This is a genomic window from Enterobacter cloacae complex sp. CDL013, from assembly GCF_049238805.1.
GTDB classification, from domain to species: domain Bacteria; phylum Pseudomonadota; class Gammaproteobacteria; order Enterobacterales; family Enterobacteriaceae; genus Enterobacter; species Enterobacter hormaechei_C.
The window spans coordinates 56,962-114,632 of sequence record NZ_JBMKGT010000007.1 but is presented as its reverse complement, the minus strand read 5'-3'; the positions used below and the strand labels follow the sequence as shown (position 1 = coordinate 114,632).

The 57,671-nt window shown below is 56.8% G+C and carries 41 protein-coding genes (2 of these 41 only partly in view); 20 read left to right on the top strand and 21 right to left on the bottom strand.

Going from position 1 to position 57,671, the window contains the following annotated elements:
* Positions 1 to 30: the start of a metal/formaldehyde-sensitive transcriptional repressor gene (locus tag ACOTXD_RS15655; RefSeq protein ID WP_003857256.1), read on the bottom strand. 246 nt of this gene lie to the left of the window's left edge; 30 of the gene's 276 nt are visible here — the first part of the coding sequence; the start codon lies at positions 28 to 30; its stop codon lies beyond the left edge, outside the window.
* A 340-nt stretch (positions 31 to 370) separates the two neighbouring features.
* On the opposite strand from ACOTXD_RS15655, the gene ACOTXD_RS15650 reads away from it, so the two are divergent.
* From ACOTXD_RS15650 to ACOTXD_RS15625, 6 genes are all read left to right on the top strand, one after another.
* Positions 371 to 913 (top strand): hypothetical protein, encoded by a 543-nt coding sequence (locus ACOTXD_RS15650; protein WP_023314121.1) that lies wholly within the window; start codon positions 371 to 373, stop codon positions 911 to 913.
* A 487-nt stretch (positions 914 to 1,400) separates the two neighbouring features.
* Complete coding sequence (locus tag ACOTXD_RS15645; RefSeq protein WP_022651169.1) at positions 1,401 to 2,006, top strand: hypothetical protein; 606 nt, start codon at positions 1,401 to 1,403, stop codon at positions 2,004 to 2,006.
* Between the two features lie 184 nt (positions 2,007 to 2,190).
* The gene (locus tag ACOTXD_RS15640) at positions 2,191 to 2,463 is read left to right on the top strand and encodes a DUF883 family protein (RefSeq protein WP_003857263.1); all 273 of its coding nucleotides are present in this window, start codon (positions 2,191 to 2,193) and stop codon (positions 2,461 to 2,463) included.
* Between the two features lie 190 nt (positions 2,464 to 2,653).
* A complete protein-coding gene (gene ycgZ, locus ACOTXD_RS15635; protein ID WP_003857265.1) occupies positions 2,654 to 2,893 on the top strand; it encodes a regulatory protein YcgZ in 240 nt (79 codons plus the stop codon).
* A 118-nt stretch (positions 2,894 to 3,011) separates the two neighbouring features.
* On the top strand, positions 3,012 to 3,311 hold the full coding sequence (locus tag ACOTXD_RS15630; RefSeq protein ID WP_003857266.1) for a hypothetical protein: 300 nt from the start codon (positions 3,012 to 3,014) through the stop codon (positions 3,309 to 3,311).
* Positions 3,312 to 3,334: 23 nt separating this feature from the next.
* Positions 3,335 to 3,613 carry a biofilm development regulator YmgB/AriR family protein gene (locus tag ACOTXD_RS15625; protein WP_044596271.1) on the top strand — a complete coding sequence of 93 codons (279 nt, stop codon included), beginning with the start codon at positions 3,335 to 3,337 and terminating at the stop codon, positions 3,611 to 3,613.
* An 83-nt stretch (positions 3,614 to 3,696) separates the two neighbouring features.
* On the opposite strand, the gene ACOTXD_RS15620 is transcribed toward ACOTXD_RS15625, so the two are convergent.
* Positions 3,697 to 5,154 carry an EAL domain-containing protein gene (locus ACOTXD_RS15620; protein ID WP_050870639.1) on the bottom strand — a complete coding sequence of 486 codons (1,458 nt, stop codon included), beginning with the start codon at positions 5,152 to 5,154 and terminating at the stop codon, positions 3,697 to 3,699.
* A gap of 285 nt (positions 5,155 to 5,439) precedes the next feature.
* Between ACOTXD_RS15620 and ACOTXD_RS15615 the strand changes: the two genes are divergently transcribed.
* A complete protein-coding gene (locus tag ACOTXD_RS15615; protein WP_032610223.1) occupies positions 5,440 to 6,324 on the top strand; it encodes a hypothetical protein in 885 nt (294 codons plus the stop codon).
* 33 nt (positions 6,325 to 6,357) lie between these two features.
* Here ACOTXD_RS15615 and ACOTXD_RS15610 read toward each other — a convergent pair whose 3' ends face one another.
* The 4 genes from ACOTXD_RS15610 to ACOTXD_RS15595 all read right to left on the bottom strand — a co-directional run bounded on the left by ACOTXD_RS15610 (position 6,358) and on the right by ACOTXD_RS15595 (position 29,384).
* The gene (locus tag ACOTXD_RS15610) at positions 6,358 to 7,533 is read right to left on the bottom strand and encodes an HlyD family type I secretion periplasmic adaptor subunit (protein WP_022651165.1); all 1,176 of its coding nucleotides are present in this window, start codon (positions 7,531 to 7,533) and stop codon (positions 6,358 to 6,360) included.
* Complete coding sequence (locus tag ACOTXD_RS15605; protein ID WP_032609150.1) at positions 7,530 to 9,695, bottom strand: type I secretion system permease/ATPase; 2,166 nt, start codon at positions 9,693 to 9,695, stop codon at positions 7,530 to 7,532. The genes ACOTXD_RS15610 and ACOTXD_RS15605 overlap by 4 nt, the downstream gene beginning before the upstream one ends.
* A 176-nt stretch (positions 9,696 to 9,871) precedes the next feature.
* Positions 9,872 to 27,925: an Ig-like domain-containing protein gene (locus tag ACOTXD_RS15600; protein ID WP_421766455.1), complete on the bottom strand. Its 18,054-nt coding sequence runs from the start codon at positions 27,923 to 27,925 to the stop codon at positions 9,872 to 9,874.
* Between the two features lie 121 nt (positions 27,926 to 28,046).
* Positions 28,047 to 29,384 (bottom strand): TolC family outer membrane protein, encoded by a 1,338-nt coding sequence (locus ACOTXD_RS15595; protein ID WP_045333017.1) that lies wholly within the window; start codon positions 29,382 to 29,384, stop codon positions 28,047 to 28,049.
* 733 nt (positions 29,385 to 30,117) lie between these two features.
* Between ACOTXD_RS15595 and ACOTXD_RS15590 the strand changes: the two genes are divergently transcribed.
* Both ACOTXD_RS15590 and ACOTXD_RS15585 read left to right on the top strand, forming a co-directional pair.
* Positions 30,118 to 30,861, top strand: a complete 744-nt coding sequence (locus ACOTXD_RS15590) for a DeoR/GlpR family DNA-binding transcription regulator (protein ID WP_032658360.1) — start codon at positions 30,118 to 30,120, stop codon at positions 30,859 to 30,861.
* Between the two features lie 13 nt (positions 30,862 to 30,874).
* Positions 30,875 to 31,942: an oxidoreductase gene (locus ACOTXD_RS15585; protein WP_061856127.1), complete on the top strand. Its 1,068-nt coding sequence runs from the start codon at positions 30,875 to 30,877 to the stop codon at positions 31,940 to 31,942.
* A gap of 41 nt (positions 31,943 to 31,983) precedes the next feature.
* Here ACOTXD_RS15585 and cybB read toward each other — a convergent pair whose 3' ends face one another.
* The 3 genes from cybB to ACOTXD_RS15570 all read right to left on the bottom strand — a co-directional run bounded on the left by cybB (position 31,984) and on the right by ACOTXD_RS15570 (position 35,035).
* Positions 31,984 to 32,514: a cytochrome b561 gene (gene cybB / locus ACOTXD_RS15580; RefSeq protein WP_061856128.1), complete on the bottom strand. Its 531-nt coding sequence runs from the start codon at positions 32,512 to 32,514 to the stop codon at positions 31,984 to 31,986.
* 87 nt (positions 32,515 to 32,601) lie between these two features.
* Positions 32,602 to 34,041, bottom strand: a complete 1,440-nt coding sequence (gene aldA / locus ACOTXD_RS15575; RefSeq protein ID WP_032658358.1) for an aldehyde dehydrogenase — start codon at positions 34,039 to 34,041, stop codon at positions 32,602 to 32,604.
* 199 nt (positions 34,042 to 34,240) lie between these two features.
* A complete protein-coding gene (locus ACOTXD_RS15570) occupies positions 34,241 to 35,035 on the bottom strand; it encodes a YdcF family protein (protein WP_072202091.1) in 795 nt (264 codons plus the stop codon).
* A 214-nt stretch (positions 35,036 to 35,249) separates the two neighbouring features.
* On the opposite strand from ACOTXD_RS15570, the gene ACOTXD_RS15565 reads away from it, so the two are divergent.
* From ACOTXD_RS15565 to ACOTXD_RS15555, 3 genes are read left to right on the top strand one after another with little or no spacing between them, the layout of a single operon-like run.
* Positions 35,250 to 36,902 (top strand): MFS transporter, encoded by a 1,653-nt coding sequence (locus ACOTXD_RS15565; RefSeq protein ID WP_003857293.1) that lies wholly within the window; start codon positions 35,250 to 35,252, stop codon positions 36,900 to 36,902.
* A 22-nt stretch (positions 36,903 to 36,924) separates the two neighbouring features.
* Positions 36,925 to 38,007, top strand: coding sequence for an HlyD family secretion protein (locus ACOTXD_RS15560; RefSeq protein ID WP_003857294.1), 1,083 nt, complete (start codon positions 36,925 to 36,927; stop codon positions 38,005 to 38,007).
* Positions 38,004 to 39,383 (top strand): efflux transporter outer membrane subunit, encoded by a 1,380-nt coding sequence (locus ACOTXD_RS15555; RefSeq protein WP_061856129.1) that lies wholly within the window; start codon positions 38,004 to 38,006, stop codon positions 39,381 to 39,383. Before ACOTXD_RS15560 ends, ACOTXD_RS15555 begins: the two co-directional genes overlap by 4 nt.
* An 84-nt stretch (positions 39,384 to 39,467) precedes the next feature.
* Here ACOTXD_RS15555 and hrpA read toward each other — a convergent pair whose 3' ends face one another.
* Positions 39,468 to 43,370 (bottom strand): ATP-dependent RNA helicase HrpA, encoded by a 3,903-nt coding sequence (hrpA, locus tag ACOTXD_RS15550; protein WP_061856130.1) that lies wholly within the window; start codon positions 43,368 to 43,370, stop codon positions 39,468 to 39,470.
* 203 nt (positions 43,371 to 43,573) lie between these two features.
* Between hrpA and azoR the strand changes: the two genes are divergently transcribed.
* Together azoR and ACOTXD_RS15540 are read left to right on the top strand one after the other, a co-directional pair.
* Positions 43,574 to 44,179, top strand: a complete 606-nt coding sequence (gene azoR, locus ACOTXD_RS15545) for an FMN-dependent NADH-azoreductase (RefSeq protein WP_023324612.1) — start codon at positions 43,574 to 43,576, stop codon at positions 44,177 to 44,179.
* Positions 44,180 to 44,269: 90 nt separating this feature from the next.
* Entirely contained in the window at positions 44,270 to 44,956 is a 687-nt protein-coding gene (locus ACOTXD_RS15540; protein ID WP_023324611.1) for an RluA family pseudouridine synthase, read from the top strand.
* Between the two features lie 7 nt (positions 44,957 to 44,963).
* Here ACOTXD_RS15540 and ACOTXD_RS15535 read toward each other — a convergent pair whose 3' ends face one another.
* On the bottom strand, positions 44,964 to 45,503 hold the full coding sequence (locus tag ACOTXD_RS15535; RefSeq protein WP_003857300.1) for a DUF2058 domain-containing protein: 540 nt from the start codon (positions 45,501 to 45,503) through the stop codon (positions 44,964 to 44,966).
* Positions 45,504 to 45,671: 168 nt separating this feature from the next.
* Here ACOTXD_RS15535 and ACOTXD_RS15530 point away from each other — a divergent pair, with 168 nt between their 5' ends.
* Positions 45,672 to 46,676: a DUF1852 domain-containing protein gene (locus tag ACOTXD_RS15530; protein ID WP_061856177.1), complete on the top strand. Its 1,005-nt coding sequence runs from the start codon at positions 45,672 to 45,674 to the stop codon at positions 46,674 to 46,676.
* Entirely contained in the window at positions 46,673 to 47,701 is a 1,029-nt protein-coding gene (locus ACOTXD_RS15525; RefSeq protein WP_061856131.1) for a methionine synthase, read from the top strand. Before ACOTXD_RS15530 ends, ACOTXD_RS15525 begins: the two co-directional genes overlap by 4 nt.
* Positions 47,702 to 47,704: 3 nt before the next feature.
* On the opposite strand, the gene ACOTXD_RS15520 is transcribed toward ACOTXD_RS15525, so the two are convergent.
* On the bottom strand, positions 47,705 to 48,637 hold the full coding sequence (locus ACOTXD_RS15520) for a LysR family transcriptional regulator (protein WP_003857303.1): 933 nt from the start codon (positions 48,635 to 48,637) through the stop codon (positions 47,705 to 47,707).
* A 98-nt stretch (positions 48,638 to 48,735) separates the two neighbouring features.
* Between ACOTXD_RS15520 and ACOTXD_RS15515 the strand changes: the two genes are divergently transcribed.
* Together ACOTXD_RS15515 and ACOTXD_RS15510 are read left to right on the top strand one after the other, a co-directional pair.
* Positions 48,736 to 49,170, top strand: a complete 435-nt coding sequence (locus ACOTXD_RS15515) for a DMT family transporter (protein ID WP_003857304.1) — start codon at positions 48,736 to 48,738, stop codon at positions 49,168 to 49,170.
* Between the two features lie 4 nt (positions 49,171 to 49,174).
* On the top strand, positions 49,175 to 49,633 hold the full coding sequence (locus tag ACOTXD_RS15510; RefSeq protein ID WP_003857305.1) for a DMT family transporter: 459 nt from the start codon (positions 49,175 to 49,177) through the stop codon (positions 49,631 to 49,633).
* Here the strand turns inward: ACOTXD_RS15510 and ACOTXD_RS15505 are convergent.
* Genes ACOTXD_RS15505 through ACOTXD_RS15470 form a run of 8 tightly spaced genes read right to left on the bottom strand, consistent with a single transcriptional unit; the run spans position 49,630 to position 55,510 of the window.
* Positions 49,630 to 50,163, bottom strand: a complete 534-nt coding sequence (locus tag ACOTXD_RS15505; RefSeq protein WP_061856132.1) for a DUF3833 domain-containing protein — start codon at positions 50,161 to 50,163, stop codon at positions 49,630 to 49,632. The two genes, ACOTXD_RS15510 and ACOTXD_RS15505, sit on opposite strands and share 4 nt — an antisense overlap.
* Positions 50,160 to 50,684 carry a hypothetical protein gene (locus ACOTXD_RS15500; RefSeq protein ID WP_061856133.1) on the bottom strand — a complete coding sequence of 175 codons (525 nt, stop codon included), beginning with the start codon at positions 50,682 to 50,684 and terminating at the stop codon, positions 50,160 to 50,162. The genes ACOTXD_RS15505 and ACOTXD_RS15500 overlap by 4 nt, the downstream gene beginning before the upstream one ends.
* On the bottom strand, positions 50,681 to 51,166 hold the full coding sequence (locus tag ACOTXD_RS15495; RefSeq protein ID WP_003857308.1) for a DUF2878 domain-containing protein: 486 nt from the start codon (positions 51,164 to 51,166) through the stop codon (positions 50,681 to 50,683). Before ACOTXD_RS15495 ends, ACOTXD_RS15500 begins: the two co-directional genes overlap by 4 nt.
* Positions 51,163 to 52,383 (bottom strand): SAM-dependent methyltransferase, encoded by a 1,221-nt coding sequence (locus ACOTXD_RS15490; protein ID WP_003857310.1) that lies wholly within the window; start codon positions 52,381 to 52,383, stop codon positions 51,163 to 51,165. The genes ACOTXD_RS15495 and ACOTXD_RS15490 overlap by 4 nt, the downstream gene beginning before the upstream one ends.
* On the bottom strand, positions 52,380 to 53,102 hold the full coding sequence (locus ACOTXD_RS15485; protein WP_045346304.1) for a DUF1365 domain-containing protein: 723 nt from the start codon (positions 53,100 to 53,102) through the stop codon (positions 52,380 to 52,382). Before ACOTXD_RS15485 ends, ACOTXD_RS15490 begins: the two co-directional genes overlap by 4 nt.
* Position 53,103: 1 nt before the next feature.
* Positions 53,104 to 54,363, bottom strand: a complete 1,260-nt coding sequence (locus ACOTXD_RS15480) for an NAD(P)/FAD-dependent oxidoreductase (protein WP_421766454.1) — start codon at positions 54,361 to 54,363, stop codon at positions 53,104 to 53,106.
* Positions 54,360 to 55,079 (bottom strand): SDR family NAD(P)-dependent oxidoreductase, encoded by a 720-nt coding sequence (locus ACOTXD_RS15475; protein WP_061856134.1) that lies wholly within the window; start codon positions 55,077 to 55,079, stop codon positions 54,360 to 54,362. Before ACOTXD_RS15475 ends, ACOTXD_RS15480 begins: the two co-directional genes overlap by 4 nt.
* Complete coding sequence (locus tag ACOTXD_RS15470; RefSeq protein ID WP_003857316.1) at positions 55,076 to 55,510, bottom strand: nuclear transport factor 2 family protein; 435 nt, start codon at positions 55,508 to 55,510, stop codon at positions 55,076 to 55,078. The genes ACOTXD_RS15475 and ACOTXD_RS15470 overlap by 4 nt, the downstream gene beginning before the upstream one ends.
* A 259-nt stretch (positions 55,511 to 55,769) precedes the next feature.
* Here ACOTXD_RS15470 and ACOTXD_RS15465 point away from each other — a divergent pair, with 259 nt between their 5' ends.
* Both ACOTXD_RS15465 and ACOTXD_RS15460 read left to right on the top strand, forming a co-directional pair.
* A complete protein-coding gene (locus ACOTXD_RS15465; RefSeq protein ID WP_003857318.1) occupies positions 55,770 to 55,967 on the top strand; it encodes a hypothetical protein in 198 nt (65 codons plus the stop codon).
* 1 nt (position 55,968) lies between these two features.
* Positions 55,969 to 56,721: a hypothetical protein gene (locus ACOTXD_RS15460; protein WP_022651152.1), complete on the top strand. Its 753-nt coding sequence runs from the start codon at positions 55,969 to 55,971 to the stop codon at positions 56,719 to 56,721.
* 56 nt (positions 56,722 to 56,777) lie between these two features.
* Here ACOTXD_RS15460 and ACOTXD_RS15455 read toward each other — a convergent pair whose 3' ends face one another.
* Positions 56,778 to 57,671 carry the end of an alkyl/aryl-sulfatase gene (locus ACOTXD_RS15455; RefSeq protein WP_061856136.1) on the bottom strand. 1,083 nt of this gene lie beyond the right edge of the window, so the window shows 894 of its 1,977 coding nt (coding positions 1,084-1,977); the start codon falls outside the window, past its right edge — the gene reads right to left on this strand; the stop codon is at positions 56,778 to 56,780.

The following is a 57,671-nucleotide window of genomic DNA, read 5'->3' as shown; positions in this document are numbered from 1 at the left end:
ACGTTTTTTATCTTCGGGTGAATGCGGCATACGCCCTCCTGATACTATAGGGGGGTATTGTATCCTTCATGGGAAGTTAATGTAAACATTAAGTTTTATGAGGGTATCAGGTATCATGTAATTTATAGTGTGTATCTTTTCTTGACTCGAACATCTGAACTAAGCTATGACACATTCTGTAAAAACATAGTTGTAATAAATACCGTCGTATCCGCATTTTTGAAGGTTTCTGCATTCACGCAAATTCCCGTCCCCACCAAAGACTGTAGGTTTCTTAAGAATACAATGAGGAATAGACTAATAGGCGATAGTTAACATTTTTAAATGTCAAATGCTTTTTATGAATGAAAACTTTTATTAAGGGCTTTTAATGAGCATTTTCTTAAGACGAAGTATATATGCATTATGCAAAGATAGTTTATTTTTCTTTCTTCTTAGTTTGGTTGTATTGATACCTTTCAATTTCCTTAGTGATAAATATACTCAGGAGATAGAAACTATCATTGAAGAACATATGGCCCCTCATTCTCTTGCAGCAATGCTTGTAATAGCAACGTCTATTACGTCTCTGACACTTCGATTTGTCGGCAGCATAAATGTCAAGAAAAAATATAATAAACTCATATATACACTCATTATTTTCCCTGTTATCAAAGTAGGGAAAGCGTATGCTTCTACGATGGTCGGCATGATGACAGGGTTAACCTTAATATTATCCTTCTCTGAAGGTATATCAAAAACAATAATGCCTTTATTTTTCATTGTTTGTATTTCTATGTACTGGTTTCTTTTTGAAGCGATATTGTATGTTAGTAAAAATGGCCTGCCATCAAACGTCAGTAAAAAAACAACAAATATTTTATTGCTAATAATAGTAATTATAATACCCGCAGTGTATTTCTACATTGTATGAAGTAGCTATCAATGAATTCAAAACCAGATGGCCATACCTAAAAATTGCGGCCAGTTTTAAACTCAAGTTAAGATCCGTATTGAGCAGGCAAAGGAGATCACTATAGCCTGTCTGTACAACTGCGGCCGCGGTGTTATTGGCCTTGCGGCATTTAGCACTTAAACACATGCTGGTCACCAGCTGCTGACTTAGCCACTCTTTCTTCGCCTGCCAGCTCGGGTGTGGAGAAGCGGAAATGCTGTATCTGGAATATTCGACCTGCTTCAACGAGTTCTATGTTGAGCAGCTACAGCTGTTTAACGAGCGGTTGGGGTTTACCCTTAACGTCTCTCTCAGAGATGGTGCAACCATATTTAGGGTTTACCCCCACCTCGACCAACCCTATTTAGCTCAAAATGTTAAAAATCCGCACTTATATGGCACATTGTGAACAGAAGTAACATTCTCGTCACCTAACATACTCGCTACAAACAAAATGGTGGTGTTAATGATTGTACTAAAGAGCTTTTTATTCTTCGTTGGCGCGGCGGCCGCTTGCGCACTTATTGTACTTTGTCTTTGGGTTGATATGCGGTTTGTCGGCCATGATATTCCGGAATTATCACTGACCGAAATTATGCAGGAAACGGTATTAGCGAGTATTGTCTTTCTCCATTTTCGTCTGGCGAAAATGTACGAATCCATGCGTTATTGTAATATTCTGGTGGGCGGATTTTTCCTGACAATGCTAATTCGTGAGCTGGACGCGCTTTTTGATCTCATTTCTCATGGGAGTTGGGTGTGGTTCGCGCTGATTACCGCTGTGCTGGCGTTAATTCGCCCCGTTATGCATTTTCGTGCTACCCTGGAACAGCTGGCAAAATATACCCAATCCCCCTGGTACGGTATTCTGTTGAGCGGCCTGCTGGCTGTACTGGTCTTCTCCCGCCTCTTTGGAATGCAGGTGCTGTGGCACGCCATCCTGGAGCATGGCTATATGCGTGTCGTGAAAAACGCCGTGGAGGAAGGTTCGGAATCGTTCGGTTATATGCTGTGCCTGGCCGCATCCCTTGGTTATTACGTTACCTTTCCCGCTCACGCACGACAAAAATAATCTCTTCGCACTGCGTAGAGAGACGGCGAGGGAAATAGTGATCAACAACATCCTAAGGACGTTAGGGTTGTCATGTAAGAAAGACATATCCTAAAAAGGGGCAATCAGGCGTCGATTTCAGCGAATTCTCGCTCACGCCTGAAATCAGCGTCTATCCTTAGACTATCAACAAAAGGAGGCTGGAATGTCTGATTTCGACACTGATAAAAATGCACAATACGCTGGCGATAAAGCCAAAAACAAACTTGATGAATTATCCGGCTCTGCGCAGCAGCAGTTTGGTGAATTCGTTGACTCCCCTAAACACCAGGTGAAAGGTGCAGCGAAAAAATATGCTGCCCAGGCCAGTGATGCCGTCTCGGATGTTACTGAAGCCGTCAGAAATAACCCGTTAACGGGCTTAATCGCTGCGGGTGCGGTAGGTATCGTTCTGGGACTTCTGTTGGGACGTAAATAATTTCAGGCCCTCCGGGGCCTTTTCTTTTCCCCCTCTTTCCTTCTCTTCCCCCCCCCTAATCTTGATAGTTCTCCTGATAAAAGCTCAATCCATACGAAAAAGTTGTACAATTTTGATGTACAGATTTGACCATATAGTATAAATTCGATGCCAGTGATGTTACAAAATTGTTTGTTAACGGTGGAAAATTATGCGTCGCAACCATGCTCCCTCTACAGCAGAAAGCGCTATAACCTTGTATTTTAACAAGGATAACGTCCCAACACAGCAGGAAACCCTTGGTGCCATCGTCAGTGAGATCATCAAAGAAAATGTACAACTGAGCAGAATGACAATTTGTACAAAGCTGTTGCGCAGAATTGAAGAATCCACGTCTGACGTTGAGAAAGCGCACTACAACGGTTTGATAGCCCTCTTCTTCGAGCGTTAACCTGAACACTGTTTTTTAACTTACTAAGTTAGTCATGCTGAGTGAGAATAGAGCTTCTGAATGCGATGACTAACCCCATGCTACAGCCTGCCGCGTGTAGCAGAGTGAGATTGAAGGTATGCATAGAACTAAATTTGAACGACTTAAGGATGACCTTATCGGTGAGGCCGTATTATCCATACTGAAAGAGAACGGACCTATTACCTTTGTGTCTCTTGCTAATCGCCTGCGGGCGATGGCTAACGTTGAATCAAATGATGAACGTAAAAATGCATTGATTGCCGCTGAAGATGAAGTGCGCCAGCGTGTAACCGGCGTCTCGCACGACCGGGGAAGAGTGATGGGCAATTATGACATGGGTCGCATGCGATCTCTCTTTACTCACAACACGCTTTTGACCCCAGACAAGAAACACTAATTTTAACCGAAACGGTGACCACCATGAGTAAAGCGATTATGCAGCAGACGTATAATTTTGAAGCCTTGCACGATAAAGGACTGGCGGAACATTTTCTTAATGCAGGAAAACATCTCAGTGGTGAGGTTGAAGTGTTGGGCTCGGCAATACGCTGTATTATGCTGACCGGTGACAATCTCTCTAATAAAGAGATTATCCTGCAACTGATTCACGCCCTCGAAATTACCGAGGAGCCCGAAGCCTGCGATGTCATTCGAAATACGCTTGAAATTGTTGTCGGTTTTACGCGCGATGATATCTGATAACAGATTATTGCGCTGGTGAGTGACTGTTTTTGCTGGTGGTAGAAAAGTTTCTCTGTCGTACCACCAGCATAGTGAACCCATTAACTAAATAGCCGTACCATTCGATCAAGCTCTTCTTCTTTAACCGCCCGGGAAAGATAATATCCCTGAAAGCGTTTAACCCCTAACGCGACAAGTTTTTTAAATTTTTCTTCGCTATCGACGCCTTCCGCAACGCATTCCCTTCCCGTCATGTCGCTGTATATCTGTATCGCTTTAATAATGCTATAGTCATTGTCGTTAGCAACAAAGTGCTCAACTATATCGCGGTCAAGCTTCAATCCATCAACATTAATCTGTCGGATGGGTAACATAGCGTAATCTCTGGAAAAGCAATCATCCAGAAACAGCCGACACCCCTCGGCGCGTAAACGCTGAAGAGTGACAGGAATATTTGGATCCTTTGTCACATCAATCGCTTCAGCTAATTCAAAGACAAGTTTCCCGGCCCACTGCGGCTTCAGTAACATCTCAACGGCTTTTTTCGCCATTCCCGGCAGCGCGTTCCCGGTAGCCAGTGGAGGCGGAATATTAACCGAAAAATAATATTTCCCATTGTATCTGTTGATACCTGACACGGCCGCGTGGATGACTAACGCCGTCAGCTTGAGCCATATTTCGCCATTTTTCACCCCACCCAGAAATTGGGCAGCCTTCAGAACCTGACCGTTTTTATGCCAGCGCAGCAGAATTTCAAAGCCTACTCCTTTTTTATCGCCATCGGTAATAATTTGATAAGCCGCAAAGATTTCCCGCTTATGTAACGCCTGCAAAATATCAATTTCCGCATCCGAAAACCCCTGCGGATTATTTTTTACTGCACAGACTTCATCTCTGAAAACACGTGCATCGCTAAACCACACCCTGATAAGATATAATTTATCCAACCCCACTTTTCTATGGGTATAAATGGTTTTATCTGACAACCCTAACCTCGCAGACTGCTCTTTTATCGAAATACCCCGATAAAAATTCAGCAATACGGTTAATTCGCGCTTTGTTAAACCATTCAGACTTTCTTTACCTTCTTTCTCGGGTCCATCACGCAATATGCGTGACGAATCGGTATGCACGTCATAAATGTTGTCTGCACAGTCCATTACGTCTGAAATATTCGCTATCCTGATCATCGATAACGATTTGGTATTATTAACGAGACTACACAACGTGGCATAAAGCCATCTCTCTGGTATTGCGCCATACAGCGTCACGCTACAAATAACCGGCAGCGCATTCAGCACCGATACCAACTGCTTCAGGCTTTCAAGAAAGGCAGCGACGTCGCGACCAAGAAAAACAGCAACTTCAGGTGGTTGATTTTGCATCATTTTATGAACATCACCTGAGCAAACTTCATCCTCTTCAAAATGGAGCCGCGTGGCGTTTACGCCACGTGACTTCAGAAGCAGGCTATACCCCTCGAAGGTGAAACCGCAGGCTGAAATAACAAACCGTTGCTTGTAGCACGTACCTTGTATAAAAGGTAAATTTTGAGACATAACCTGCTCCTGAGAATGCAAATAGTATTCCCATCTGTAATTAAAGCCAATACTTTTTGTCGCATTGAATAATTTTACCGCACCCTGTTTGGTTAATAAACCGTTATCAATGTTATGCACAGGAACATTTTTGCGTTAATCAACCGACTCATCCATATGCAGCATAAATATTACTTTCTTTTCATATAACGACAGTAAATATGCATTTCTCGAGGTATAATGAAAATTCCGAAAAAGAAGACCGGACACTTCATCTTATCGGCCCAGACAAAAAGAGAAAATGCTATGGATAATCACATCTCATCCAGGGCTTTGCTACATCGAAGGGATGTCATTAAAAACAACCCGCGATTTGGTGAAGCTATAACAGAACACTACAGAATTAATGATGTCATTTATAAAAAACAACCCTTGTTCTACAAAACGATGCTTCAGGAATCACGCTTCAACATAATATTGTCCATGTGTTGTTTTGTTTTTGGCAATCAGGCTGAGTCAGTTTCAGAGATTAAGGCGCTATGCACCCGTTACAATATCGCCAGCCCTAACAGTGTTATCGCGATCATTACCATACTTAAAACTACCGGGCGAATAAAGACCTGGCGCTGTAGTGAAGATCGCCGAAAAACAAAAATTGCGCCGACGGAAAAAGGACTCGATGAGCTTAAACGCTATATGTCCGGGGCGTTTACGCCTGTCAGCATTCTTTATCCGGCATTCAACATTAATGTTAACCTTCTCGACAATGACATTCTGAGGCACAACTTTTTCCGGCGCGCCGCAGAGTACCTTTTCCGCGGATTAACATTCAGGAAAGTGCTTCCGGAGGTGGGTTTATTTATTGATAAGGATGGTGGACGAATGATTATGCTCTATCTCTATTTGCAGGCCATTAAAAACAAAACAGCACACGGTGCCATAATAGCGTATTCAGCCAGCACGCTGGCAAAAGAATTTTTCGTCTCGCGTATTCACGTCAACCGCATTATCAAATCGGCGCAGGAGGCAGGTTATCTTAAAGATCGCGGCGATGGCCGGATGTCAATTTATCCGGCCTTTATCGAGCTTGTCGAAAATTATGCCGGATTATATTTTGCGTATGTCACACATTACATCAATGTGGTACCAAAAGAACGACGCCATGCTGTCAACATGACGCCTACACTCTGATCTGACGGGCGTTCGGTTTGCTGAACGCCTTTTTTACCGCTCGCGCAGCGCCTCTTTTGCCTTATTCAACGGTTTCAGCAGATAATCAATGACGGATTTACTGCCGGTTTTGATATCAACTGTGGCTATCATGCCCGGGAACACCGGGAACGCCTTGCCCTGCCTGTTGGTCAGATGGTTACTGTCTGTACGAATATAAACGCGATAATAATAAACATCCCGTTTCACCTCGTCCTGAAGGGTATCCGGGGAAATCATCGTCACCTCCCCTTCCAGCCCGCCGTAGATCGAGTAATCATAGGCGGTGATTTTCACCAGCGCTTTTTGCCCGGGATGGATAAACGCGACATCGCGCGGCGAGATTTTCGCTTCTATCACCATCTGGTCATCAAGCGGTACCAGGCTCATCAGTTTGCCGTTCGGCGGGATCACCCCGCCCACCGTCGTCACGTCAATATCCTTCACGATGCCACGCACCGGCGCATTAAACGTTAAGCGGGTGAGTGAATCTTCGCGTCCTTTCATGACCGAACGCTGCGCCTCTATTTCTGCGTTCGCTTTCGCCAGTTCTTCGCGGGCGCGAACGTAGTACTGGTTTTTCATCTCGGTGATTTTGCTCTCCAGCTCATTTTTTTGGCGTTCAAGGCGTAAGACTTCGACCTTACTGGCCGCCCCCTGCGTCACCAGCGGGCGCGTTAATGCCAGTTCACGCTGCACGAGATCCGCTCCCTGGCGTAAACCCGCCAGCCCTTTTTCAAGGCTTTCGCGACGTGACTGATAAAGCGCCGTTTCCTGTTTGACCAGCTCAACGTCGTCATCCAGCTCTGCCGGGAATGTCAGCCCGGTGTCGTTCACCTCAGCATTCAGACGCGCGGCCGTCGCCATTGCAGCGTTTAATCGAGACTCGCTCTCCAGCACGCTGGACTCGGTTTTCGTCCGGTCCAGTTGGGCAAGCTGTTGACCACGCTCGACGATGTCGCCTTCGCGCACCATCAGACTGTGAATAATCCCCCCTTCCAGGGACTGGATCACCTGCTCGTGGGAGGACGGGATCACCTTGCCACTGCCCGTCGTGACCTCATCCAGCTGGAACAGGCTGGCCCAGGTAATAAACACCACCAGCAGGGCAAACAGCGACCATGCCACCAGCGACGAACGCGGCAGGCGGGGCTCCTTCAGTCGGCTATTAAAGCGGGAGAAATCATTCATGCCACGCCCTCCGTTTTCAGTTTAACAGTACGCTGCGGCGCCTGATGCGGGGCCATTCCGTGCTGGCGTAAAATGGCATCACGAGGGCCATCCATCACCACTTTGCCGTTTTCCAGGACGATGATGCGGTCAACCAGGTCCAGAATCGGCAGGCGATGCGTCGCCACCACCAGCGTCCGGCGCTTACCGAGCCACTGGTGCAGATGCTGGATAAACTGCTTCTCGCTGACCTCATCCAGCCAGGCGGTGGGTTCATCCAGCAGCAGAATATTCGGCGAGGTGATCAGCGCGCGCGCCAGCAGCAGCGCCTGACGTTGCCCGCCGGAAAGCCCCGTTCCGCCCTCGTTGATGATGGTGTTTAGCCCCATTTTCTGCTTGCGCACATACTCCAGCGCGCCGCTGTTGACCAGCGCCTGATGGATTTCCTCGTCTGTCGCCAGCGGATTACCCATCAGGATGTTGTCGCGTACGGAGCCGAAGAACAGCCGCGCCTGCTGGCTGAGCAACTGCATATCGCGGCGCACGTCGGCCGGGTCAAGATGATTGAGAGCAATATCGTCCAGCAAAATGCTGCCCTGCTGCGGCTCCTGCATTCCCGCGAGGAGGTGCAGCAAGGTGCTTTTCCCCGAACCATTCCGCCCGAGCACCGCCACGCGCTCCCCGGCGCGAATGCGTAGTTTGCTGATATTCAGCACGGTGAGCTTCTCTTCTTCGTCGTAATAAAACCCCACGTCGTCCAGCAGATAATCACCGCGCAGGTGGGCTTTATGCACCTTCTTTCCGTGCTGGGGATCGTCAATCGGGCGCTGCATCAGGTCATCCAGTCCCTTGCGGGCCACCTTTGCTGACTGCCAGCGGGAAAGCACGCCAGAAATTTGCGACAGCGGCGCAATGGTCCGGGACGCCAGAATCGAGGTGCCCACCAGCGCACCGGTGGTCATGTCACCGCTGATGACCAGGTAACACCCCACCAGCAGCACCACGGCGTAGACGATAGATTGCACCTCCTGGGTCCAGGTTAGCAGCAGCCCCGTCAGCCAGCGCTGCTTCATGCCGACGCTGGCGGCAACGTCATTGGTGTTATTCCACTGGTTCTGGAACCGCTGCTCAGCGCGCATCAGCTTGATGTCCTCAAGCCCCTGCACCGCTTCCACCAGCGTGGCGTTGCGAATCGCCGATTCACGCATCCCTTCGCTGGAGAGTTTCCCCAGCGGGCGCTGCACCAGCAGGCCGGGAATGAGCAGCAGCGGTACGGCCAGCAGCACCACCAGCACCAGCGGGCCGCCTATCATCCACAGGATGAAGACGAACAGCAGGAAGAACGGCAGATCGGAGATAGCGGCAATGGTGGTGGAGGTGATCAGCTCCCGCACCGATTCCAGCTCGCGGATCTGCGCGATAAACGATCCGGTTGATTTCGAGCGTGCGCCGTTTTTAATCCGCAGCGCGTGGGCAAAGACGCGTTCAGAGATGCGCAGATCGGCGCGCTTCCCCACCACGTCAGAAATGTGCACGCGCAGCATGCGCATGATGAATTCGAACACGATGGCAATCATCACGCCGCCAAACAGCACCCACAGCGTGGCTTCTGACTGCGACGGTACCACCCTGTCGTAGACCTGCATGGAGAAGACCATGCCGGAAAGCGCCAGCACGTTGGCGACCAGCGCCACCAGCATAATATCGCTGTAACGACGCCAGTCTTTCAGCGCCAGCTGCCAGAACCAGTTTTTCTCATAGGGTTTGATGTAATCATCCACGCGCGCATCCGGCGTGGACTCCAGGGGACGCAGCACCATCAGCCCCTTTAACCGCGAACCGAGCTCGTCCCGCGTCAGCGTTGTCTCCAGGCCGCCGTCGCCGCTAAACTGCACGCTGACGTTCCCATCGTTGTCCATACGGTTGATGACCGCAATTTGCCCGCCGGTAAACTCCGCCAGCAGCGGTAAACGCCAGGGATCGAGCGATAGGGCTTCCGCCGCCACCCACCGCATCCCCAGCCCAAGCTGGCGCGCCATCTCCTCCAGCACCAGCTGGCGTGGCGACTGGCTTTCATGGTTAATCGTGACCCGAACATGCTCCGCCGAAAAATCCAGCCGATAATATTTCGCGATGATGAGCATGCCCTGCAACCAGGGTTCGTACTGTGGATGTGTCTTCATAATGCTACGTCCTGTTCAGGGCGATGATTTCGCACTGAAATGATACCTTTCCGGGATGATTAGAAATCGAACACTGTCTAAACGAGCCCGCAAAATAATCTTGTGAAATATAGGGTTATGGCTATTCGTGTAAAGAAACGCAAAAAGCCGCGAGGATCGCTCCCCGCGGCAGTGTTTTACGCAATTAACAGCTGGTGGTTCGCCAGCAGCGTCGCCAGATCTGTCTGCACCCCGTTCAGCGTCACCAGCGTGGTGGGCGAGAACTGACCGCCGGTGCCGTCCAGGTCAACCTGGATCTCGGTGTTGCTGCCGTTCTGCACCACGCGGATGTAGTCGGCGATGTTGCCCGCGCTGCTGTCCAGCGTCGCCACGCCGTTGACGTAGCTCGCCGAGCCGGTGCCGGTATAACCGCTGTCGGAAAGCAGGTCGCGCAGGTCGATACGGTCCGTATCCGCCGTCCCTTCCCAGGTGCCGACGGTAAAGCCGTTCACCACATCGCTGCCGTTGCCGCCCGTCGCGTCAGACGCGTTGATCAGCTTATAGAGCAACGTATCGTGACCGCCGCTGCCGATGTTGAAGGTGTCGTTCCCGCCCCGGCCTTCGAACTGGTTATCACCGCTGTTGCCGGTGATCACGTCGTCATAGTCGGAGCCGTTGATGCCTTCAATATTCACCAGTGTCGCGGTATCGAATCCGGTACTCTGCGCCGTAGAGCGTCCTAAATCGATGGTGACGCCGGAAGTGGCGTTGCGATAATCCACGACATCCATGCCGCCCGTACTGCTCCACGTGTCGTGTTCAGAGGTCGTCGTCCAACCACCGGAACCGTTGTAGGTATACGTCCCTGCTTCAGCGATAAAGGTATCGTTGTAGCCGGTACCTGTCAGGGTGCCCTGGTGAGCGCCCGTAGCAGCTTCAGCCGTCAGGGCGTAACTTTCTTTACCGTCTCCTGCCGTCAGCCCGTCCCAGGTTACGTTACTCGAAACACCGTTAACGGCACGAACCAGCACCGCGTGATACGTCTCGCTGGGATCCAGGCCGTAAAAACTGATGAGCGACGAGGAATCGTTAATGCCAATCCCGGACTGGGCATTGATGATTTCACTGGCGACCAGCTGGCCTGCCGCGTTGTACAGCTGGACAGTGTTGCCAAAGAAGGCGTTAATCCCTTCGCTGTCGACAATCTTCAGATGCAAGGCCGTACCTGGTGCGACCGTATTGGTATTCCGCTCCAGTAAAACCGTACCGTTTTGACGGAAAATGAGCAGATCCTGTGCGCCATCCCAGTCGTAATCAAGCAGAGCCGCGCCGGATACCTGAGTTGACGTAGCGGTACTGAATTTCGAAGCAGTAAAGCTTGCAGTACCTGCCAGTCCATCATTGGTGTAAAGATAAGACTGCCCGCTATTCGCCAGCTTGATGATGTCCATGTGACCGTCGAGGTTCCAGTCCACCGCCACGCTGACGTTACCCACAAACTTATCCGTGGTCGCCGTTCCAACCGCGGTGCCGGCCAGAAGGTTGCCGCTACCGTCGTTCAGCATTAACACCCCGCCCTGACTGGTTCCGCTGGAGGTACGGGACATGCTCATATACAGGTCCATGTAACCATCACCGTTAAAGTCGGCCCAGGTCATACTCACGGCATTGGACGCTGCGGCGGAACCATAGCCGCTGTACATGGTATTGGTGAAGTTTTGCCCCCACGTAAATGAGCCATTGCCCTGGTTAAACATGGTCGACAGGGCATAGTTGTTGCCCCCGTTGGTCGTATGCTGGGCAATATCCACTTTCCCGTCGTTGTTCAAATCCACACCGGACGTTTCAATCAGACTGTTGTAGTTACCTACCGTTGATCCCGATACGAAACTGGAGTACGTACCGGACTTCGAACTGCCCGTCAGCGTGCCGTTGTTATTGAGCATGACGGTGCTGGAATCAGGCCCGCCAGCATCGCCGATGACAAAGTCAGTGTAACCATCGCCCTTGATGTCAATGGCGACCACCGCGCCATACCACACCGCAGCCCCCATATTGGTCAGCGTACTGGAGGTGTATGTACCGTCTCCATTGTTAATCAGCTGCACCATGTACGAGTAACTTGTCCCTTCCGCCAGCACGTCAGCCAGCCCGTCGCGGTTGATATCCGCGTAAGTACCGGTTGTGTAACTCCCCGTCATTGAGAAATTGCCTGAAACGGTGTAAGCGTTACGGCTACTGGTATTGGCGGATGCGAATTGCTGGTTGGCCATAATCGTCCACAGCCCATCCGAATCCAGCATATAGCTGGCAGAATAGGAGTAGTTCGCGGCGGTAAATGACCAGGCCGGCGTCAATGATTCTTCACTCCCTACAATCAGGCTACCGGTAGTCAACCCAGCGGTATTACCGTTGCCGGCGCTGCTTTTCACCTGTGCCGTAACATCATAATTCTTCACGCTCAGCGCATCGCCGTCAGGGAGCTGCAAATACCATGTGTTGTTCTCCGGATCGACCACGACCGCACCGCCAGTCTCTGAGGTGTAGGTTTTATCGTTCACGGTGATAACCACGTACTCGCCGTTGGTCAGTCCCGCCGATACCAGTCCACTCAGAATCGGGGTGCTATCTGTCGTCGTCTGAGGGTTAATGGTCACGGTGGTGGTCGGGATGCTCGTATCCACTTTCAGCACGAAATCATCTGAGTCGGTGAAGTTACCTGCCAGATCGGTAACACGCAGCATATAGACGTGATTACCGTCATTCAGACCACTGTCCTGGAAATACCAGCTGGCGGCGCCGTTCATCGTCACCTGTCCCAGCAGCACACCGTCACGATACAGTTGCACGATCTCGCCATTGTCCGGCGCACGGTTAAGCGTCCCGTTAATCACTGGAGAGTTGTCATCTGTTGCCACCGAAGCGCCGAAGCTGCCCTGACGTTCGCCTTCCCCGTCGGTATAGCTGACCACCGTTCCCACCGTATCAGGCGGCGTGGTATCAACCGTTACCACCTGCGAAGTGGTTGAGCCGACGTTGCCCGCCTGGTCGATGATCCGCACCTGGTAGTTGTAATCCCCGTCCGCCAGATCGCGGGTGTCCGTATAGCTCCAGCGCTGGTTAGTGACAGTAGCGTCAATCCAGGTATTGCCGCCGTCGAGGCTAATCTGTACGCGCTCGTCGCTGGCCAGCGCGCTGCCCAACGAACCGTTGATTGTCAGCGAGGTGTCCATGGTGATGAAATCACTTCCGGACTGCCCGGTATCTTCGCTGATGCTGTCAATGGTGATGCCGTACTGCGGCGCCTGGGTATCCACCGTCACGTCCTGCGTGGTGGTGGCCCCGACGTTGCCCGCCTGATCGACAACCCGCACCTGATAGCGGTAGTCGCCGTCGGCCAGGGTGCGCGCGTCGGTATAGCGCCACTGGGTACCGCTTACCGTGGCGTAAACCCAGGTGGTGCCGCCATCCATGCTCACCTGCACATACTCACCCGCCCCGAGTTCGGCCCCGAGCGTCCCGTTGAGCGTGTACGAGGTCGAACTGGTCAGGAAGTCATTGTTATCGAAACCGGTATCGACGGTGATGTTATCCACGGTCACCGTAATCGCCGCATCCGGCGCGACCGTATCGACCGTCACCTGCTGATGAGCGCTGGCACCCACGTTGCCCGCCGCATCCACTACGCGAACGTAGTAGTCATAGGTCTGGTTACCCAGCGTGCGGCCGTCCACGTAGTACCAACTGTTGCCGGTGACGAGCACGTTCTGCCAGGTGACGCCGCCGTCGATGCTGATCTGGGCATATTCGCCGTCGGCCAGCGTCGCGCCGAGTGAGCCGTGCAGGGTCAGGGACCTGTCGCGAGTGATAAAGTCGCTGCTGCTCAGGCCGGTATCGTCGCTGATGCTGTCGATAGCGATCGTTTTGCTGGCGTCCGGCGCGACGGTATCAATGGTCACCACCTGGCTGGTGGTGGCGCTGATATTCCCCGCCTCGTCAATCACGCGCAGCTGGTAGTTGTAATCCCCGTCGGTCAGCGTACGGCCATCAATATACGTCCAGCTCAGGCCGCTAACGCTCACGTCAGTCCAGGTCGCGCCACCGTCCAGGCTGATCTGGGCGTGGTCGCCGCTGCCCAGGGCCGCGCCGAGCGTCCCTTTCAGGCTGATCTGGTTGTCGCTGGTAATGAAGTCGCTGTCGGACAGGCCGGTATCCTGCGAGACGGAATCCACGGTAATGGTCGCCGCCGCAGGCTTCGTCAGATCGATTACCACGTCCTGGCTGTCCGTTGCCCCAACGTTGCCCGCGTTATCAATCACGCGCACCTGGTACTGATACGTACCGTCCGTCAGGGTGCGGCCATCAGTGTAGCGCCAGGTGGTGCCGGTGACGGTCAGGTCGATCCAGGTGACGCCGACGTCAAGGCTGATCTGCGCCTTCTCGTTATTGCCGAGCTGCGCGGTCAGGGAACCATTCACCACCACCTGGCTGTCGTTGGTGATGAAGTCATTCGCGCTGAGGCCGGTATCGTTTTGCAGGGAATCAATGCTGATCCCCATCGACGGTGCGGTGAGATCCACGGTTACGGTGTGGTTATCGCTGACGCTGTTGCCGATGGCGTTGCTCACCTGCGCGTTAATCACGTACGAACCGCCGTCCGCCAGCGCGGTCACGTCTGCGCTGCCGACCGTATAGCTCCAGGTGCCGTCATTTTGAACGGTAGCCGTGTAGGTTTTACCGTTAAGCGTAATTGTCACCGTCTGGCCCGCTGGCGCATCGGTGGTGCCGCTGATAACCAGTGGCGTGCCATGTTCGGCGGCATTTACGATATCGTCCTGCGCAAAGGTGTTAATGGCGATGGTCGGCACGTCGCCGTTAAGCGTCACGTCGTGCGTTGCGCTGCCCGGGTTACCTGCCTTATCGCTCACCGTAGCCGTAATGGTGTAATCCCCGTCGCTCAGGCCAAGGAAATCACGCCCCGGCACGAAGACCGACCAGGAGCCGTTAGCCGCCACGGTCGCCTGATAGCTGTGGCCGTTGAAGGAGACGGTCACCGTCTGGCCCTGTTCCGCGGTGGTGGTCCCGCTGATGGTCTGCCCCGCCAGCTGCTCGGCGTTGTTGACGATATCGTCATCGGCCACGGTGCTAATGGTGACGGCTGGCGCGATGGTATCGACCGTTAAGGTATGCGTCGTCTGGCCGCTGTTACCGGCTTTATCGTTGACCGAAGCGGTGACCGTCAGCGCGCCCTGGCTCAGGGCGGCCAGGTCGGCTGCCGGCACGTCGAGCGTCCAGGTGCCGTCGCTGCCGACAAGCGCAGTGTAGGTTTTTCCTCCCAGCGTCACGGTAACGGTCTGACCCGCCTCCGCGCTGGAAGATCCGTGCACGGTCAGCGGCTGCTGCGCTTCCGCGGCGTTCAGCATGTCGTCAACCGACAGCTTCCCAATGCTCACCACCGGCGCAGTGGTATCCACGCTGATGGTGTGCGTCGCCGAGGCGCTGTTCCCGGCGCTGTCCTGCGCCGAAACAGAAACCTGGTAGCTCGCGCCGTCGGCCAGGGTGCCCACGTCGGCGGCCGGTACGGTGGTTGTCCAGGAGCCATCGCTCTGGATAGTGGCCGTATAGCTCTTACCATTCAGGGTGATAGTGACCTGCGTACCGCTGGCGAACTGCGCGCTGGAGCCGTTGATGACCAGCGACACGCCCGCTTCTGCCGCATTGATCACGTCATCACCGCTGAGGGTGTTGACGGTCAGCGCGACCGATGCGGTATTTACCACCACGTCGTGGGTCTGGGTGCTGCTGTTACCCGCACTGTCGGTGATAGTCGCGCTAAGGGTCACGGTGCCGTCGGTCAGCGCGGAAATCACGCTGGCCGGAACGCCCACGCTCCATTTGCCGCTGGCGTCAACGGTGGTGGTGTACTGGTTCGAACCGATGGTGATGACCACCTTATCGCCGACGCTGGCGCCGGTTGCGGTGCCGCTGACGATCTGCGCCTGCCCGTGCTCCACGCTGTTGATGACGTCATCGCCCGCCACAACGTTAAAGCTGACGGTCGGCGGCGTGGTATCAAGCGTAATCGCTTTCCCCGCGCTGCCCGGATTACCCGCGGCGTCACTCACGCTGGCCTGCACGGTGTAACCGTTATCCGCCAGTGCGGAAAGGTCTGTGCCCGGCACGTTCACGCTCCAGACGCCGCCCTGCTGAACCTGTGCGGTGTAGCTGTTTCCGCCCAGCGTCACGGTGACCGTCTGACCGACTTCAGCCGTGGTGGTGCCGGAAATGGCCACGCCCGCAGCCGCTTCGCTGCCGTTGATCACGTTGTCGCCGGCTACCGTATCAATGGTCACGGTTGGCGCAGTCGCGTCCACGCTGTATTCGCGGCCCGCCGAGGCGCTGTTGCCGTGCGCGTTGGTGACGCTCACCTGCACGCTGGCGTCACCGTCCTTCAGGCCCGCGAGATCGGCGGAAGGCACGGTGGCCGTCCAGTTACCGTCAGCATCCACCTTCGCGGTGTACGTCTTGCCGCCGAAGGTAACGGTAACGGTCTGGTTTTCCTCCACGTTCGAGGTGCTGCCGGAGAGCACCAGATCCACGCCTTTCTCCGCCGCGTTAATCACGTCGTCGGTGGCAATCGCATCAATGCTGATAGCCACCGCCGCCAGATCGACGGTCACGTCATGGCTGATGGAGACCGGGTTGCCCGCCGTGCTCTGGCCCGCTACGGTGACGGTCATCGTGCCTGCGGCCAGAGCGCCCACGTCTGCCGCCGGGATCGCCGCGGTCCAGGAGCCGTCTGCCAGTACCGACGCGGCATAGGTCTTGCCATTCACGGTCACGGTGAGCGTTGTGCCTGCCGCCAGCCCGTCGCTGGTGCCGGAGACGATCAGGTTTTGACCATACTCAATGCTGTTGATCACGTCATCGCCCGCCACGGTATTCACGCGCAGCCCCGGCAGGTTAGCGTCGATAGCGATATCGCGCTCGCCCGTTCCCGTGTTGCCGTGGCCGTTGATCACAGTCGCAGACACCGTCAGGTCGCCGTTGCCCAGCGCCGTCAGGACGGATTCCGGCACGTTCACGGACCAGGTCAGATCGCTCTGCACTGTCGCGGTGTACGTGTTGCCGCCAATGGTCACGGTGACGGTATTGCCCGCCTCCGCGTTCGCTACCTTGCCGCTGAGGGTCTGACCCGCGGCCACTTCCGCCGCGTTGATGACGTTATCGCCCGCAATGGTGTTGATGGTGACGGTTGGCAACGCGGTATCTACCAGCAGGTTCGCGGTGTTGCTCACGCTGTTGCCCACGCCGTTGGTGGCCGTCGCGTTCAGGGTGTAACTGGCCTGACCGAGACCGGTCAGATCCGCAGCCGGAACCGTCAGGCTCCAGGTGCCGTCTGCCGCAGTTGTCGCCGTGTAGTTTTTACCGTTCAGGGTCACGGTGACCAGGGTGCCTTCCGCCAGGTTGGCGCTGGTGCCGCTGACGCTCAGATCCTGGCCTTTTTCAACGGCGTTCAGGACGTTGTCATCGCTGATGGCGTTGAAGCTGACCGATGGCAGACCGGTATCGACGGTCACATTATGCGTGCCGCTGCCGGTATTGCCCGCCGCGTCGGTGACTGACACAGAGACGGTCGCGGTGCCGTCGCTGAGGCCTGAAATCACATTCGCCGGAACGCCCACGCTCCAGTTACCCGCCGCGTCCAGCACGGTGGTATAAGTCTGGCCGCCGATCGTGACGGTGACCTTATCGCCCGCCGCCGCGCCGGTGGCGGAGCCGCTGATAATCTGCGCCTGATTGTGTTCAGCCACGTTAATCACGTCGTCGCCTGCCACGGTGTGAATGGTCACTGCCGGAACGGTGACGTCCACCGTAAGGTTGTGGTCCGCCGACGCCGGGTTACCCGCCTTGTCGCTCACGCTCGCGGTCACGGTGACGCTGCCGTCGCTTAATCCTGCCAGATCCGCCGCCGGAACGTTCAGCGTCCAGCTGCCGTTCGCGCTGACGGTTGTGGTGTAATCTTTGCCGTTCAGCGATACGGTCACCGTCTGGCCCGCTTCGGCGGTGCTGGTGCCGGAGATTGCCAGGTCGGACTGCGCTTCTGAGGCGTTGAGGATATCGTCGGTGGCAATGGTGTTGATGGTCACGGACGGCGCGGTAGCATCCACGCTGTACTCACGGCCCGCCGAGGCGCTGATGCCGTTCACATTGGTGACGCTCACCTGTACGCTGGCGTCACCATCCTTCAGGCCAGCCAGATCCGCTGACGGCACGGTGTAAGTCCAGTTGCCGCTGTGGTCCACGGTGGTGGTGTAGATCCTGCCGTTCAGACTAATGGTCACGGTCTGCCCGGCTTCCACGTTGGTGGTCACACCGGACAGCACCAGATCCGCGCCCTTCTCCGCCGCGTTAATCACGTCGTCGGTTGCAAGCGCATTGATGCTGATGGCAACGGTAGCCAGATCAACGGTCACGTCGTGGCTGATGATGATCGGATTACCCGCCGCGCTGTCACCGGTAACGCTGATTTTCACGGTGCCTTCCGGCCACGCGCTCACGTCGGTGGACGGGATCGCCGCGCGCCAGGTGCCGTCTGCCAGCACCGTTGCCGCGTAATCTTTACCGTTGACGGTAACCGTCAGCGCCGTGCCCGGCGCCAGCCCGTCGCTGGTGCCTGAAACAATCATATTCTGCGCGTGCTCGATGGTGTTGACCACGTCGTCACCCGCCACGGTATCGACGCGCAGCCCCGGCAGGTTAGCGTCGATAGCGATCTCGCGCTCGCCGGTCCCGGTGTTGCCGTGGCCGTTGGTGACGGTCGCGGTTACGCTCAGGCTGCCGTTGCCGAGTGCGGTCAGCACGTCAGACGGCACGTTGACGGACCAGGACAGATTATTCTGCACCGTTGCGGTGTAGCTGTGGCCGCCGATAGTTACGGTCACGGTGTTGCCCGCTTCGGCATTCGCCACGGTGCCGCTCAGGGTCTGACCCGCGGCCACTTCCGCCGCGTTGATGACGTTGTCGCCCGCCACGGTGTTGATGGTGACGGTTGGCAGCGCGGTGTCGACAAGCAGGTTCGCAGAATTGCTCACGCTGTTGCCCACGCCGTTGGTGGCCGTCGCGTTCAGGGTGTAACTGGCCTGACCGAGACCGGCCAGATCCGCAGCCGGAACCGTCAGGCTCCAGGTGCCGTCTGCCGCAGTTGTCGCCGTGTAGTTTTTACCGTTCAGGGTCACGGTGACCTGGGTGCCTTCCGCCAGGTTGGCGCTGGTGCCGCTGACGCTCAGATCCTGGCCTTTTTCAACGGCGTTCAGGACGTTGTCATCACTGATGGCGTTGAAGCTGACCGATGGCAGACCGGTATCGACGGTCACATTATGCGTGCCGCTGCCGGTATTGCCCGCCGCGTCGGTGACTGACACAGAGACGGTCACGGTGCCGTCGCTGAGGCCTGAAATCACATTCGCCGGAACGCCCACGCTCCAGTTACCCGCCGCATCCAGCACGGTGGTATAAGTCTGGCCGCCGATCGTGACGGTGACCTTATCGCCCGCCGCCGCGCCGGTGGCGGAGCCGCTGATAATCTGCGCCTGATTGTGTTCAGCCACGTTAATCACGTCGTCGCCTGCCACGGTGTGGATGGTCACCGCAGGTACGGTGACGTCCACCGTCAGGGCGTGGTCAACCGACGCCGGGTTACCCGCCTTGTCGCTCACGCTCGCGGTTACGGTGACGCTGCCGTCGGTTAATCCTGCAAGGTCAGCTGCCGGCACGTTCAGCGTCCAGCTGCCGTTCGCGCTGACGGTTGTGGTGTAATCTTTGCCGTTCAGCGATACGGTCACCGTCTGGCCTGCTTCGGCGGTGCTGGTGCCGGAGATTGCAAGGTCGGACTGTGCTTCTGAGGCGTTGAGGATATCGTCGGTGGCAATCGTGTTGATGGTCACGGACGGCGCGGTAGCATCCACGCTGTACTCGCGGCCCGCAGACGCGCTGTTGCCGTTCACGTTGGTGACGCTCACCTGCACGCTGGCGTCACCGTCCTTCAGGCCAGCCAGATCCGCAGACGGCACCGTGGCGGTCCATTTACCCTCAGCGTCCACCGTGGCAGTGTAGCTCTTACCGCCGAAGGTGATGGTGACGGTTTGATTTTCCTCTACATTCGCGGTGGTGCCGGAGAGCACCAGATCCGCACCCCTCTCGGCGGCGTTGATCACGTCGTCGGAAGCGATGGCGTCAATGCTGATCGCGACGTTTGCCAGATCCACCGTCACATCATGGTTGATAGTCACCGGATTGCCCGCGCTGCTCTGGCCTTCAACGTTCACGGTGACCGCGCCTGCGGCAAGGGCACTCACGTCCGCAGAAGGGATCGCCGCGCTCCAGGTGCCGTCTGCCAGCACCGTGGCTGCATAGGTTTTACCGTTTACGGTGACGGTCAGCGCTGTACCCGCCGTCAGGCCGTCGCTTGAACCCGTGATAATCAGATTCTGCCTGTGTTCGATGCTGTTAATCACGTCATCGCCCGCTACGGTGTCCACGCGCAGGCCCGGCAGATTCGCGTCGATAGTGATATCGCGCTCGCCGCTGCCGCTGTTGCCCACGCCGTTCGTGACGCTGGCGGTCACGGTCAGATCGCCATTGCCCAGCGCGGTGAGCACAGATTCCGGTACGCTGACGGACCAGGTCAGATCGCTCTGCACCGTTGCGGTGTAGTTATGGCCGCCAACAGACACAGTCACGGTGTTGCCCGCTTCGGCATTCACCACTGTGCCGCTAATGGTCTGGCCGGTTGCCAGCTCCGCCGCGTTGATCACGTCGTCGCCCGCCACGGTGTTAATGATGACGCCAGGCAGCACGGATTCCACGTTCACGGTGTGCGAGGTGCTGGTGCTGTTGCCGACGCTGTCCGTTGCGGAGGCCGACACGGTGTAAAGCGCTTCACCCAGTTGCCCCACCTCGCTCGCCGGAACGGTTGTGGTCCATTGGCCATTGGTATCCACCGTGGCGCTGTACGCTTTGCCGTTGAGCATCACGGTGACCACCGCGCCCACGGCCAGCCCGGAAGCCGTACCTGTGATGGTCAGATCCTGCGTTTTCTCACTGCTGTTGATCACATCGTCGCCGGAAACGGTGTCAATGGTCAGCACCGGCGCAGTGAGGTTGACTTCAACCTCGTGCGTTGTGCTGTTGCTGTTTCCGGCTTTATCGGTCAGCGCCGCGGTGATGGTGTGATCCCCGGCGGTCAGGGCACTCACGTCCGCCGCAGGCACGCCCACGCTCCACCTGCCGGAAGCGTCCAGGGTCGCCGTGTAATCTTTGTTATTGATGGTGACGGTCACCACGTCGCCCGCCGCCGCACCGGTCACGGAACCGGTGACAATCAGCGCCTGCGCATGCTCGGCGCTGTTGATCACGTCGTCGTCGGAAACGGTGTTAATGGTCAGCTGTGGCACCGTGGTATCCACCAGCACATCGCGGTCCGCCAAGGCCGGGTTACCCGCCTTATCCGCGACGGCTGCCGTGATGGTGTAACTGCCGTCGGTAATCGCGCCGATATCCGCAGACGGTACGGTGACGCTCCAGCTGCCGTTCGCTTGTACGGTGGTGGTGTAGTCCACGCCGTTCAGCGTCACGGTGACGGTCTGGCCCGCTTCGGCGTTGGAGACACCGTTAACGACCAGATCCTGCTGCGCTTCGGCCGCGTTGATGATGTTGTTGTCGCTGACGATCTCGATGGACACCGTCGGCGCGGTGGCGTCCACGCTGTACTCGCGGCCCGCCGAGGCGCTGTTGCCGTTCACGTTGGTCACGCTCACCTGCACGCTGGCGTCGCCGTCTTTCAGGCTACCTAAATCGGCAGACGGTACGGTCGCCGTCCAGTGGCCGCTGGCATCCACCGTCGCGATATAGGTCTTACCGCCGAAAGTGATGGTAACGGTCTGGTTTTCTTCCACGTTGGTGGTGGCACCCGACAGCACCAGATCTGCGCCTTTTTCTGCCGCATTGATTACGTCGTCGGTAGCGATAGCGTCAATGCTGATAGCAACCGTCGCCAGGTCGATCTTCACGTCGTGGCTGATAGAAACCGGGTTGCCCGCTGCGCTCTGGCCTTCAACGGTCACGGTGACGGTGCCTTCGCTCAGCGCGCCGACGTCTGCTGCCGGAACGGCGGCCGTCCAGGTACCGTCTGCCAGTACGGTGGCCGCGTAGGTTTTACCGTTAACGGTCACCGTCAATGCTGAACCCGCTGCCAGACCGTCGCTGGAGCCGGTGATAATCAGGTTTTGTCCGTGTTCGATGCTGTTGATCACGTCGTCACCCGCCACCTTATTGACCCGCAGGCCAGGCAGGTTGGCATCAATCGTGATGTCGCGCTCGCCGGAGCCGGTATTACCGTGGCCGTTAGTGACGCTGGCGGATACGGTCAGGTCGCCGTTGCCGATGGCGGTTAACACGTCAGACGCGACGTTAACCGACCAGCTTAAATCGTCCTGCACGGTTGTCGTGTAGGTATTGCCACCCACCGAAATTGTGACAGTGTCACCACTCGCGGCACCGCTCACTTTCCCGCTCAGGGTTCGTCCGGAAGCCACTTCCGCCGCGTTAATGACGTCGTCGGTGGCAACCGCATTAATGGTGACCTGCGGCAGCGCGCTGTCGACCAGCACGCTATGGCTGGTGTTCGCACTATTACCCGCAGTATCGGTCACGCTGGCCGTCACGCTATAGCTCGCTTCGCCCAATGCCGAGACATTTGCCGCCGGAACGGTGACGCTCCAGTTACCGCTGGCATCGGTGGTGGCGGCGTAACTGATACCGTTCAGGGTTACGGTGATGCGGGTCCCGTCCGGCTGGTTGCTGGTACCGGAGATCAACAGGTCCTGGCCTTTCTCGGTCGCGTTGATCACGTCGTCAACCGCCAGGGTATTGATGGCAATCACCGGCGCGGTCAGGGAGACGTCAAACGCGTGCGTCGCGCTGGTGCTGTTGCCCGCTTTATCGGTGACCGTGGCGGAGATCGTCTGATCGCCGTTAGCCAGCGCGCCCACGTCTGCCGCCGGAACGCCCACGCTCCAGCTTCCGGCACCGTCCAGCATCGCTGTGTAGTCTTTGCCGTTCAGGGTCAAGGTAATCACATCGCCCGCCTGCGCGCCCGTCACCTTGCCGGTGACAATCAGCGCCTGGCCGTGCTCGGCAATATTAACAATGTCGTCGCCCGCCACAATGTCGAAGGTAATCTGCGGCACGGTAGTGTCGACCAGCACGGACGCCCCTGCACTGGCCGGGTTGCCCGCTTTATCGGACACAGTCACCGTGACCGCCGCGCTGCCGTCGGCGATGCCTGCCATATCCGCCGCCGGTACGTCCAGCGTCCAGCTGCCGTTTGCCTGCACCTGGGCGGTGTACTGATTGCCGTTGAAGGCCACGGTGACCGTCTGGCCTGCTTCGGCAGTAGACGTCCCGCTCAGGGTCAGATCCTGCGCCGCCTCTGCCGCATTCAGCATGTTGTCGCCGCTGATGGTGTTGATGGTGACCGCTGGCGCGGCGGTATCGACGCTGAATGCCTGCGAAGAAGAGGCCGCGTTGCCGTTCACGTTGGTTACGCTGACCTGTACGCTGGCGTCGCCGTCCTTCAGGCCGCTCAGATCGGCAGCCGGTACGGTGCAGGTCCAGTCGCCGTTGGCATCGACCATCGTGGTCCAGGTTTTACCCGCAAAGATAATGGTAACGGTCTGGCCCGCTTCAACGTTCGAGGAGGAGCCGGACAGCACCAGATCCTGGCCTTTTTCTGCCGCGTTCAGCACGTTGTCGTCCGTCACGCTGTTAATGCTTATCGCCACCGGGGCGAGATCGACATCCACCACGGTGCCGATGTTCACCGGGTTGCCGGAGGTATCCTGCGCGCTGGCGCTGATGGTGAGCGACCCGTCCGCCCACCGGGAGACGTCTGCGGCCGGAACCGCAGCCTGCCAGGTGCCGTCCGCCTGTACCGATGCGGAATAACTCTTGCCGTTGATGGTCACGGTGACGGTGCTACCCGCCGCCAGGTCGGTGCTGGTGCCGGAGATAACCAGGTTCTGCGCGTGTTCAATAACGTTAATGACGTCGTCACCGGCGACGGTATCAATGCGCAGGCCGGGCAGCTGGGCGTCAATGGTGACATCCAGGGAAGACGATCCGGTATTACCGTGCGCGTTCGTCACGCTGGCCGAGACGGTCAGGTCGCCGTTGCCGAGCGCGGTTAACTGACTCTGGGTTAACGGCAGGCTCCAGGTGAGATCGTCCTGTACTGTAGCCGTGTATGTCTGCCCGCCGAGGATAATCGTGACGGTATCGCCCGATGCCGCGTTAGAAACCTTTCCGGTCAGGGTTTGCCCTGCGGTCACTTCCGCCGCGTTGACGATATTGTCGCCCGCGAAGTTGTTGAGGGTAACAACCGGCAGCGAGCTGTCCACCAGCACATCGTGCGTGGCAGCGGCGCTATTGCCCACATTATCGGTGACGCTCGCCGTTACGGTGTAATTGGCTTCACCCAGCGCGCTCACCGCAGAGGCGGGTACGGTAACGCTCCAGTTGCCGCTGGCGTCGGTGGTGGCGGTGTAGTTGATACCGTTCAGATTAACAGTGATGGTGGTTCCTTCCGGCTGGTTGCTGGTACCGGAAAGCAGCAGATCTTCGCCCTTCTCTGCCGCATTGATCACGTCATCCGCTGCCAGCGTGTTAATACCGATAACGGGCGTCACAGTATTGACCACCACATCCACTGAACTGCTGCCGGTGTTACCGGACCGATCGGTCACGGAGACGTTAATGGTCCAGGTGCCGTCCGTCAGCCCCTGAATGACGGACGCAGGCAGGCCGAGACTCCAGTTTCCTGCCGCATCCACCACGGTGGTGTAGTCTACGTTATTGATGGTGATGGTGACCAAATCGCCCGCCGCCGCGCCGGTGACGGAGCCGCTCAGGATCTGCGCCTGAGCATGGGCCAGCTGGTTAACGGTGTTGGTGTCGGTGACGAAATCGTTGATGGTCACCTGCGGCACGGTGGCATCCACCAGCCCAACGCGATCCGCGCTGCTGCTGTTGCCCGCCACGTCAGTGACGGTGGCCGTCACGGTGACATTGCCATCGGTCAGCGCGCCTACGTCGGCGGCAGGCACGTTCAGCTGCCAGCGACCGTCCGCCTGTACCGTGGTCTGGTAAGATTTACCGTTCAGCGTCACGGTGACCGTCTGGCCCGTTTCAGCGGTTGTGCTGCCGCTGAGCACCAGATCCTGCTGCGCTTCTGCCGCATTAATGATGTTGTCGTCGGTCAGGTTATCAAGCGTAATGGCTGGCGGCTGTGTATCGACGATCACCACGCGTGAGGCGTCCGCGCTGTTGCCGTTGACGTTAGTAACGCTGACGCTCACCTGCGCACGCCCGTCGGTCAGCGTTTCCATCGCGCTCGCCGGAACGGTCAGGTGCCAGGAGCCGTCCTGCTGCACCTGTGCAGTAAAGGTTTGATCCGCGAATTTCACCACCACGGTCTGCCCGGCCTCCACGCCCTGCGTCTGACCAGAAAGCGTGACATCCGCGCCTTTTTCCGCCGCGTTGAGCATATCGTCAGTGGTTACGGTATCGATGGTGACAGCCACCGCATTCAGGTCAAGTTCGATCGGGTGTTCAGCCGCCACGGTGTTGCCCCAGGCATCTTCCGCGCTGACGCTGACGGTCATGCCTCCCGCCGTCCATGCCTGAAGGTCCGCCGCCGGCACGCCAATCTGCCAGCTGCCGCTGGCGTTAACCGTGGTGACGTATTCGACATTATTGATGGTAACGGTGATCTGTGTGCCTTCGGCCAGATGAGTGCTGGAGCCGGTGACGGCCAGATCCTGCTGCTGCTCGATAGCGTTAATCACGTCATCGCCAGAGATCGTGTTCACGCGCAGGCCCGGCAGTTCGGCGTTGATGTTGATATCACGTTCGCCGGTGCCGGTATTGCCGTGCGCATTGGTGACAGAGGCGCTGAAGGTTAAATCGCCGTCGCCAAACGCCTGGAGGTCGGCCGATGGGATCGTCACGCTCCATTTCAGGTCGCTGCCAACCGTCGCGGTGTAGCTCTTGCCGCCCACGGTGACAGAGACGGTATCGCCCGCCGCCGCGCCGGTGACGCGTCCGCTGAGGGTTTGGTCAACCGCTGCTTCGGCGTTATTGACCAGGTTATCCCCGGCAAAGGTGTTGACGATCACCTGCGGCAGCACGGTGTCTACCAGCAGATTCGCCTCGGCGGAGCCGCTGTTACCCACGCTGTCGGTGCCTCTGACGCTGACGGTGTAAAGGGTATTCGCCAGATCCAGCACGTCGGAGACCGGCACCTGAACGGACCAGCGACCGTTCTCAACGGTGGTCTGATAGTTAACGTTGTTCAGCGTCACGGTGACAGCGCTGCCGTTCGGCAGATTACTGGTCCCGCTCAGGCTCAGGGGCTGCATGGCCTCCTGCGCATTCAGGACGTTATCCTGGCTGATGGGATCAAGGGTAAATTCCGGCGGGTTGCCGCTCAGCGTAATGCCGTGCGTCGCGCTGCCGGTGTTGCCCGCCGCATCGGTCACGGCGACCGAAATGCTGTGGCTACCTTCCCCCAGCGCGCCAATGACGGAGGCAGGCACGCCGACGCTCCAGCTGCCGTCCGCCTGGACGACACCGGTAAAGGTCTTGCCGCCAACGGTCACGGTGACAACGTCGCCCTCCGCCGCGCCGTTCGCCTGGCCGGAAATAATCTGCGCCTGCCCCTGCTCGCTGGTGTTCAGAATGTCGTCGCCCGCGACGGTGTTGATAGTGACCACTGGCGCTGCGGTATCGACCGTGAAATCGGCGGTGATGGAGGACCCATTACCCGCTTTGTCGCTGACGTTTACCGTCAGGGTGTGCTCGCCGTTAGCCAACGTCTGTACTTCACTGGCCGGAAGCGTAACGGACCAGCTGCCGTCGCTGCCCACGGTCGCCGTGTGATTTTTGCCGTTCAGCGTGACCGTCACAATCTGGCCCGCTTCCGCATCGGTTTTCCCGGTCAGCGTCAGCGGCTGATTATGTTCAGCCGAGTTGATGATGTTGTCCTGGGCGATCGTGTCGACAGAGATCACTGGCGAGGCGGTATCCACGCCAATCGTCTGGCTGCCGGACACGGTGTTGCCCGCCGCGTCTTTTCCGCTGACGTTGACCGTCCAGGTACCATCGCCCAGCGCCTGTGCGTCGGCAGCAGGGACCTTCACGCTCCATGCGCCGTTTGCCCCCACTTCTGCGGTATAGGTTTTACCGTTGAGCGTGACGGTAAGCGCCGTTCCCTGCGCCAGGTTTTTGCTGGTGCCGGACAGCGTAAAGCCCGCGGACTGTTCGCTGGCGTTGATCACGTTATCACCCGCCGTGGTGGCGAGCGTCACGCTGGTATCCGCTGTAGAAACGGTTACGGTAATACTGCCCGCAGAGGTCGTTTTACTGCCGTCGATCTGTACGACGGACCAGGTATGTTCCCCGTCCGCCTGGGTCGGGAGTGTTACCGTCCAGGTGCCGTCCTTCGCGACCATGGTGCTGGCGATGGTGCTGCCGCTGCCGTCTTTAACCTGAATGGTCGCGCCCGGCTGCCCGGTACCGCTGAAGGTGGGGGTGTTATCATCCGTGACCTCTTTTGCACTCAGCACGCCCTGCTTGTCACCCGCGTTGTCCGCCAGCAAAAATGTCGGCGTAGCGCTTTCGACTTCTTTTGTATTATCAATAACCCTGGTTTTGGTTTCGCCATCGCCGCCGTGAGCCAGCAGTGCGCCGATCGCACCGCCCCCTAACGCCGCACCGGCAATCCAGCCCCACGGCGCATCGCTTAATAAGCTTCCCTGCTCCAGGAAAGGTTCAATGCTGCTAATGGGTGCAGCCTGGGCGGTTAATTCGGTGGCGGCAACGCCTGATGCTTCCCCGGCATCGGCAAATGAAATATGCGTCAACGCCTGGTTATCGTTAAATACCAGTTCGGAATGATTATGGGTTTCCGTGTCTTCGACAAAATAATTATTGCAGCGGATCACGCTGCCATCTTTCATATAAATGAGGAGGTCATTCCCCTGGCGGACATAACGCACCACGTCCTGAGCAGAACCCTGAATTTCAATCACGCTCGGTGAGGAAATAGAAACCGAGAGATTCCCTTCACCGGTTAATTTCGTCTTCTCTGCCGTTTTGCGAATGATGACATCAACAACTTTTGCGGTACTCATATTCTTCTCCTTGCAGGTGCGCGTATTCCTGTGGATATGTCCACCAGAGGGATGTAGCTATCCTTGGGAAAAATCACCCATTATTGTCTGACTTATTTCGCGCAGAAAGGCGCGCTTTTTTTTAACTTAAATCAGGTAATTTCGCGGCAGCGTTTTTCTCTATTCCGATAAGCGGCATGAGATTATCCACCGCAGAGGCGTAATTAATCGCCGCACTCCAGCCATCGTATTCAGCCATTATTTTCGCGGAGGTGGCAGACCAGACATCCTGCTCCACGCTGAGCAGATCGTTAATGCTGCGCTTGCTCAGGGTATATTCATTTTTGTAGACATCGCGGGCGCGCAACGCATTTTCCAGCTGACGTTTCCCGGCTTCCATTCGTCCACGCGCCCCGGTCCAGTCGGCCTGTGCGACGGAGGCTTTTTGCAGGACATCAAAACGGGCCTGATCGACCTGAGACGATGCCATTGCCCTTGCGCCCTCGGCCTGACGGACGCGCGCCGAGACCGCGCCGCCCTGATAAAGCGGTGCGTCAATATTGAGCTGGATCTGATCATCCCAGTACGCGCGATTATCCGACTCATACCGGGTCCGGCCCCCTTTCAGGCTTAAGGTCGGCCAGTGCTGAGACTTCGCGGTTTCTACGCCGTACTGGGCTGAACGCTCCATGTTCTGCGCGGCCATCACCGTTGGGATCAGTGAATAATCAATCCGATTGAGAGAATCCGGCTCCACGGCCAGACCTCCCGGAACCGGTGAATAGCGTTCAGCCTGTATGCCAGTTAATACCGCCAGCCGCGCGCGGGCGCTGTTCAGGGACGCATTGTACTGCTCTACCGTCGCCTGCATCCCGGCAATACGGGTGCGGGTCTGAAGCTCATCAGAGGTGGAGCTTACGCCAGCGTCGGCGCGGAGTTTTGCCAGCTGCTCAACGTTTTTAAGCGCCTGCACGTTCTCTTTTGCCGCCTGCAACAGATCGCTGTAGCGTTTCACTTCCACATAGCTGAGCGCCGTTTTTTCCGCGACGGCAGACATCGTGCTCATCAGCTGGTAGCGATAGCTGTCACGCTGAGCTGAAGACTGGCTGATGCTGTTGTTGGTCTTGCCAAAATCGTACACCAGCTGCGTCAGACTCAGGCCCCAGGCTGCGGAATTTCGCAACGAGCCGCTAGAATCGGTGGTCTGGCTGTGACCCGTACTCCCGTTCAGGGCTATTTGTGGCATCCAGCCACTGCGCGCTTCGTCTATTTGTGCCTGGCCGATCCCCAGCTGTGCCGCCTGCTGACTCACCGAGGGGTCGCGATCGAGAGCGAAAAGAACACTTTCTTTCATCGTCATTGCCGCAACGGGAGATATCCCCGCCTGGCCGTTATTTGCATTAGCCGCAGTCACCACCAACGAAATTAAGGTCAGGGAGGCAGATAATCTGAGTAACCTGTTATTGCATTTCATCTTCATAATATCCCCCGACTCCAGGTGATAGCCAAATAAATACCCAGGAAGAGGTACAAATAATTCGCCAGAAATCCATTGCCCCTTCTCCATTAATTCCGGGCAAGAGTTCCCCTAACCCATTTCAATTGAGACGAGAGCCGTTCAATCCTTTTTTTCTTTTAAGAATTTACTTAAATATTTATTGATTCGCAGCATAACAAAATGTGATATAAGCAACCACACCCGCAATGTTAATGTGTTGTTACAAATAAGAAAAAAGATGGGGTTTCTGGACAAAACGTTATAAAAGACCTTTCAGATGAAACAAATAAACCCCCTGTAATATAAAGAAAATTCTAAAATACCCCGGTGTACATTTTTGCGTTAATTTCACCCCGAATCAGACACAAAGATTTTCAAAGAAATGTCAATTTAAGTAATCCACCGAATAAAACTGGATTATTTTACTTTATAAACACAGATTGTTAGATATATGCACTAATTTATAATTACAAATTAGTTATAAATATCAATTAGGCGCTGGAATGTGGCAGCTTAAGCCAAATTTATAAGTAAAACATAGCGATAACAACATACCTAAAAGATACATACATGTTTTTGATGACTGATTAATGCGATATCAATAATCACACCATTAAACTGTTTTTGGATAACATCCCGCGCCTGTCCCGATTCCCTTTTCTGCAAAATGCTGTAAACTGCGAAGTATTGCGACATTTTGCAGGATACTGCGCCCATGCATAAAACCGCCAGACAGAAATATGTGCTTGATATCATTACTGAACAAGGCCAGGCCAGCATTACCGAGCTGGCAGATCGATTGCAGGTTTCAGCGGACACCATCCGTCGCGATCTGACCGACCTGGAAAAACAGGGACTGGCACAAAAAAACCATGGTGGCGCCATCGCGCTGAATCTCTCGACGATGAACCGGGTTAGCAGGAATACCTTGCTGCCTGAAATCAAGCAGCGGCTGGGTAAACAGGTTGCGCAATGCGTGCCTGCGGGCTCGACGCTGTTTCTGGATGCCGGAAGCACACTGCTGGCCGTTGCCTCTTTCCTTCAGGGGCCGCTGACCATCATCACCCCTTCTCTTGATATCGCCCAACAGGTGAGCGATCGGGAAGGTATCGACCTGATCCTGCTCGGTGGAAAGTGGGATCAGAAACAGCGCCTGTTTGCCGGAAGCGCCACCCTTTCACTGCTCTCTCGCTACCGGGCGGATATTGCCATCCTTGGCGCATGCGCCATCCATGCCGAACTCGGATTGAGCGCCAGTCAGGAGGCGGATGCCGAGGTGAAGCGTGCCATGCTGGCCGCAAGCCAGGCGCACTGGGTAGTCGCCGACCATCTAAAACTCAACCAGTGCGAACCGTATCTGGTGTCAGGGTTATCCGAGATTCATCAACTGTTTTTAGATCGTCCCTGGGCAGAGCTCGGGGACCATAGCGCCGTGCAGGTTACCGTTTGCGCACATTAACGTGGAGAAGGTCATGAATAAAGTGAAGACAATGAATATTGCGCTGATCGGGTATGGTTTTGTGGGTAAGACGTTCCATGCCCCGCTGATCCAGTCCGTTGACGGCCTGAAGCTGGCGGTGATCTCATCCCGGGATGAAGAGAAAGTGAAACGCGATCTGCCGGACGTGCTCGTTGTCGCCACGCCGGAAGAGGCCATTCAGCACCCGGATATCGATCTGGTGGTTATCGCCTCCCCTAACGCGACCCATGCGCCGCTGGCCACCCTGGCGCTCAATGCCGGCAAGCATGTGGTAGTAGATAAGCCGTTCACGCTGGATATGCAGGAAGCGCGGGATCTGATTGCGCTAGCTGAAGAAAAACAGCTGCTGCTTTCTGTCTTCCATAACCGCCGCTGGGACAGCGATTTTCTCGGCATTAAGCAGGTGATTGCGCAAGGCAGCATCGGCAAGGTGAAACATTTTGAGTCGCATATCGATCGTTTCCGCCCGGAGGTTCGCGTGCGCTGGAGAGAGCAAAACGTTCCCGGCAGCGGCCTGTGGTTCGACTTAGGCCCGCACATGATTGACCAGACGCTACAGCTTTTTGGTCTGCCGCAGTCGGTACAGGGCAACATCGCCACCCTGCGTGACGGCGCGGAGATTAACGACTGGGCGCACGTGGTGCTGAATTATCCGGAACACAAAGTGGTCCTCCATTGCAGCATGCTGGTGGCGGGCGGCGTATCCCGCTTTACCATTCACGGTGACAAGGCTAGCGTGGTGAAAGCGCGCATCGATCAGCAGGAAGCCCAGCTGCTGGCAGGCGTCATTCCGGGTAGTGAACGCTGGGGTGAAGACAGCGACGCTATGGTGCTGCTTAATGCCCAGGGTGAAGCCAGCGCTATCCCTGCGCCAAAAGGCGACCAGCGGCAGTACTATATAAACGTGCGCGATGCCCTGAACGGCAAGATTGACAACCCGGTCCCGCCGGTGGAAGCCCTGGCGGTGATGGCGGTGCTGGAAGCGGCGGTAAAATCTTCAGAAACGGGTACAACTCAGGAACTGGACTTAACGGCGCAGGAGCGCGCGCAACTGCAATAAGCCGCAAAAAAATGCCCTGCGGGTTCGCAGGGCATTATCGGTTACTGACGCTTTTTTGGCATCATCCGCAGCAGCGTGTTGTCTTTCCAGAAATAGTGATGCATCAGCGCGGCAAAGGCGTGCAAACCAATCACGAAATATCCCAGATTCGCCAGCGTCACGTGCCACGCTTTTAGCGTATCCACCAGGTCAAAATTCCCCTCCGCCGCATGCGGCATCGTCAGGCCAAACGCAAACCAGTCATTTCCCCGGTTATACATCATCAACATGCCGATCAGCGGCAGCGCAATGAACAGCAGGTAGATAACCAGATGCCCCAGATGGGACAGCCCGGTGATCATCGCTTTTGGTTTCGGTTGAATAGGCGGAGCCGGGAATTTGAGGCGGATAAGCAGGCGCGCCACCATCAGCACCAGGATGCTGATCCCGCAGGAAACGTGGATCATATTAATGAGCGGACGATCGCTTCGCGGGAACCATCCCCTGAACTCCATGGCGCAATAGGCCATAATAACTAACAGAAAAACCAGCCAGTGAATGCTGATTTGCAGACCCGTATATTTTGTGCGCATGTTGTTTCCCGATAAATAACCATTATCGCGCCAACATAACCACCTTTCCTGAAAATGTGAACCCCCTCGCATGGAGGGGGCTCCTGATTACGACTGTAAATAGACCACCTGCGTCTGCAAATACTCATTCAGACCGTGTTTACCATCTGCCCCGCCGATTCCGGATTTCCGCCAGCCCGCATGGAAGCCCTGCATCGCTTCAAAGTTTTCACGGTTAATGTAGGTCTCGCCGAACTTAAGCCCCTTAATGGCTTTCATGGCGACGTTCAGGTCCTGCGTATAAACAGACGAGGTTAAACCGTAGTCGCTGTCGTTGGCCATGTTCAGGGCCTCTTCCAGGGTGTCGAAAGCCACCACCGGCAGCACCGGGCCAAAGGTCTCTTCGTGCATGATGGCCATATCCTGACGCACGTCCAGCAGCAGCGTTGGGGGATAAAAATACCCTTTACCTTCTGCCGCTTTACCGCCAAGGACCACTTTGGCCCCCTCCTGCACCGCGCGCGCCACCTTCTGCTCCACGCGCTCCAGCGCGGCGGCGTTGATCAGCGGCCCCATGGCAATATCCGTTCGCTCAGCCGGATTGCCAAACTGGACGGCTTTCATTGCCTCGCCCAGACGATTCACAAAGCGGTCGTAGATCCCCTTCTGGACATAGACACGTTCCGCGCAGTTACACACCTGCCCGGTATTGATGACGCGTGAATCCACAATGGCCTTCACGGCCAGCTCAAGATCGGCATCGTCCATCACGATGGCCGGGGCTTTACCGCCCAGCTCCAGCCCCACTTTGGTGATGTTTTTCGCAGCCGCAGCCATGATCTTTTCACCTGCCCCGACGCTGCCGGTCATGCTGACCATCGCCACTTTCGGATTCCCGGCCAGCTCCTGTCCGACGGTTTCACCCCGGCCCAGCACCAGGTTAAAGACGCCTTTCGGCAGGCCAATCTCATCGACGATTTTGGCAAACGCAATGGCGTTGTTTGGGGTAAATTCGCTCGGTTTGATAACGATGGTGTTGCCGGTGATCAGCGCGGGTGCAAGCTTACGGGCAATCAGGAAGAAGGGAAAGTTCCACGGCAGAATGCCGGTGGTGACGCCAAGGGCACGCTTAAACACCAGAATATTCTCGCCCGGACGGTCGCTCTGAATGATTTCCCCTTCATACCGGCGCGCCCACTCGGCCATATAGTCGATATAGTCAGCGGTAAAGTTCACTTCCACTTCCGCCAGCTGCTGGATCTTGCCGCCTTCGGCCACAATCAACGCGCTGATTTCACTGACGCGCTCGCGGATCCCGGCGGAAATTTTGCGTAGCCAGCTGGCGCGTTCAATGGCTGGCAGCGCCTCCCAGCCAGCCTGCGCGCGCTCTGCCGCGTCAATGGCTTTGCGGGCGTCCTCGGCGGTGCCGTCGGGAATACGGGAAATGACCTCTTCCGTGGCCGGATTGATCACGTCAATCCATGCATCACCCTGCCAGGCAACAAACTGTCCATCAATATACATAGGATGTTGTACGGGTACTGTCATAACCTGCTCCTGTAATCACACTGTTTTTAACAAGTAAACTTATTGTTAAAAACTATAATTACCGGGGCAATTGCCTACTCTATGAGTCTGTTTTTGTGAGATATCTCATAAAAGATACGGGGCAGCACGTTGCCAAAATCACAAATCGGCAACAAAGGCTGCCCGTTTGCGTAAAAGATGGCGCAAACGGGCAAGAGCTTTACAGCAGAGAACGGCTCACCAGCGCGTCGGTGAGAATGACGTCGTTTCGCAGGATCTGCCACGCGGCGTCCACGTCGGCAGGGATATCGACATGGGCAATGAAATCACGTCCCGCCGGACCGTAGCCGTTGATGTCGTCCCTGAGTCGCGGAAATTCACCCAGCACCAGCGACAGGTAACGTTCTACCGGCCATAACCCCTCGGCCGGGCCGCTAAACACCAGACCGTCGTCGCTGTTTTGCAGCATGGGCGTCAGGCCGGGATGACTCACCCATGCGGGCGCTGCGGCCTCGTCGCGGCATACGCGGGCAAACGTAGCCATTGTGCGCCGCTGCATCGTCGGGTCCTGCACCACCAGCACCCGGGCGGCGTTCAGTCCGGATTGTTTCATCAACGCCCGGCTGAAGCGGGCGTTTTCACCACAGTTGGTCGACTGATCCTCAACGTGAAGATGCTCAGCCGGAATGTTCCAGAATTCACGGGCGATGTCGGCCAGAATAGCTGCCTCAGCCCGCCCGGTGGTGGGTATCCTGTTATAGCGGGGGTGTTTCGCAATCGCGGCGTAGAGGAAGGTCGTCGAGTGACCGATCCCGCCGCTGATGATCAGAGGAACACCCTGTTCAGCCGCGTTTTTACAGGCAGCATCAATCGCGGGGATCACCGCATTACCCGCCAGAATCACCAGATCAACGGGCTGATTGTCCTGATAGTCGTCCTGAGCAAGCCACGCCCCAACGGTATTCACGGCGTCGAGGGTTGTGCCAGGCAGACAGGGGAAAAGTGCCATTGTCATCGTTACCTCCTTACAGCATACAGAGTCATCGATTATCCCCCTTTCTGCGCGTCATGCTATGGCATGAATGCTGAAAAAACGGGCTGGAACGTTCTCAAAAAGCACTCACATTTGATTAACTTGAGAAAATCGTATTCACTTGAATTATGATTTGCGTCAGCCTTAGAATCATTAGCCCGCTCACAATTCAACATTTTGAAAGGTAAACCACGTTATGCGCCTGCCCCAACGCGACCCTTATGCTCCTCGCGAGTGGCAGCCACACGAGAAACCCGCCCTGCTGGGTTCCCCTTCCACCCCGGAACATCCAACCCCAAAACGGATCGCCTATGGCGTGGTCGGCCTGCTGGTATGTCTGACCGGGGCGCTGGGTAACGCGGTCGTCACCGCTAATCTGCAAAATCTGCAAGGCACTTTTGGCGCCTGGTCGACTGAAATCGCCTGGTTGCCTGCCGTTTATGTCATGACCAACGTTTCCATCAACCTGCTGCTGGTAAAGTTTCGCCAGCAGTACGGTTTGCGCGCCTTTACGGAAGGCTTCCTGGTGCTGTATGTGCTGGTCACCTTTTTCCACCTGTTTGTGAACGATCTTAGCTCGGCGCTGATGGTACGGGCGGCGCACGGGATGGTCGCCGCCGCGCTCAGCTCGCTCGGCATTTATTACCAGATCCAGGCCTGGCCCGCGAAGCATCGACTGAAGGCGCTGACCATTGGCATTACCGGGTCGTCGCTGGCGATCCCGCTGGCGCGGCTGTTCTCCACCGAGCTGTTACAGCTTGATGAGTGGCGCGGGCTGTACTTCTTCGAGCTGGGTCTGGCCCTGATCTCCCTGGCCTGCGTGATGGTGCTAAAGCTGCCGCCGGGCGATCGGCGCAAAGTCTTCGAGAAGAAAGATTTCATCACCTTCTTTTTGCTTGCGCCCGGCATGGCGCTGCTGTGCGCGGTTCTGTCGTTAGGGCGTCTGGACTGGTGGTTTGAAGCGCCGTGGATCGGCTGGGCGCTGGCCCTCTCGCTGGTGCTGATTGTCTCTGCGATCGTGTTTGAACATAACCGCAGCAACCCGCTGCTTAATACCCGTTGGCTGTCCAGCGGCAGCATCGTACGCCTGGGGCTGATTATGCTGCTGATCCGCATCGTACTGGCGGAGCAGAACACGGGCGTCATCGGCTGGCTGCAATATGTGGGCCTACAGAATGAACAGATGACCCATCTGGCGTGGGCTATTTTCGCCGGGATCGTCTGCGGTATCGTCACCAGCTGTCTGACGATTAAGCCCACTAAACTGGCCTGGCCGATAATCACCTCGCTGGTGCTGATGATCGTCGCCTCGCTGCTGGACAGCCAGTCCAACAACCTGACCCGGCCGGATCAGCTTATTTTCAGCCAGTTCCTGCTGGGCTTCGGCAGCGCTTTCTTCCTCGCGCCTGCGATGCTGGCCGCCATTGGCGGGGTGATCGCCGACCCGCGCAACCTGGTCAGCTTTTCCGTGATGTTTGGCATGAGTCAGAACCTTGGGGGCCTGCTGGGTTCCGCGATCCTCGGCACCTTCCAGACCTGGCGCGAGAAGTACCATTCCAGCCTGCTGGCTGACCAGCTCACCACCCTTAACCCGCTGGTGAACGAACGTATTCAGCTTTACACCCAGATGTACAAAAGCCTGATTGGCGACAGTTCCCTGCTGGGAACCCAGGCCATTACCCAGCTCCAGACGGTGACGGCGCTTGAGGCAAATATTCTGGCTTACAACGATACTTATCTCCTGACGGCGAGCATTGCCACTGCCACGCTGGTCTGGATTTTATGGCGCTTGCTGCGCCTGCGCATCACCGCCCGTATGGCCCTTAAGAACGCCACTGGCAACAAGTAATGACTATTTTTCAGGAGAGGTTATGAGTCAGCAGGATGCCGCCAAAGAGCAGGCCAACACCCGTAAAAACGTGCGCGTCGTGTCCATTTTCACCGCCGCGGCTATCGGCATTGTCGGAGTACTGGTGATCCTTTATGCCTGGCAGCTGCCCCCGTTCACGCGTCATGCCCAGTTTACCGATAACGCCTACGTGCGCGGCCAGACTACGTTCATCAGTCCTCAGGTAAACGGCTACATTACCGAGGTCCATGTTCAGGATTTCGCGCAGGTTAAAAAAGGCGAGCTGCTGTTGCAGATAGATGACCGTATCTATCGCCAGCGCGTCCATCAGGCCGAGGCGCAGCTGGCAATGAAAATTGCAGCTCTTAATAACAACCTGCAACAGCGCAGAAGCGCGGAAGCGGTGATTGCCAAAAACGAGGCGGCGCTGAAAAACGCCCGTGCCCAAAGTCTGAAAACCCAGGCGGATTTGAAACGCGTGAAAGAGCTGACCGCGGACGGCTCCCTTTCCATTCGCGAGCGCGATTCGGCACTGGCCAGTGCCGCCCAGGGGAGCGCCGATATCGACCAGGCGAAAGCAACGCTTGAGATGTCGCGTCAGGATTTACAAACGGTTATCGTCAATCGCGGCTCGCTGGAGGCCGACGTTGAGAATGCAAAAGCCGCGCTGGAGCTGGCGCAGATCGATCTGCAAAACACCCGGATTGTCGCGCCGCGTGATGGTCAGCTCGGGCAGATTGCAGTGCGTCTGGGGGCTTACGTCGCCGCCGGGACGCACCTTACCACGCTGGTCCCGCCGCAGCACTGGGTGATCGCCAATATCAAAGAGACGCAGCTGGCGAATTTACGCGTCGGACAGCCGGTGAAATTCACCGTCGATGCCTTAAACGATAAAGCCTATCAGGGCCGCGTGGAGAGCATATCCCCGGCCACAGGCGTCGAGTTCAGCGCTATCACCCCGGATAACGCCACGGGCAACTTTGTTAAAATCGCCCAGCGCATCCCGGTACGCATTGAAGTACTCGGTGAGCCGGAGGCGTACCGGCTGCTGCGCCCTGGCATGTCGGTGCAGGTGACCATCGACACGCGGGAGGCGAAACAATGACGCTTCGCCCGATAGCCGGCCTGCTGATGATGGCTATCCTGGCGGGATGCCAGTCGGTTGACGTTGAGCCCGCCAAATCGTCCCTGCACATACCGGCCCAGTGGCGCGCGACGTCGGGGCCAGCCAGCCCGACAGAGCAGCTCTGGTGGCGAAATTTTCACGACAGCAATCTGAACCGCTATGTGGATCAGGCGCTGAAGAACAACAGCGACGTGCTGATTGCACGCGAGCGGATTAACGAGTACCAGGCCCGGGTGTTCGCCGCCGACGGCAGTCTGTTCCCGTCGCTTGACGCGGGCGTGACCGGGACGCGCGCGCGCTCGCAGTCCGCCGCCACGGGGCTTCCGGTATACGGTACGTTGTACAAAGGCAGCCTGACCGCCAGCTACGACGTGGATATCTGGGGCGTAAACCGTAGCACCTCCCGTGCCGCTGAAGCATCGCTGGAGGCACAAAAGGCGGCGGCAGCGGCGGCTGATCTTACCGTCGCATCATCGGTGGCCTCCGGGTATGTCACCCTGCTGTCGCTGGATGAACAGCTTCGCGTTACCCAATCCACGCTGAAGTCGCGTGAAGAGGCGTTCAATCTCGCCAAACGACAATTTGAGACGGGATACAGCTCTCGCCTTGAGCTGATGCAATCGGATTCTGAGCTGCGCGCCACCCGCGCCCAGGTTCCACTGCTTCAGCACCAGATTGCACAGCAGGAAAATGCGCTTAGCCTGCTGCTGGGCAGCAACCCGGGTGACGTTGCGCGCGGTGAAAGCTTTGATGCCCTGACGCCGCTGAAACTGCCCTCCCAGCTGCCGTCGACACTACTCAACCGGCGCCCGGATATCGTTCAGGCGGAACGTCAGCTGATTGCGGCAGACGCGACGCTGGCGGCATCGCGCGCCAGCCTGCTGCCGTCGATCAACCTCACGGCCACGGGATCGGTGCAGGATCGCACGCTGTCGGGATTGCTGGATAACCCCCTACAGCTCTGGAGCGTGGGCGGCAGTATTCTTGCGCCGCTGCTGAACCGTCAGGCGCTGAATGCGCAGGTGGATATCTTCCAGTCCCAGCGGAATCAGGCTCTGTATAGCTACGAAAAAACCGTGCGTAACGCGTTTGCTGAGGTGAATGACAGCCTTGATGCCATCACCCGCTATCAGGAACAGCTTACCGAGCTGCTGGCACAGCAGGCGGTCGCGCAGGAGACGCTGCGGATTGCGCAAAACCGCTACCGCAACGGGTACTCTTCTTATCTGGATGTGCTCGATGCGCAGCGCACGCTGTTCTCGGTGCAGACCAGCGTGGTACAGGTGAAAAACAACCTGTTGCTGGCGCAAATTGATTTGTATAAAGCGCTGGGCGGCGGTTGGAGCAGTGCGTGAAAACATGCCGGGTGGCGCTGCGCCTTACCCGGCCCACATGCTCTCCCGTAGGCCCGGTAAGCGCAGCGCCACCGGGCAACGGTTTTAGCCGGAGATCTGCTCCATCGCCTGCAAGATACGCTTATCCGAAATCGGATACGGCGTACCGAGCTGCTGGGCAAAGAAGCTGACGCGCAGCTCCTCGATCATCCAGCGGATCTCCCGCACGTCGTCGTCATCGCGACGCGCTGGCGGCAGTTTGTTGAGCCACTGCTGCCACGCCTGCTGCACGTTTTCGACTTTCAGCATCTGCGCGCGATCGCGATGCGGATCGACCGCCATTTTCTCCAGACGCTTCTCAATCGCCTGCAAATAACGCAGCGTATCGCCCAGACGCTTAAAGCCGTTGCCGGTGACAAAGCCGCGATACACCAGCCCCGCCATCTGCGCCTTCACGTCCGACAGCCCCAGGGCCATGGTCATATCCACCCGACCCTTCAGGCGCTTGTTGATATTGAACACGGCGGTAAGGATCTGCTCGACCTGTTTGGCAATCTCCACCACGGTGTCGTTCAGCTCCGCGCGCACCTTTTCATGAAGCTGAGCAAAGCCCTCTTCCGTCCAGACCGGACCGCCCGCCTCGTGGATCAGCTTATCCACACCGCAGGAGATGCAGTCGTCGATCAGATCCAGCACCTTACCGTACGGGTTAAAGTAGAGCCCCAGCTTGGCTTTGTTCGGCAGCTTCTCGTGCAGATACTTAATCGGCGACGGGATGTTAAGCAGAAGCAGTCGACGCAGCCCGCGCCACATCATCTGCTGTTGTTCCTGCGGATTGTCAAAGAGCTTAATCGCCACGCTGTCGCGCTCATCAACCAGCGCGGGCCAGGCTTTGACCTTATAGTTCCCGCGCTTCTGCTCATAGCTTTCCGGAAGCTGACCAAAGCTCCAGATGTGCAGCCCGCTCTGCTCGATACCGTCGTCCGCCACGGCAGACAGGGTTTCCTGCACTTTGCCCTTCAGGGCGTCCTTCAGTTCCGAAAGCGAGCGGCCTTCCAGCAGCTTTTTGTTTTTATCGTCCACCACGCGGAAGGTGATTTTCAGGTGATCGGGCACCTGATCCCAGTTCCAGTCGTCGCGGTCGATGGTGGTCCCGGTCATGCGTCGGAACTCACGCTCCAGCGCGTCCAGCAGCGGCAGCTCCAGCGGCGTGACGCGGCCCAAAAACGCTTCGGCGTAGTTCGGCGCCGGCACAAAGTTACGCCGCACCGGTTTAGGCAGGGATTTGATTAATGCAATGACAAGCTCGCGGCGCAGGCCGGGAATTTGCCACTCAAACCCGCTCTCGTCGACCTGGTTTAACAGCGGCAGCGGAATATGAACGGTCACGCCGTCCGCGTCGGCCCCTGGCTCAAACTGATAGGTCAGACGCAGCTTGAGGTTGCCCTGATGCCAGAAGTTCGGGTAGTCGAGCTTGCTGACCGACTCCGCGCCCTCTTTGATCAGCATGCTCTTTTCAAAGTTGAGCAGGTCCGGGGTCTCTTTGCTGGCTTTCTTCCACCAGCTGTCGAAATGGCGCGCCGAGATCACATCGTGGCTGATGCGCTGGTCGTAAAACTCAAACAGCGTCTCGTCGTCCACCAGAATGTCGCGGCGGCGGGACTTGTGCTCAAGCTCTTCCACCTCGGCGCGCAGCTTCAGGTTTTCGCGGAAGAACGCATGACGCGTCTGCCAGTCGCCCTCCACCAGCGCATGGCGGATAAACAGCTCGCGACTCAGCGCCGGATCGATCTGGCTGTAGTTAACCTTACGCGCGGCCACCACCGGCAGGCCGTAGACGGTGACTTTTTCCGTCGCCATCACCGCGCCCTGCCCGCGCTCCCAGTGCGGCTCGCTGTATGAGCGTTTCAGCAGGTGCTGCGCCACCGGCTCAACCCACTCCGGATCGATACGCGCGGCGATACGCCCCCACAGACGGCTGGTTTCCACCAGCTCGGCGACCATGGTCCACTTCGGCGGCTTTTTAAACAACCCGGAGCCCGGGAAGATGGAGAAACGCGCGTTGCGTGCGCCGGTAAATTCCTGTTTATCCGCATCCTTCATCCCGATATGGGACAGCAGGCCGGTCAGCAAGGCGATATGAATTTCGCGGTACTCCGCCGGTTCACTGTTGACCGGAATGCCCAGCTCTTTTACCACCTGGCGCAGTTGGGTGTAGATATCCTGCCACTCGCGCACGCGCAGGTAGTTGAGGAAATCCGCCCGGCACTGACGGCGGAACTGATTTGAAGAGAGCGTTTTTTGCTGCTCGCCCAGGTAGTTCCACAGATTCACAAAGGCCAGGAAATCAGACTCTTTATCGTGGAAGCGACGGTGTTTTTCATCCGACGCCTGCTGTTTGTCCATTGGGCGCTCGCGCGGATCCTGAATGGAGAGCGCCGAGGTGATGATCATCGCCTCGCGCACGCAGCCGTGTTTTTGCGCCTCCAGCACCATGCGCGCCAGACGCGGGTCGACCGGCAACTGGCTAAGCTGGCGGCCCAATGGCGTTAGCTTGTAGGCCGTCGCCTGCTCGTCGGTGGTGATGGCCCCCAGCTCTTCCAGCAGGCGCACCCCGTCCTGAATATTGCGTTTATCCGGCGCTTCCACAAACGGGAAGGCGGCGATATCGCCCAGCCCCAGCGCGGTCATTTGCAGGATAACGGATGCCAGGTTGGTCCGCAGAATTTCCGGATCGGTAAACTCCGGGCGCGACAGGAAATCGTCTTCCGAATAAAGACGAATACAGATCCCTTCCGACACGCGGCCGCAGCGGCCCTTACGCTGATTAGCCGACGCCTGGGAAACCGGCTCAATCGGCAGGCGCTGAACTTTGGTTCGGTAGCTGTAGCGGCTGATGCGCGCCGTACCCGGGTCGATCACGTATTTAATGCCCGGCACGGTGAGCGAGGTTTCGGCCACGTTGGTCGCCAGCACGATGCGGCGTCCGCTGTGCGGCTGGAACACGCGGTTCTGCTCACTGTTGGACAGGCGCGCGTACAGCGGCAGGATCTCGGTATGGCGCAGATCGCGTTTGCTGAGCGCATCGGCGGTATCGCGGATCTCGCGCTCGCCGCTCATGAAGATCAGAATGTCGCCAGAACTCTCGTTGCCCAGCTCGTCGACGGCATCGAAGATGGCCTGAAGCTGGTCGCGCTCGGTATCGTCCGCCTCTTCCACAATCGGGCGATAGCGCACTTCAACCGGGTAGGTTCGGCCTGAGACTTCAATGATCGGCGCATTGTTGAAATGTTTTGAGAAACGCTCCGGGTCAATGGTCGCAGAGGTGATGATGATTTTCAGATCCGGACGCCGGGGCAGCAGCTCTTTCAGGTAGCCGAGCAGGAAGTCGATGTTCAGGCTGCGCTCGTGCGCTTCATCGATGATGATGGTGTCGTACTGCATCAGCAGACGATCCTGCTGGATTTCCGCCAGCAGGATACCGTCTGTCATCAGCTTAACCATGGTGTTATCGCTGACGTGGTCGCTGAATCGCACCTTGTAGCCGATGCAGCCGCCCGGCTCCGTTTGCAGCTCTTCCGCAATACGGTTCGCCACGGTGCGCGCCGCCAGACGACGCGGCTGGGTGTGACCGATCAGCCCTTTCAACCCGCGGCCCAGCTCCATGCAGATTTTCGGCAGCTGAGTGGTTTTACCTGAACCGGTTTCCCCCGCGACGATCACCACCTGGTGGTCGCGTACGGCCTCAAGAATGTCCTGTTTCTTCTGGCTGACGGGCAGGTTTTCCGGATAGGTAATCTCCGGACGTGCGGCTTCACGCAGCACAACTTTCCCTGCCGCCTGTTCAATCTCTTTGGCCATTTCCTGGTAAATGGCCTGTTGTGCATCAGGATTTTTAACCTTCTTAACGCCGTGCAGACGGCGCGCAAACCGCTGTTTATCGCGCAGCATCAGTGAATCAAGCATTTGCATCAGCATGGAGAAGGTCAATTTTTGGTGTTCTGTCATAGCGTTAACGGGCAGTGCACTGCCGGATAAAATCTCTTTTTAATGATTGCTATAGAGTACCACATCAGCGCTTTGCGCGCCTTATTCAAAAAATTCGAACATAGGCTTCGATATATTGCGCTATCCCTGTGGCAGGATTGTGAATAAAGTGTCAACAAGCAACGGGGCAACCCCCTCAATCAAATACAAAACAGGAATTTCCCATGAGCAAAGTATTAGTGTTGAAATCCAGTATTCTGGCAGGGTATTCACAGTCTGGTCAGCTGTCTGACTATTTCGTTGAACAGTGGCGTGAACAGCACAGCGCGGATGAAATCACCGTGCGTGACCTGGCGGCAAACCCAATTCCTGTGCTGGACGGCGAGCTGGTTGGCGCGCTGCGTCCGAGCGATGCGCCTCTTACCCCGCGTCAGCAGGAAGCCCTGGCGCTTTCCGACGAGCTGATTGCTGAATTGCAGGCGCACGACGTTATCGTGATCAACGCCCCAATGTACAACTTCAACATTCCTACCCAGCTGAAGAACTACTTCGACCTGGTGGCGCGCGCTGGCGTAACCTTCCGTTACACCGAGAACGGCCCGGAAGGTCTGGTAAAAGGTAAACGCGCTATCGTCCTGACCAGCCGCGGCGGTATTCACAAAGATACCCCAACCGACCTGGTGGCGCCGTACATGACGCTGTTCCTCGGCTTCATCGGCATTACCGACGTGAACTTTGTGTTCGCTGAAGGTATCGCTTACGGCCCGGAAGTGGCTACCAAAGCGCAGTCCGACGCGAAAGCCGCTATCGACAGCCTGGTCGCTGCCTAAGATCTCCCCCTCTCACCGCCCGGTGGGAGGGTTTTTCTTTTCCTGCATATTTCGTTATCATCCGCACCCACTCTCCAGCCCGGCGGCCTGATGTCTGTCATTATCGATACGTTTATTGCACCACCCTGTCACGACGACATTGAGATCCTCTGGCAGGACGAGCATCTGCTGCTGATCAACAAACCTTCCGGTCTGCTCAGCCTGTCGGGGAAAAATCCGCAAAACCGTGATTCCGTTCACCATCGTCTGGTGCAAACCTTTCCTGGCTGCACGCTGGTGCATCGCCTTGATTTTGGCACCTCGGGCCTGATGGTCATTGCGCGTAACAAGGCGATTAACGCCGCGCTTTGTCACCAGTTCAGCCAGCGCGCCGTGAGCAAGGTTTACACCGCCCTGTTGTGCGGACATGTGGAACAGGACGAAGGGACCGTGGATGCCCCGATTGCCAAAGATCCGGCACTGTTTCCGCTGATGACGATCTGTGCCCGCACCGGTAAGCCCGCTCGCTCTCGCTATCGGGTGATGGAACGTATTTATCAGGATACGACAATGCCATTGACGCGGGTAGAGCTTACCCCGGAGACCGGGCGCACCCACCAGCTGCGCATTCACTGCCAGCAGTTAGGCCACCCTATTCTGGGGTGCGATCTGTATGGTGGTCTGGAATGGCCGGGCGCGGAAGAAACGCCCCGGCTGATGCTGCATGCCAGCGTTCTGAATTTTATTCATCCGCTGAGCGGCGAGACGATAAACGCCCGTCACGCCGCGCCATTCTGAGCGGGGATTACCACATTAAATCGTCAGGGATTTTAAAGTCTGCGTACGGATCGTCTTCGTCCTGCTCTTCCTGACTCAGCGCGCTGTTAAGCACAATGCTGTCCGCATCGCGTTGGGCAATTTTATCCGCCACCACCGCCGGGATAATCGCGTAATCACAGTCGCCCTTCGCATTAATCACCAGTCGGGCAATCGCCAGACGGCCGTTGATCAGCTGGGTTTGCGTCTGCTTATCGACCTCGATTTTTTTGATCAGGTTGCCGTCGGTAAAGTTAAAGGTAATGTTGCCCTTCGCCACGGTGATGCGGTTCATCTCAATCAGCTGCTTCACCTGCGCCCTGAACTCTTTTGCCAGCACCGCCTGTTTTTGCTGTTCGCTCAGCTGCTTATCACGCTCCAGCTGGGCTTTCTTGTTCTCTTCAACAGCCTCTCTCGCCTCGCGAGCCTGGACGCGGGATTTTTTCGCCGTGCGCTGGACCTTGGCCATCTTTTTACTGCTGACTAAGCCCGCTTTCAGCATCTGCTCTTGTAGGGTGAGTTTTGTCATGTTCGTTTAAACCGGTTGGAAATGTCGGGGGATTATACCTGAATCGCGCAGTTCATGAAGAACCCTCATGTTGCAGTGAAATTAAGTCACTTCCCCTGCGCCAGTGGCTCAGGCATAAATTATGCATTGATAACGTTCCGGCAACATGAACTTAGGATGCATAACCAAATGAGTCAGGCTTTCACATTTACCCTTAAGCGCAGTTGCTTTGATGAAAATTATAACCCGTCAGAAAACACGCGTACCACCACCAACTTCGCCAACCTGGCGCGTGGCGAGAAGCGTCAGGAGAACCTGCGCAACACGCTGGTGATGATCAACAACCGCTTTAACGCGCTGGCGAGCTGGGATAACCCAAAGGCGGACCGCTATGCCGTCGAGCTGGAGATTATTTCAGTCGATATGAATATCGGCGGCGATTTTACTTTCCCGGCCATCGAAATTCTGCAAACGACGATTGTGGATAAAATGACCCACGAGCGCATCAAAGGCATCGTCGGGAATAACTTCTCATCGTATGTTCGTGACTATGATTTCAGCGTCCTGCTGCTGGAGCATAATAAAGATCAACCCCGTTTCACCCTCCCCGAGAATTTTGGCGAGCTGCACGGCAATATCTTTAAAAGCTTCGTTCATTCTGCGGAATATCAGGCGAACTTCAAAAAAGCGCCGGTGATCTGCCTGAGCGTCTCCAGCAAAGACACCTATCGTCGTACCGGTAACCACCACCCGGTGCTGGGGTATGAGTACCAGCCGGACGGCGAGTCGCTAACGGAACAGTACTTCGCGAAGATGGGCCTGAAGGTTCGCTACTTCATGCCGGAAAACAGCGTCGCGCCTTTCGCCTTCTTCTTCACCGGCGATTTACTGCGTGATTACACCAATCTGGAGCTGATCGGCACCATCAGCACCATGGAGACGTTCCAGAAGATCTATCGACCGGAAATTTACAATGCCAATTCCGCTGCGGGACAGTGCTATCAGCCCGACCTGAATCAGCAGGATCACTCATTAACAAAAATCGTCTATGACCGTGAAGAGCGCAGCCGGCTGGCCATTGAACAGGGGAAATATACCGAAGAGCGGTTTATCAAACCCTACAAAACCCTTCTTGAGCAGTGGTCTCATCACTTCACGCTTTCATTTAATACGGATAAAAGGTTCTTCTCATGAAAACATTGCTCCCGACATCGACGGCTGGCAGCCTGCCGAAACCCACCTGGCTTGCGCAGCCGGAAACGCTCTGGTCGCCGTGGAAACTCCAGGACGAGGAATTACTTGCAGGGAAACAGGATGCGCTGCGTTTGTCTCTGGATGAACAGATTAGCGCCGGGATTGATATCGTCAGCGACGGGGAACAAACTCGCCAGCATTTCGTCACCACCTTTATTGAACATCTCAGCGGCGTGGATTTTGAGAACCGTCAGACGGTACGCATCCGTAACCGTTACGATGCGAGCGTGCCGACCGTGGTAGACGCGGTGGCGCGTCAGAAACCGGTGTTTGTTGACGACGCGAAATACCTGCGCCAGCTGACGGACAAGCCGATCAAGTGGGCGCTGCCCGGCCCGATGACCATGATCGACACGCTATACGATGCTCACTATAAAAGTCGTGAAAAGCTGGCCTGGGAGTTCGCAAAAATCCTTAATCAGGAAGCCCGCGAGCTGGAGGCGGCCGGTGTCGACATTATTCAGTTCGATGAACCTGCCTTTAACGTCTTTTTCGACGAGGTGAATGACTGGGGCATTGCCGCGCTGGAGCGCGCCATTGAAGGACTGAAATGCGAAACCGCGGTACATATCTGTTACGGGTACGGCATCAAAGCCAATACGGACTGGAAAAAGACGCTCGGCTCCGAGTGGCGCCAGTATGAAGAGGCGTTTCCTAAGTTGCAGACCTCAAAGATCGATATTATCTCGCTGGAGTGCCACAACTCGCGCGTGCCGATGGATCTGCTGGAGCTTATCCGTGGTAAAAAAGTGATGGTCGGGGCAATTGACGTCGCCACCCAGACCATCGAAACGCCTGAAGAGGTCGCCGATACGCTGCGTAAGGCGTTGCAGTTTGTTGATGCAGACAAGCTCTATCCGTCCACCAACTGCGGTATGGCTCCCCTTTCCCGCCAGGTCGCCAACGGTAAGCTGAAGGCGTTAAGCGCCGGGGCTGACATTATCCGTCGCGAGCTTGCCCGCTAACCTTCAGGTTTGCCAGTACAGCGGCGTACCGAATCGCTCAATATAGTAATCAATCACCGCCCTGACGTTCAGGGGCGGATGACGCGCGTTCGGGTAAATCGCCGCAATCGTCAATGGCTCCGTATTAATTGAACACTCCATTTCCGGCAGCAGTGCCACCAGCTCACCGCTTTTGAGTCGTTCGCTCACCATCCAGTCCGGGAAAAGCACAACGCCCATACCGCCCAGCGCCGCAATCAGGAGCGTTTCCGCGTTATTGGAAGTCATCAGCGGTACGATGGGATAGTGAACCCACGCCTCGCCCGGCTGTCGGATCAGCCAGCGGTTAGGCCCGGACGAGCCGCGGTAAACCAGACAGTGGTGAAGGCTGAGATCGTCCGGCCCCTCGGGCGCGCCATGTTTTTGCAGATAGTCCGGCGAGGCCGCCAGATGGTAGAACTGCTGACCAAACACCCGGGCGTGAAACGAGGAGTCCGTCAGCGCGCCGATGCGGAAGATAACGTCCGCGGCGTCACGGTGCGGATCGATAAAATCGTCGGTGAGGGTCAGTTCAATGGAGAGACGAGGGTAACGCGCCAGAAGCCCCGGCAGGCCAGGCGCGATGTGCCTCTGTCCGAAAAAGACCGGGCCATTGATACGCAGCGTGCCCGACGGCTCGCGGGCGCGTTCATCCAACTCGCGTCGCGCGTCCTCCATATTCCCGGCCATCGCCCTGGCATAGCGCACAAAAAGATGCCCGCTCTCTGTGGGCATAATCGCCCGCGTGTTGCGGTAGAAAAGCTGTTGCCCGAGGGCGTCCTCAAGCTGGTGGATCACGCGTGAGACCTGCGACGCAGAAATCCCTTCCCGCCTCGCCACCACGGAAAAATTCTGCGTTTCATAAACGTCGATGAAGATCAGCAGCGCGCGAATGCTGATATGTCCGGCATCTATCATTAATGCATTTCCTGCACAGGTGTTTCCTGCATTATGGCATTTTTCTCAATGATGTTCAGACGTAATCTTCTCCGCCTGGAAAAAGGAGAAAAAGCGTTATGCACATTATTTTAATTTTACTGGTGATTGCCGGTGGCATGGGGCTGTCCGTGGAAGCCGGGCTGCTGGGGCCGCTGGGCGCAGAGGTGGGCGACCTGTGGGCGGCGTTCAGCATATTTAGCGTGGGAACGGGGCTAACGTTTCTGCTGATGCTGTTTTTCAGCCCCCGCAACAGTCCCTCATTTTTTGCTCAGCCTTCATGGCACCTGTTGGGCGGCGTGCTCGGCCCGGTTTACGTCATCATTCTCACCATTGCCACGCCTGCGATCGGCATTGCCATGACGATGATCGGCATTCTGGCAGGCCAGGTTTTCAAAAGCCTGATTATCGACCACTATGGCCTGCTGGGTACGCCGCACCGCAGGATCGATACAAAACGCATTATTGCGCTGGGATTTATCATCGCCGCGCTCATTCTCGTGGCGCAGGGGTAACGTTATGACAGTGATTATGATTATTCTGGCGGTGATTGGCGGCGCAACGCTGAGCATTCAGGCTGCCATTAACGGGCAATTAGGCAGCAGCGTGGGGGTATTCAAAAGCGCGTTTCTGACGTTTTCCGTCGGCGCGCTGGTGACCGCCCTGCTGATCTTCTTTTTTGAGCCGAAACAGGCGGTCAGCCTGATGGATGTACCCAAATGGCAGCTTCTGGGCGCCCTGTGCGGCGTGCCCTATATCGTGATTATGGTGCTCGCGGTGCAGCGCATCGGGACCGCTGTTGCCACGGTAGCGGTTATCCTGGGCCAGCTGGCCATGAGCATGCTGATTGATAACTTTGGCTGGCTGAACAATGAAGCCATTCCGTTTTCAGTGAGCCGTTTCGGGGCCGTCGTCTGCCTGAGTATTGCGCTCTTCTTCATCTACTCAAGCAGTAAACCTCAGCCCGAAGAGGATTAACCGCCCTCTTTGCGGGTAAAGAACAGCGTCACCGTGGCGACGGTGACGCCAAATTTCTTCATCTCCGTTTTATTGAACAGACGGGTACTGTCCTGCAAATACATCCAGTCATCAAAGTGCAGCAGCCAGGTTTTGCCGTCTGCCTTCACGTTCATGCTGTAGCGCCAGTTAAGGGCATTGCCCGCCGCCTGGCCTGTCGCGACACCTTCTATGTCACCCGCCGTGCCTTCATAGCGATTCTGCCCAACGCGGCGGATATGCCAGACGCGCTGCTGCTTTTCGCCGTCATCGTAGACAAAATGCTCGTTCAGGGTCAGCGTATCGCCGATAACATCCCCGGCGATCTCGACGTGAAAACGGCGGATCTGCTTACCGCTGCGATCCTGCACAATCCCCCACGCCTCGGTTTTCCCCTGGAAGTAAGTAAAAATATCAAGCCGTGGCTGCTGCTGACGATACTCTGTCACCTCGGTGCTACATCCGGCCACCAGCATCGTCAGGGCAAGCGCCACTAGCAGGAAACGTTTCATTGTGCTCCTCCAGTTAACTGCTGACGCAGTTCAGGATATTCGGTGCGGGGATCGAGCCATATCGCCAGAAAGCGTGAGCTAAACGCTGCCGTCTGACGTGGCCCGAGTGGCGTAAATTTTTTCTGCGACGCCGTGGGGCGATACCAGAATTGTCCCTGGCCGTTATTAACCACAAACGCGAGCTGCGTGCCGGGCGTGACGTCGGGCCAGAGCGCTTTTAGCATCCGCAGCCAGGCTTCACTCTGCGGCTCCTGCTGCAAAATGCCCTGCGCCTGCCACTGGTCGCGGGTCGCCTCGACCAGGTCGTCACCATCGATGTCCCGGGCATAGGTGATAATCAGCGCATTATCGCCGTCTAATCCTGTATAGCTGCCGTCGGGCGTCAGAAGCTGAGAGGTATAGACGGTAAACGGCCCCCAGGTGAGGGTGGCGTCACCCACCTTGCGCCAGCTCAGCCAGTCTGCCGCCTGCACGGTACAGGTGAAGACGGATAACGCGAGCATCAGTTCCAGATTTCTCATTGTTGTCTCCCCATCAACAGGTGGAAAAACAGCATCAGCACCAGCCAGCCGGGGAACATCCAGCTGACGACGATAAAGGTCGGCTCCTGAAACGTAATGGCCCCAAGATGCTCGCCGATCAGGTAGGCTACCGGTCCGCCCAGAGTCGCCAGCACCGTCAGCAACCATCCTGGCAAGGTGGTCGTGCGGGTCAGGTGCGTCCAGACGGTGGCAAACATTAGCCACAGCGCCACCATCCATAGCGGCATCAGGGACGCGCCCGTGAACGCAATCAGCCCCGTCAGCGCCCAGAGGGCGTCCAGCAACGCACCCGACGCCGCCAGCACAAGGGCGTATACCCGGTGTGATGGCGGTAATAACAGCCAGGCAAGCACCGCCAGCGCGATCCAGATGACCAGCCCCTGCTCGCGAAACAGCACCACCAGCGTCCAGTAGAGATCAAAACCGATGGCCAACAGAAATACCTGCCCGTAGCGCTTCATACGCGTTCCGCAGTCAGCTGCACCACGCTGATGGTGCGGGCATTAAACCCGGCTTCACAGTAGCCGAGGTAGTACAGCCACATCCGCCGGAAACGGTCATCAAACCCGAGCTTTTCAATCTCCTGCCAGGCGTGAACGAAACGCTGACGCCAGTGCGCCAACGTGCGGGCGTAGTCCGGCCCCATATCGAAGAGGTTACGCACCACAAAATCGGTATGGCGGGTCATCAGTTCATTCATGGCGGTGATGCTGGGCAAAAAGCCGCCGGGGAAGATGTAGCGCTGAATAAAATCGACGCTTTTGCTGTAGTCGCGATAGCGCTGATCCTGAATGGTGATGGCCTGAATCGCCATCCGCCCGCCTGGACGCAGACGCGCCTGACAGGTACGGAAAAACGTTGGCAGGTAGCGTTGGCCGACGGCTTCGATCATCTCAACCGAGACCAGTTTGTCGTAAACCCCGGTCAGATCGCGGTAGTCGCAAAGCAGCACCTCAACGCGATCCTGCAACCCTGCCCGGGCGATCCGCGCGGTGGCCCAGTGGTACTGCTCCTGCGACAGCGTGGTGGTGGTCACCCGACAGCCGTAGTGACGGGCGGCGTACTCCGCCATCGCCCCCCAGCCGGTGCCAATCTCCAGCAGATGATCGTTTGCCGTGAGCGCCAGCTGGTCGCACAGCCTGGCCATTTTCGCCTGCTGAGCCGCGTTCAAATCCTGCTCGTCCCCGTTAAACAGCGCGCTGGAGTACAGCAGGTCTTCATCAAGGAAATGGGCGTAGAAGGCGTTGCCCAGATCGTAATGGGCGGCAATATTTTCACGCGCCTGAGCGCGGGAGTTGCGCCGCATCCAGTGCCGTAGCCGCTCCACCGGTTTCCCGAGCAGGCGAAACCCTTTTTCCAGTTGCCCGAGGATTTGGCTATTACGTGCAATCAGCTCCAGCAGCGGCGTCAGGTGGGGCGTCTCCCAGTCGCCATCCATCCACGCTTGTGCCGCGGCGAGGCTGCCCCCGGTTAAAATGCGCCAGTAGACGCCCGGAGCAAGTACCTGCACCTCAGCATGAAGCGCGGCGGAGGCGTCGCCGAACTGGAACGTCTGCGCGCCTTCACGCAGCGTCAGCGAGCCACCGCGCAGACCGTTCAGCAGGCGGAAGAGCAACCATCGCGCGACGCGGACGTTGCGCGGGATATCGGGTTCAAGCGCAAAGACGGGATCGGTCATGAGCGTTCACTCCTGCTGAGGGGATGGTTATGCAGCGGCACGCGCTTCAGCCACAGCCTGAGCGCCTGCCAGTAAATGGCGAAAACGGTTTTGAGGGTCATCAACGGGATCCGCGCCAGCAGCGAACGCAGCGCTGCGCGCGTCAGCGGCGCCCGGCGTAGCGTCAGGGTGGCATCAAACACCTTCGTCTCCTGATGGTTTTCGATATGCATGCGCAGCGTGCTGTCCGGGCTGTTGAAGCGCCAGTGGTAAACCATATCCATCGGATTAAAGGGCGAGACGTGAAACGCTTTCTGCGTCGGCGGGGCGTCCCGCCCCGCTACCACGTAGTAATGTCGTTCATTCCACGGCGTGTTACGCACTTCGGCGAGAACCCAGCGCAGAGTGTCTTCGCCGTCATAGCAGTAGTAAAAATTGACCGGGTTGAAATGAAAACCGAAATAGCGCAGCTGAGTCAGAAGCATGACCCGCCCCGCCGGACGCTCGCCGGTCAGCTTTTCCAGACGCTCAAGGACGCGCTCTTTGAGCGGCGTGCCCAGCGGGTAGTCCGCATCATAAAATGCCGCGGGCGCAACGCGGTTACGACGCACGCCGACAGAGGGCAGCGCGTCCAGCTCATCGAGATCGAGCCACGCCATAAACACGCTGTAGGTAAAATGGTGCGCTTTCGGCGCAAGCCGACGATGGCGCAATGTACCGTGGTAAAGGCAGCTGTTCATCTCAGTTGCCCTCCCCGGCCGCGATAGCGTTGACCACGTCCAGCGCACTGCGCACGCCATCTTCGTGGAAGCCGTTGTACCAGTACGCGCCGCAGAACCAGCTCCGATGGCGACCATTTATTTCGCCGCGCCGGGCCTGAGCTTGCCAGCTTTGCGGGTTAAAAAGCGGATGCTCATAGACAAAGCGGCGCAGCACATAGCGTTCTTCCACCGGCGTTTCCGGGTTGAGGGTGACGCAAAACAGCGGGCTACCCGGCGGCAGTCCCTGCAAGATATTCATGTTGTAGGTGACGCAGGCGCTGGCCCGATCCTGCTCGCTGAGGCGGTAGTTCCAGCTCGCCCACGCGCGCTTGCGCACCGGCAGCCAGCGCGGATCGTGGTGAAGCACCACCTCGTTACGCTGCCAGCCGATATCACCCAGCACCTCACGTTCAGCCTGCGTTGGGCTGGCGAGCATCGCCAGCGCCTGAGCAGAGTGACAGGCGAAGATCACCTGATCGAAGGTATGAGTGACGCCTTCCCGCTCAATATCGACGCCACGATCGTGGCGAACAACCTTCTGAACCGGCGCGTTGAGGTGCAGCGTCAGGCGATCGCCAAGCTTGTCCATCATCGCGCGGATATACTCCCGGGAGCCGCCTGGCACGACGTACCACTGCGGACGATGGGTAATGTCCAGCAGACCGTGGTTTTCAAAAAAGCGTAAAAAGAGCGGCAGCGGAAAGCGTTTCATCTCCTGTAGCGACGACGACCAGATAGCCGCTCCCATTGGCAGGATGTAGTGGCGCGCAAAAAAGGGCGTAAAGCGGTGCTGGCGCAGGAATGTTTCCAGCGTGGCGGATCCATCGACTTCGCCCCGGAGCGTCTGTTTCGCCAGCCGGTTAAAGCGCACGATCTCCTTCAGTAGCGTCCAGAAGGCAGGGTTCAGCAGATTACGACGCTGGGCAAACAGCGACGTCAGCGTGTGCCCGTTATACTCCAGCCCGCTCTGCGGGTTATGTACCGAAAAACTCATCTGCGTTTTTTGCCCGCTGATGCCCAGTTCGCTGAGCAGCCCCATGAAGCGCGGATAGGTGCGGTCGTTGTAGACGATAAAACCGGTATCGATGGCAAAGGTACCCTGGGGCGTGTCGACATCTACCGTTGCAGTATGGCCGCCCGGGGTGGCCTGCGCCTCAAACACCGTGATCTGATGATGTCCGGCGAGCCGCCAGGCACAGGTTAACCCGGCGATGCCGCTGCCGATAATTGCGATTTTCATGGTCGCACCATCCTGCGCAGCAGTGCGCGCTGAAGTACATCGGGCAGGCCGGAAAGCAGGCGCAGCGCCAGGCTGAACCCGGCGGGAAACGCGATGTGATCCTTCCCTTTTGCCAGACCGCGACGAATGGCGTGGACGGCGTCCCCCACGCTGACCCGGCCCGGCATCGGGAAATCGTTTTTGCGGGTCAGCGGCGTGTCGACAAAACCGGGTGAAACGACCGTGACGGCAATCCCTTTCGGTTCCCAGTCGAGGCGCAGCGTGTCGGCAAACCAGGTTAATGCCGCTTTAGAGGCCCCATAGGCTTCGGCTCGCGGGAAGTGAAGCCAGTGCGCCATCGAACTGACCAGCACCACGCGGTTGCCGGATACCAGCTGCGGCTGCAACGCCGCAAGGCAGTTTACCGGCCCAATGAAATTGGTGGTCATGACCCGCGCCACCAGCTCGGCATCCACCTCGCCGCGGTCGAGATACTCGCAGGTTCCGGCGCAGAGAATCACCGTGTCGGCAGCACAGTCCGCCAGCGCCTGGCGACAGGCGTCCCTGTCTGTCATATCGAACAGGCGCACCGTGATGTTGGGGCTGTGCTGATGCACAGCGGCCAGACGTTGCGCATCGCGCCCGCAGGCAATCACCCGGTAACCATCGTCGGCAAAAGATTTCGCCAGCCCCGCCCCGATGCCCGAGCTTGCGCCGGTGATCAGAACCGTTTTCATGATTTCACTCTCCGCTTCACGCCGCGCACGGCCCAGCCGAGTATCGGGAGATGTTCGTAAATCATCTCTCCGGCATCGTAGTAATCCCGCTGGCGAACAATGCGATCGTCGCGCATGTCTACCACGGAGCAGCCCGGCAGCTGTCGCACTGCACCCCGGGCAATACGCGGGTGCGACCAGTGCATCATCCAGGTGACCACAAAGCGATCGCCCTGCTGCAACGGCGCATCAACGGTAAAGCGACAGTGCTGGACGTTAGCCAGCAAGTGGGTGAAATAGCGCTGGATCGCGAACACCCCGCTATGTTCGCCAAAGGGATCGATAAGCGTGGCATCGGCGCGATAAATTCCCGCCAGCGCCGAAGGTGGCTGGGTATCCAGCGTGGCGTAGTAATCAACGAACCGACTGATGACGGACGGCAACGTGCTCATGGGTCACATCCTGGGTGTAAACAACGTAGCGAAATCGCATAATTTAAACTTACACAATTAACGTTATTTGTCCAAGTTTGCGCAGATATATTTTTTATTCTTATTATTTTTCAAATACCTGAAATGTTACCTCGCGCAACCATTTTGAGCATAAAGTTGAATTTCGCCGCCAGGCTGCCGTTTTTTTAGGGATAACCTTAAGGCAAAGGTGCCATTTATCTTCCAGACTTATCCTTTTAATTCATAAGGATGTCACACGATGAAACATTTACTGATGACGCTCTTTTCCAGCCCGGAATCCTTGTTGCAGGTCATGAGTCACCAGGAAATTATCGAAGCCGTAGAGGATGGCGACCGCATCATCATCGATCAGGATGGAAACGCCTCGGTTAACTACAAAAGCCACGAGGTGCGGCAGGACTTTCTGCGCCATGTCAACGCGCTGAAGAGGGCCTGAAATGGGAACGGCAATATTCATGGTATTGATGGTATGCGGGTACTGGTACACCAGCCGCGACCTCTCAACCCGGTTCAAAATTAAGCGTTCATTCGGCTGGGATGTCTATTTCCTTGTGGCGCTGTATGGCTGCATTTTCGTTTTACAGGGCGTGATCGCCACCGGCCTGCTCTGGCTGTTGTTGTTCGCCCTCTCCGCCGCCGATAACACGTTCCATTTCACGTCTGCAAAATATGCCGACTGGCAAATTGATTTTATGAACTGGAGCTTCCTGGGGATTCAGGCCCCGGTGGTGGTAATGCTGACCTTCGCGATCCTGTTCTGTCTCTACCGCTCGAACTGGGCCGGGAGCGCGCGGCTGGACGGCGAAGGCCGAAAAAAGCTCTACAAGCGGCTGGCGCAATCGAGCGGAATTGAACAGCTGCTCTATCAGTGCATGGAGGAAGGTGAACTGGCGCACGTCACGCTGAAATCGCGGCGGATCTATATTGGGATGATCCATACCGCCACGCTGGAGTATGAAAAAACGGCCAATATCGTGCTTATTCCGATGCTGAGCGGCTACCGTGACGGGAAAAACATGCAGCTCTGTATCGAACATAACTACAGCAAATGGTATGCCGAGCATGATATTACGCTCGATTCAGAGCCCAAAAGCGCCATGGATTTTCGCAAAGTGATCATGCTGGATCAGATCGAGAGTATTTCGCTGTTCGATCCGGCAAGCGCGAGCGCGCTGGCAATGCGTGAATAAAAAAATGGCGCCTTATCGCAACAAGGCGCCAGGATTAACCAGGATGAACGCTAAACTTATGGCGTCACAATATTGAACCAGAAGTCAAATGTGTCCATGTAGCTCAGCATCTCTTCCAGCTTCGCCCCGTTTCCGCTCACCTTCACGTCACCCTTATCCATCGCCTGCTTCAGCGTCTCTTTCTTAAGGATGATGTTGTTCAGCGTGGTACGGTCCAGCGTGATGGTTGCGTCAGCATCCTTCGCCTGCGCGTTGGCGGTATGGTTCAGCACGCCGTTTTCCAGCTCCAGCTTGTATTTGCCGCCATCCTTACCGAGATCGACATTGAAGACCGCCTTCGCGTTACCGGCCCGTACCCCGTTGATGTGCACACCCAGGTAGTCGAAGAACATTTCCGGGGTCATCGCCCGCACGGTATCCGGGCTGGCGGTGTTCGGCGTCGGCAGCTTCTTCACGCCATTACGCAGTTCTTGCGCGCCGGTCAGGTAGAAGTTACGCCAGGTGCCCGCTTCCGCCTGGTAACCTAACTGCTCCAGCGCGTCGGCTTCCAGATTACGGGCAGCCTGGTTGTTAGGATCGGCAAAGACCACTTTGCTTACCACCTGAGCAACCCAACGGTAATTACCCTGCTGATAATCCGCTTTGGCTTTCTGCATGATGGCATCAGCGCCGCCCATGTACTGCACGAACTTCTTCGCAGCCAGTTCAGGCGGCAGCTCGTCGAGGGTTGCCGGGTTGCCGTCGAACCAGCCGAGATAAAACACGTAAGTGGCTTTGACGTCGTGGCTAACGGAGCCGTAGTAACCGCGGCTCGCCCACTGTTTTTCCAGCGATTCCGGCAGTTTAAACTCGGCGGCGATCTCGTCGCGGGTCAGCCCCTTGTTTGCCATACGCAGGGTCTGGTCGTTGATGTAGCGATACATATCGCGCTGGCCTTTCATCAGCTTGAC

Coding starts and splice junctions, on each gene's coding strand:
- ACOTXD_RS15605 (WP_032609150.1), bottom strand. CDS start 9,695: ATGAAGACACATCCACAGTACGAACCCTGGTTGCAGGGCATGCTCATC.
- ACOTXD_RS15640 (WP_003857263.1), top strand. CDS start 2,191: ATGTCTGATTTCGACACTGATAAAAATGCACAATACGCTGGCGATAAA.
- ycgZ (WP_003857265.1), top strand. CDS start 2,654: ATGCGTCGCAACCATGCTCCCTCTACAGCAGAAAGCGCTATAACCTTG.
- ACOTXD_RS15585 (WP_061856127.1), top strand. CDS start 30,875: ATGAATAAAGTGAAGACAATGAATATTGCGCTGATCGGGTATGGTTTT.
- ACOTXD_RS15480 (WP_421766454.1), bottom strand. CDS start 54,363: ATGAAAATCGCAATTATCGGCAGCGGCATCGCCGGGTTAACCTGTGCC.
- ACOTXD_RS15525 (WP_061856131.1), top strand. CDS start 46,673: ATGAAAACATTGCTCCCGACATCGACGGCTGGCAGCCTGCCGAAACCC.
- ACOTXD_RS15590 (WP_032658360.1), top strand. CDS start 30,118: ATGCATAAAACCGCCAGACAGAAATATGTGCTTGATATCATTACTGAA.
- aldA (WP_032658358.1), bottom strand. CDS start 34,041: ATGACAGTACCCGTACAACATCCTATGTATATTGATGGACAGTTTGTT.
- ACOTXD_RS15650 (WP_023314121.1), top strand. CDS start 371: ATGAGCATTTTCTTAAGACGAAGTATATATGCATTATGCAAAGATAGT.
- cybB (WP_061856128.1), bottom strand. CDS start 32,514: ATGCGCACAAAATATACGGGTCTGCAAATCAGCATTCACTGGCTGGTT.
- ACOTXD_RS15570 (WP_072202091.1), bottom strand. CDS start 35,035: ATGACAATGGCACTTTTCCCCTGTCTGCCTGGCACAACCCTCGACGCC.
- ACOTXD_RS15510 (WP_003857305.1), top strand. CDS start 49,175: ATGACAGTGATTATGATTATTCTGGCGGTGATTGGCGGCGCAACGCTG.
- ACOTXD_RS15495 (WP_003857308.1), bottom strand. CDS start 51,166: ATGAAGCGCTACGGGCAGGTATTTCTGTTGGCCATCGGTTTTGATCTC.
- hrpA (WP_061856130.1), bottom strand. CDS start 43,370: ATGACAGAACACCAAAAATTGACCTTCTCCATGCTGATGCAAATGCTT.
- ACOTXD_RS15625 (WP_044596271.1), top strand. CDS start 3,335: ATGAGTAAAGCGATTATGCAGCAGACGTATAATTTTGAAGCCTTGCAC.
- ACOTXD_RS15460 (WP_022651152.1), top strand. CDS start 55,969: ATGGGAACGGCAATATTCATGGTATTGATGGTATGCGGGTACTGGTAC.
- ACOTXD_RS15500 (WP_061856133.1), bottom strand. CDS start 50,684: ATGAGAAATCTGGAACTGATGCTCGCGTTATCCGTCTTCACCTGTACC.
- ACOTXD_RS15465 (WP_003857318.1), top strand. CDS start 55,770: ATGAAACATTTACTGATGACGCTCTTTTCCAGCCCGGAATCCTTGTTG.
- ACOTXD_RS15615 (WP_032610223.1), top strand. CDS start 5,440: ATGGATAATCACATCTCATCCAGGGCTTTGCTACATCGAAGGGATGTC.
- ACOTXD_RS15515 (WP_003857304.1), top strand. CDS start 48,736: ATGCACATTATTTTAATTTTACTGGTGATTGCCGGTGGCATGGGGCTG.
- ACOTXD_RS15535 (WP_003857300.1), bottom strand. CDS start 45,503: ATGACAAAACTCACCCTACAAGAGCAGATGCTGAAAGCGGGCTTAGTC.
- ACOTXD_RS15630 (WP_003857266.1), top strand. CDS start 3,012: ATGCATAGAACTAAATTTGAACGACTTAAGGATGACCTTATCGGTGAG.
- ACOTXD_RS15540 (WP_023324611.1), top strand. CDS start 44,270: ATGTCTGTCATTATCGATACGTTTATTGCACCACCCTGTCACGACGAC.
- ACOTXD_RS15645 (WP_022651169.1), top strand. CDS start 1,401: ATGATTGTACTAAAGAGCTTTTTATTCTTCGTTGGCGCGGCGGCCGCT.
- ACOTXD_RS15620 (WP_050870639.1), bottom strand. CDS start 5,154: ATGTCTCAAAATTTACCTTTTATACAAGGTACGTGCTACAAGCAACGG.
- ACOTXD_RS15600 (WP_421766455.1), bottom strand. CDS start 27,925: ATGAGTACCGCAAAAGTTGTTGATGTCATCATTCGCAAAACGGCAGAG.
- ACOTXD_RS15485 (WP_045346304.1), bottom strand. CDS start 53,102: ATGAACAGCTGCCTTTACCACGGTACATTGCGCCATCGTCGGCTTGCG.
- ACOTXD_RS15475 (WP_061856134.1), bottom strand. CDS start 55,079: ATGAAAACGGTTCTGATCACCGGCGCAAGCTCGGGCATCGGGGCGGGG.
- ACOTXD_RS15490 (WP_003857310.1), bottom strand. CDS start 52,383: ATGACCGATCCCGTCTTTGCGCTTGAACCCGATATCCCGCGCAACGTC.
- ACOTXD_RS15505 (WP_061856132.1), bottom strand. CDS start 50,163: ATGAAACGTTTCCTGCTAGTGGCGCTTGCCCTGACGATGCTGGTGGCC.
- ACOTXD_RS15530 (WP_061856177.1), top strand. CDS start 45,672: ATGAGTCAGGCTTTCACATTTACCCTTAAGCGCAGTTGCTTTGATGAA.
- ACOTXD_RS15470 (WP_003857316.1), bottom strand. CDS start 55,510: ATGAGCACGTTGCCGTCCGTCATCAGTCGGTTCGTTGATTACTACGCC.
- ACOTXD_RS15520 (WP_003857303.1), bottom strand. CDS start 48,637: ATGATAGATGCCGGACATATCAGCATTCGCGCGCTGCTGATCTTCATC.
- ACOTXD_RS15565 (WP_003857293.1), top strand. CDS start 35,250: ATGCGCCTGCCCCAACGCGACCCTTATGCTCCTCGCGAGTGGCAGCCA.
- ACOTXD_RS15560 (WP_003857294.1), top strand. CDS start 36,925: ATGAGTCAGCAGGATGCCGCCAAAGAGCAGGCCAACACCCGTAAAAAC.
- ACOTXD_RS15595 (WP_045333017.1), bottom strand. CDS start 29,384: ATGAAGATGAAATGCAATAACAGGTTACTCAGATTATCTGCCTCCCTG.
- ACOTXD_RS15610 (WP_022651165.1), bottom strand. CDS start 7,533: ATGAATGATTTCTCCCGCTTTAATAGCCGACTGAAGGAGCCCCGCCTG.
- azoR (WP_023324612.1), top strand. CDS start 43,574: ATGAGCAAAGTATTAGTGTTGAAATCCAGTATTCTGGCAGGGTATTCA.
- ACOTXD_RS15555 (WP_061856129.1), top strand. CDS start 38,004: ATGACGCTTCGCCCGATAGCCGGCCTGCTGATGATGGCTATCCTGGCG.